Source organism: Eikenella longinqua (genome assembly GCF_001648355.1).
Taxonomy (GTDB): domain Bacteria; phylum Pseudomonadota; class Gammaproteobacteria; order Burkholderiales; family Neisseriaceae; genus Eikenella; species Eikenella longinqua.
Window position 1 is genome coordinate 1 of record NZ_LXSL01000020.1, and the last position, 56,073, is coordinate 56,073.

The following is a 56,073-nucleotide window of genomic DNA, read 5'->3' on the forward strand; positions in this document are numbered from 1 at the left end:
AAAACCACATTAACGGCATTGAGAATTTCTGGAATCAGGCAAAACGTGTCTTACGCAAATACAACGGAATCGACCGCAAATCTTTCCTGCTGTTCTTGAAAGAATGCGAATTTCGGTTTAACTTCGGCACACCGTCCCGACAGCTTAAAATCCTGCGGAGATGGTGTGGAATTTAGGGCTAATCTACGTCAGCCCCTTTTTCTTTAATCGTTTATCTTCTCCACCACCAGAAGCACCTGCTATATTTTCATATTGATTGATATAGCATTGACAAAATTTCCTTCCCCAAATACTTCATTGCACAGCAACTTCAACTGCGCTTGTTCGTTATCATCTATCAAGATAAAAATCACGCCGTCTTCGCGCAGCAGGGTTTTCGCCAGATGCAGGCGCGGCAGCATCATGGAGAGCCAGTTGCTGTGGTAATGCCCGTTGTCTTTGCTGTTTTTGCGGAATGCGCCTTGGAACATACCGTCGCGTTTCAGGTAGCCCGCGTCGTCGGTGTCGCCCACGCGGCGGGCGTATTCTTCGCGAGTTTCGGAGAATTTGTCGGGATAAATGAAGGAATCGTTGCCGGTGTTGTAAGGCGGGTCGATGTAGATCATCTTCACGCTGCCGACGTAGGATTTTTGCAGGATTTTCAGGGCTTCGAGGTTTTCGGCTTCGATAAAGAGATTTTGCGTGCCGCTCCAATCCACGCTTTCGCTTTGGCAGGGCGCGAGGGTGTGGGATGCGGGCGATTGCAGCGTGCGGTAGGCATCGCTTTTGCCCGCCCAGTCGAGCCGGTAGCGTTCGCCTGTGTGGGCAAGGTTATCTTCGCCCAGCACGAGTTTGAGCTTTTCCCAGTCGACCTGTTCTTCGCAGAAGGCTTCGGGAAAGATTTTCTTGAGTTGTAATAATCTGTTTTTGTTGGGATTATTTTCTAGATTTGGTATAATTTCGGTTCGGTTCGGTTCGGTTCGGTTCGGTTCGGTTCGGTTCGGTTCGGTTCGGTTCGGTTCGGTTCGGTTCGGTTCGCCATAACTGCGTCTTTCTAATGTATCGGACGGAGCTGCCGATTCTAGCGTGGTTTGTGCAGTGTTGCCATGCTGGTGTTTATTCTTGTGAGCAACAGGCTACCTGAAAACGAGTTTTGCGAGTTTCTGCGAAGCTAAATTTTTCAGGTAGCCTGTTGTTTGGTGTGCAGGCATGGCGGATTTATTCGCTGCTTTCGCCGTGCGGCTTGAGCCGGTAGGCGCAGACGATGGTGAGGATGCCGACGGCCAGGGCGAAGCTCATGCTGAGGTGGATGCCGTTGAGCATGGCCTGTTGCGGGCTGCTGCCGCCGGAGAGGTGTTCGCCGATGTTGGTGGTGCCCACGAAGAAGGCGGCTCCGATGGCGCCGGCGATGGGGTTGATGGTGGTGATGATGGCGGCGCCGTGCGGGTTGAGGTGTTTGGGCAGGGCGTTGAGGCCGTGGGTTTCGCCGGTGATGCAGGCGGATACGGCCACGGCCATCAGGGCAAACATGGCGGAGAGGGCGGCGGTTTGGGTGTCGATTTTCAAGTAGCCCCACAATACGGCCAGCGAGGCGGTGAGCAGGATGGTGGCGGGCAGCACCACGAAGCGACCGCCTTTTTTATCCAGCAGTTTACCAAACAGCGGCGCGGCGCAGGCTTGGGCGATGCTGGCGGGCATCAGGATGAGGCCGGTGGCCGTGCCGGTGAGCAGCAGCACCTGCTGGGTGTAGATGGGCACCATCAGCTCGAGGCCGAGAAACAGGAAATAGGAGCAGGCGAGGATGGCCAGGCACAGGCTGAACTGGCTGTATTGCAGTGCGCGTAGGTTGAGCAGCGGCGTGGCAATGTGAAACTGGCGGCGCACAAACCAGCCGATGAGCAGCACGGAGCCGGCCAGGAGCAGGGCAAACTCGGCCAAGGGCAGCGCAGCGAAGTTGCTGCACGCATACACCAGCCCGCCGAAGCCGCCGATGGAAAGCAGGGCGGAGGGGATGTCGATTTTCGGGCGGGTGATGGGGTTGAGATTGACGCTGAGGTATTTGCCCACGAGAAACATGGCCGCGAGCATAAACGGCGCGGTGGCGGCGAAGAGCACGCGCCAGTGGGTGTGGTCGATGATGATGCCGGAGAGGGTGGGGCCGAGCGCGGGGGCGGCGGTGAACATCATGGTGATCACGCCCATGGCCGTGCCGCGCCGGTTGGGCGGGAAGATATTGAGGATGCCGTTAAACAGCAGCGGCACGAAAAACGCGGCGGATATGGCCTGCACCATGCGCCCGGCCAGCAGCACGCCGAAATTGGGCGCGAGCGCGCAAATCAGCGAGCCGGCGAGGAAGGTGGCTTGGGTGATGAGTACCATTTTGCGCGTTTCAAACCATTGGATCACGCCGGCGGTAATCGGCGTGAACGCGCCCATCACCAAGAGGAAGCCGGTGGTGAGCCATTGGGCGGTGGTTTTGTCGATGTGGAAATCGCGCATGATGGGCGTGAGCGCCACGTTGAGCAGGGTGTCGTTCAGGTAGCCGAAGAAGGCGCCGATAAAGAGCGTGGCCACGATGGTTTTGGCAGGGAAGCCCTCGCGGTCGGCGAAGTATTCGTGTTGGGCGGCGGAATCGGTGTGTTGCATAAAGCGTTCTTTCTTATTGTGGAATGGATTGCTGCTGTATAGAGGCTGCCTGAAAACGCGGGCTGGGGCGCAGCGAAAAGGCTACCTGAAAAATAGGGGTTTCGGCGCAGCCAGGCTATGCAGCCAAACCCGGGCAGGTGGGCAGGGCAAACGGCAGATTCTACGCCATTTCGTCGGCCAAAGCCCGCACGGCCAGCATATCGCGGGCCACATGGTTGGCGAAGGGCTGCGGCTCGGCGCGGCTGCCGAACCACACCGTGCGCATGCCCAGCGCCTTGGCTGCTTGCAGGTTGGCGGCGCTGTCGTCCACCAAGATGCATTGCTGCGGCGGCACGGCCAGCGCGGCGCACACCAAACGGAAAGATTGCGGCTGCGGCTTGTGGTGCAGGGCTAGGTCGTCCACGCCGAACAGCGCGTCGAAATGGCCGCCCAAACCCATCGCCTCAACCAAGGCGCGCACGTAAAACGCGGGGCCGTTGGAAAACACGGCTTTGCGGCCGGGCAGGGCAGCAAGCGCTTCGGCGGCGTGCGGCATGGCTTGCAGCGCGGCCAGGAGTTCGGGCAGGTGGTGGCTTTGGCGCAGGAAGTCGGCGGGGCGGATGTGCGGGTGGTGCCGCTGCAAACCGCCGAGCGTGGCGCCGTAGTGACGCCAGTAGTGTTCGCGCAGGTCGGAGGCTTCGGGCAGGCTCAGGCCGAGCTCGCGCGCCATGAAGGCGGTCATGCGGCGGTTGATGAGCAGGAAGATGCCCGCATCGGCGCGGTGCAGAGTGTCGTCTAAATCAAACAGCCAAACGGGCTGGGGCGGCGGCATAAAGGCTACCTGAAAAATAGAAAGGCGGGATTATAGCTAAAGCACTTATTTCTTCATACGGCGTTGGCTCGCCTTGCCGTATCGCTCATACTGCCTGCGGCTCGCCGCCTGGTATGCAGAAATAATTGCTTCAGCTCCATATAGCGCCTGCCCGCCAATGCTGCCGTTTGCTGCTATAATCACGCCGATTCTTACAACCGATTATCACTTAGGAGATTGCTATGGCTTTGGTATCCATGCGCCAGCTTTTGGACCACGCCGCCGAACACGGCTACGGCCTGCCCGCCTTTAATGTGAACAACTTGGAACAGATGCGCGCCATCATGGAAGCGGCCGACCAAGTGAATGCGCCCGTGATCGTGCAGGCTTCTGCCGGCGCGCGCAAATACGCCGGCGCGCCCTTCTTGCGCCACCTGATTTTGGCGGCGGTGGAAGAATTTCCGCACATTCCCGTGGTGATGCACCAAGACCACGGCGCCTCGCCCGATGTGTGCCAACGCTCCATCCAGCTCGGCTTCAGCTCGGTGATGATGGACGGCTCGCTCCTGGCCGACGGCAAAACTCCGTCTAGCTACGAATACAACGTGGACGTTACCCGCACCGTGGTGAACTTCTCCCATGCCTGCGGCGTATCCGTGGAAGGCGAAATCGGCGTGTTGGGCAACCTGGAAACCGGTGAAGCGGGCGAAGAAGACGGCGTGGGCGCCGCCGGCAAGTTGAGCCACGACCAAATGCTCACCAGCGTGGAAGACGCCGTGCGCTTCGTAAACGACACCGGCGTGGACGCGCTCGCCATCGCCGTGGGCACCAGCCACGGCGCGTATAAGTTTACCCGCCCGCCCACAGGCGACGTGCTGCGCATCGACCGCATTAAAGAAATCCACGCCGCCCTGCCGAACACGCACATCGTGATGCACGGCTCCAGCTCCGTGCCGCAGGAATGGCTGAAAGTGATCAACGAATACGGCGGCGACATCGGCGAAACCTACGGCGTGCCGGTGGAAGAAATCGTGGAAGGCATCAAACACGGCGTGCGCAAGGTGAATATCGACACCGACCTGCGTCTGGCCAGCACCGGCGCTATCCGCCGCTTCCTGGCCGAACACCCCAGCGAGTTCGACCCGCGCAAATACCTGGCCAAAACCATCGAAGCCATGAAAGGCATCTGCCTCGCACGCTACCAGGCTTTCGGCTGCGAAGGCATGGCGGATAAAATCAAACCCGTTTCGCTGGAAAAAATGGCCACCCGCTACGCCAAAGGCGAGCTAAACCAAGTGGTGGTGAAGTAAACCTTTGATTGAATGAATGGCAACAGGCTACCTGAAAAATTCCGCTTCGCAGAACATCGCAAAGCTTGTTTCAGGTAGCCTGTTTGGTTTGGGGAAACGGGGTTTGCAGAGTAATCATCATCCGGCTGCCGAAGAAAGGCTACCTGAAAAACGATGCCTCGGTTTAGCCAAGGCGGAATCTCTGCCAAACTAAAACGTCGCTTCCAAGGAAGTGAAAATACCGCGCAGCATTTTCAGGTAGCCCTCCGCCTCCGGGCGCATACCATGAATTTCTCCGCCCCATCCGCTATAATCAACATAATTTAACAAGCAAGCCGCCTATGAACCAGCCCGCCTCCGTGGGGATCGTTGCCCCGCAAACCATCGCCTTCGAACAGCCCTTCACCCTGCAAAACGGCCACACCCTGCCGCGTTTCGACCTGATCACCGAAACCTACGGCACGCTCAACGAGAGTAAATCCAACGCCATCCTCATCTGCCACGCCCTCTCCGGCACGCACCACGTGGCCGGCCGCCACAGCCCGGCCGACAAACACCCCGGCTGGTGGGACAACATGGTTGGCCCCAACAAGCCGGTAGACACCAACCGCTTCTTCGTGGTCGGGCTCAATAATCTCGGCGGCTGTGCCGGCAGCAGCGGCCCCCTGAGCACCAACCCCGCCACCGGCCAGCCCTACGGCTCCGATTTCCCCGTGGTAACCGTGAAAGACTGGGTGCGCTCCCAAGCGCTCCTGGCCGACCATTTCGGCATCAAACAATGGGCGGCGGTGATGGGCGGCAGCCTCGGCGGCATGCAGGCCCTGCAATGGGCCATCGACTTCCCCGAGCGCGTGCGCCACGCCCTGGTGATTGCCTCCGCGCCCAAATTGTCCACCCAAAACATCGCCTTCAACGACGTTGCCCGCCAAGCCATCCTCACCGACCCCGATTTCCACGAAGGCCACTACGCCTGCCGCCAAGCCGTGCCGCGCCGCGGTCTGCGCATTGCCCGCATGATGGGGCACATCACCTATCTGGCCGAAGACGGGCTGGGCAAAAAGTTTGGCCGCCAGATGAAAAGCGGCGAGCTGCAATATGGCTACGGCATTGAATTTGAAGTGGAAAGCTATCTGCGCTACCAAGGCGACAAATTTGCCGACCGCTTCGATGCCAACACTTATCTCTTGATGACCAAGGCGCTGGATTATTTCGATCCCGCCGCCGATTTCGGCCACAGCCTCCAAGCCGCCCTCGCCGGCGTGCAGGCCAAATTCTTCGTGGCCAGCTTCAGCAGCGACTGGCGCTTCGCCCCCGAGCGCTCGCACGAGCTGGTGAAAGCCCTGATTGGTGCCAAGAAAAACGTGCAATACATCGAAATCGAATCCTCCCACGGCCACGACGCCTTCCTGATGGAAGACGAGCCCTACTTGAAAGCCGTGAAAGCCTATATCGATAATATCCACAAGGAGTTGGCGCATGAATCTGCGTGACGACCTGCAACTGATCTACGACTGGATTCCCGAGGGCAGCCGCGTGCTCGATTTGGGCTGCGGCGACGGCGAGCTGCTGCAAGCCCTGGTAACGCATAAAAGCTGCACCGGCTACGGCGTGGAAATCGACACTGGCAGCGTGATTGCCGCCATCGGCCGCGGCGTGAACGTGATCCAGGCGGACTTGGAGCAAGGCCTGCAAGCCTTCGGCGACGGCAGCTTCGACATTATCGTGCTCAGCCAAACCATCCAGGCCATGCAAAACGTGGAAACCATCTTGCGCGACCTCACCCGCGTGGCCAAGCAAGCCATCGTCACCTTCCCCAACTTCGGCTATTGGCGCAACCGCTTCCAGCTGGTGTTCGGCGGTCACATGCCCGTGAGCGAGCGCATGCCCTACGATTGGTACGACACGCCCAACATCCATTGGTGCACCCTGAGCGATTTCGACCGCCTGTGCGCCAAAAACCGCATCCGCGTGCTCGAACGGGCGGTGATGGCCGGCGGCCAGCGCGTGCAATACCTGCCCAACCTGCTGGGCAGCCTGGCGTTTTACCGCGTGGGCTGAACGATTGCTTTGCCTTTGGATTTGCGGGTTTACCCGATGATTTAGAAAGATTATTCAAATCCGCACAAGATGGCTTTTATTTAAGCCAGGTCAAAGTTGCGGCGGCGGTGAAACGTATAATTAAGTAAAAATATTCGTTTGTTTTGTAAGAATAGGGAGATTGGATACTTATGCTACGCAATTTTTCAGACAAGCTGGCCGCCAGCGACGACAAAGGCGACTTCGAGCTCAACTGCCTGATGATGATCATCGAAGACAAAGCCCGCCACCAATGGGCTGCCCGCTTGAAAGTGACCAAAAAATACAACGACAGCAATGCCCGCACCACGCTGCTGGAAAAGTTTGAAAAAGACATGGCGCACGAAATCGACGCGCAGCGCTTCGTGTTGGACGAACTGGAGGAATATCCGGAATTCCGCAGCAAAGTGCTGGAGGGCTTCCAGCTTTAAGCTGCCGCTGTGATACCAACGAGGCTACCTGAAAATTTTCGCTTCGCAGAAACTTTGCTGTGCTGCGTTTTCAGGTAGCCTTTATTTTTGCCGGGTTGTTGGGTTTGCCAACCGGATAAGGCTACCTGAAAAAATGAAACGGATTGGCTTGGGCGAAAGGTTGGTTGGCGTTTCGTTTGGGTTTCGCAGAAACCTTGCCTTGGCTGTGCCGAGACATCGCTTTAGCTTCGCGGCAACTCCGCCTTGGCTGCGCCAAGACATCGCTTTAGCTTCGCGGCAACTCCGCCTTGGCTGCGCCAAGACATCGTTTTAGCTTCGCAGAAACTCAGCCTTGACTGCGCCAAGACATCGCTTTCAGGTAGCCTTTATTGTTGTATATCTCTTAAATAATCATTTAAAACCAGCTGGTTGTGCTATATATAATTTTTCCTTCTATCTAAGGTCAAAATCGGTCTTTCCGTTCTGCCTGCCGCTTCGCCTATGATAAGCGCACGGTTTTGGAGAACGAAAATGGACTATTTCCCCCTGTTTGCCGATTTGAAAGGCCGCTCCGTGTTGGTGGTGGGTGCGGGCGGCGTGGCGTTGCGCAAAATCAGCCTGCTGCTCAAATGTGGCGCGGCCATCCGCATTGCGGCGGAGTCGCTGCACCCGCAAATCCAATCGCTGCACGAAGCTGGGCGGGTGGAATGGGCGGCGCGTGCGTTTTCCCCCGAATTGCTCGACAGCGCCTTCCTCGCCGTGGCCGCCACCAACGATTCCGCCCTCAACGAGCAGGTGTTCCAAGCCGCGCAGCAGCGCCGCCTGCTGGTGAACACGGTGGACGACCCCGCCCGCTGCAATTTCATCTTCCCCTCCATCATCGACCGCCATCCCATCCAAATCGCCATTTCCAGCGGCGGCCAAGCGCCGGTGCTGGCGCGGCTGCTGCGCGAAAAGCTGGAAGCCTTGCTGCCGCAGGGCTTGGGCGTGATGGCGGGCATTGCCGGGCAGTGGCGCGGCCGCGTGAAAGCCAAACTCGGCAGCACGACGCAGCGCCGCCGCTTCTGGGAAAAGCTGTTCACTTCCGCCGCCTTCCAGAGGCTGGCCGACAGCCGCCGCAGTCGCGAGGCCGAATGCTTGGTGCGGCGGCAGCTGGCAGGCGATTGGCCGCAAACCGGCGAAGTGGCGCTGGTGGGCGCGGGGCCGGGCGATGCCGGGCTGCTCACGCTCAAAGGCTTGCAGCGCATTCAGGAGGCCGATGTAGTGCTATACGACGCGCTGGTGTCGGAACAGGTGCTGGAGCTGGTGCGGCGCGATGCCGACAAAATCTGCGTGGGCAAACGCGCACGGGGCGGCAGCGTGCCGCAGGAGGAAACCAACCGCCTGCTGGTGCGCTATGCCCTGGCCGGCAAACGCGTGGTGCGGCTCAAAGGCGGCGACCCGTTTGTGTTCGGGCGCGGCGGCGAGGAATTGGAAGCGCTGCGCGAGGCGGGCATTCCGTTTGAAGTGGTGCCCGGCATCACCGCCGCGCTGGGCGCCGCCGCCTATGCCGGCATCCCGCTCACCCACCGCGACCATGTGCACAGCGCCATGTTTATCACCGGCCACCGCAAAATCAACGCCGACGCGCCCGATTGGCAGGCGCTGGCGCAAAGCCGGCAAACGCTGGTGGTGTATATGGGCACGATTAAGGCTGCCGAGCTCTCGCGCGAACTCATCGCCCACGGCCGCGCCGCCGACACGCCCGCCGCCGTGGTCGGCTGCGGCACGCTGCCCGGGCAGCAGGTGTTTTCAGGTAGCCTCTCCGAGCTGCCTGAGCTGGCCGCGCAAGCGCCGCAGCCCGCTTTGCTGATCATCGGCGAAACCGCCGCGCTGCACCACCGTTTGGCTTGGTTTGGCGAGCAGCCCGCCTTGTCGGCCGACCGCAGCGGCTGGTATGTGCTGCCCGATGCCGGAGCAGAACGGCCGGCGGTGCATGCGGCCTGAGGAGCGCGTGATGAGCAAAGAAGAAATCATGGAATGGGTGCCAAGCAGCGTGTTTACCAAACCGAAGCTGTGGCAGATACCGCAGCCCTCTGCCGCCGCCTACCAGAGGCTACCTGAAAAAACCGCCGCGCTGCGCCGCCGCCTGCAAGACATCTACCAGCGCCACGGCCGGGTGAAACTCGCCAGCAGCCTGGCCGCCGAAGACATGGTGCTCACCGACCTGCTGGCCGCGCAATCGCTGCGGGTGGAAGTGTTTGTGTTGGAAACCGGCCGCCTCAACCGAGAGACCCTGGCGCTGGCCGACGAAGTGAGCAGCCGCTACCCCGATTTGAACCTGCGCCTGTATTACCCCGACGCCGAAGCCGTGGCCGCCTATGTAAACGAATTCGGCGCCAACGCGTTTTACGACAGCGTGGCATTGCGCCGGCAGTGCTGCCATATCCGCAAAGTGGAGCCGCTCAACCGCGCGCTGGCCGACGCCGACGCCTGGATTACCGGCCAGCGGCGCGGCCAATCCAGCACCCGCAGCCGCCTGCCCCTGGCCGAGCAAGACAGCGCGCGGTATCGCCAAATACAACCCGCTGGCCGACTGGAGCGAGCCAGACGTGTGGGCCTATGTGCTGCAACACCGCCTGCCCACCAACGCGCTCTACCGCCAAGGCTACCCCAGCATCGGCTGCGAGCCCTGCACCATGCCGGTGAAGGCCGGCGAAGACATCCGTTCCGGCCGCTGGTGGTGGGAAAACCGCGACAGCAAAGAATGCGGCCTGCACAAATAATCCCGCCGCAAAGGCTACCTGAAAGCGTCAGCTTCAACGAAGTTAAAACGATGTCTTGGCGCAGCCAAGGCGGAGTTTCTGCGAAGCTAAAGCCCACAGCCCGGGCATTCCTGACCGGCAACATATCCACAAAATTTTTCAGGTAGCCCCAAGCGCCCGCACACAGGCTACCTGAAACCAAAGGCAACCCAAACAAAAACCCTAAACCCGAAAGCCCGCCATGAGCGCCACCCTGCACAACGACCACCTCGACTGGCTTGAAGCTGAATCCGTCTACATCATCCGCGAAGTGCTGGCTGAATGCCGCCGCCCCGCCATCCTGTTTTCCGGCGGCAAAGACTCCGTCGTCCTGCTCGCCCTTGCCCGCAAAGCCTTCTCCGTGTCCGGGCGCAGCATCCCGCTGCCCTTCCCACTGCTGCACATTGACACCGGCCACAACTATCCCGAAGTCATCGCCTTCCGCGACGAAACCGCCCGCCGCGCCGGCGCACAGCTCATCGTGGGCAGCGTGGAAGACTCCATCGCCAAAGGCACCGTCGTGCTGCGCCGCGAAACCGACTCGCGCAACGCCGCCCAAGCCGTCACCCTGCTCGAAGCCATCGAAGAACACGGCTTCGACGCCCTGATGGGCGGCGCCCGCCGCGACGAAGAAAAAGCCCGCGCCAAAGAACGCATCTTCTCCTTCCGCGACGAATTCGGCCAATGGAACCCCAAAGACCAACGCCCCGAGCTCTGGTCGCTCTACAACGCCCGCCTGCACCACGGCGAAAACCTGCGCGTGTTTCCCATTTCCAACTGGACCGAGCTCGACGTGTGGCAATACATCGAACGCGAAAAACTCGCCCTGCCGCCAATCTACTACGCCCACCGCCGCCGAGTGGTGCACCGCCAAGGCCTGCTCGTGCCCGTAACCGAGCTCACCCCGCCGCGCGAAGGCGAAGCGATAGAAGAGCTTTCCGTGCGCTTCCGCACCGTGGGCGACATCTCCTGCACCTGCCCCGTGGCCAGCAGCGCCGCCACCCCCGCCGACATCATCGCCGAAACCGCCCTGGCCGACATTTCCGAGCGCAGCGCCACCCGCCTCGACGACCAAGTGAGCGAAGCCGCCATGGAGCAGCGCAAGAAACAAGGCTATTTCTAAAACCAAGCGCCCGATTTTGGCTTCGCAGCAACTCAGCCTTGCTTCGCAAAACATCGGTCCACTGCGTTGAAGCTTGTGCTTTCAGGTAGCCCCAAGCCCGCCGCATCCGCAGGCTACCTGAAAACGATGTCTTGGTTTAACCAAGACTGAGTTTCTGAGAAGCTAAAACAGATTACACCGTTTCAACAGCCGCACACAAAACACACCGCATCAGGCTACCTGAAAACCAACCCACCCCGAGAAAGCCCAGCCATGACCAGCCCCAAGCCGCCGAGCTGTGGCAATGGCTGCAACAGGGCGCCTATGTTTACGTGTGCGGCGACGCCTCGCGCATGGCCAAAGACGTGGAACAAGCCCTGCTGGCCGTGATTGCCGAACAAGGCCGCCTCAGCCCCGACGAAGCCGAAGACTACCTCGACACCCTGCGCCAAGAAGGCCGCTACCGCCGCGACGTGTATTGAAAACAGCGGCTGTTTTTCAGGTAGCCACGGTAGGCAAACAAAAGGCTACCTGAAAACCCCAAACACCCAAACCCAAAGGAAACGCCATGACCGCCCCCGACCCCCGCGCCAAACTCCCCCAAGCCCCCCTTGCCGACAACGAACGCCTCAAAGGCCAAAGCCGCCACCTGCGCGGCACCATCGCCGAAGACCTCGGCGACGGCCTCACCGGCGGCTTCAACGGCGACAACTTCCAACTCATCCGCTTCCACGGCATGTATGAGCAAGACAACCGCGACATCCGCGCCGAGCGCCACGAACAAAAGCTCGACAACCTCAAAAACGTCATGCTGCGCTGCCGCCTGCCCGGCGGCGTCATCACCCCGCAGCAATGGATCGGCATCGACCAATTCGCCGGCAGCCACACCCTCTACGGCTCCATCCGCCTCACCAACCGCCAAACCTTCCAATACCACGGCATCCTCAAGCCCAACATCAAAGCCGTACACCAATGGCTGCACAAACTCGGCCTCGACACCATCGCCACCGCCGGCGACGTAAATCGCAACGTCTTGTGCACCAGCAACCCCGTGGAAAGCAGCCTGCACCGCGAAGCCTGGGAATGGGCCAAGAAAATCAGCGAACACCTGCTGCCCAAATCCCGCGCCTACGCCGAAATCTGGCTCGACGGCGAAAAGGTGGAATCCACCGAAACCACCCCCACCGCCCCGCTCGCCGACAGCGTGAAAAGCGGCGACGCCACCGAGCCCGTGCTCGGCGCCAATTACCTGCCGCGCAAATTCAAAACCACCGTCGTCATCCCCCCGCACAACGACGTAGACCTGCACGCCAACGACTTAAACTTCGTTGCCATCGGCGAAAACGGCAAGCTCGTCGGCTTCAACGTGCTCGTGGGCGGCGGCCTCTCCATGGAGCACGGCAATACCAAAACCTACCCCAACACCGCCCGCGAATTCGGCTTCATCGGGCTCGACAAAGTGCTTGACTGCGCCGCCGCCGTGGTGTCCGTGCAGCGCGACTGGGGCAACCGCAGCGACCGCAAAGCCGCCAAAACCCGCTACACGCTCGAGCGCGTGGGCACCGAAGTATTCATCGCCGAAGTGGAAAACCGCATGGGCGCCCAATTCCAGCCTTCCCGCCCCTACGAATTCACCTCGCGCGGCGACCGCATCGGCTGGGTGCAGGGCGAAGACAAAAAATGGCACCTCACCCTCTTCATCGAAAACGGCCGCATCACCGACGCCCCCGGCAAAACGCTCAAAACCGGCCTGCGTCAAATCGCCGAAATCCACCAAGGCGACTTCCGCCTCACCGCCAACCAAAACCTCATCGTGGCCGGCGTGCCCGAAGGCGAAAAAGAGCGCATTGAGCAAATCGCCCGCGCGCACGGCCTCATCAGCGCCGCCGTTACCCGCCAGCGCGAAAACAGCATGGCCTGCGTTGCCCTGCCCACCTGCCCGCTGGCCATGGCCGAAGCCGAACGCTTCCTGCCCGAATTCCTCGACCGCGTGGACGAAATTATGGCCGAACACGGCTTGGGCGGCGAACACATCGTGTTGCGCGTAAACGGCTGCCCCAACGGCTGCGGCCGCAGCATGCTCGCCGAAATCGGCCTGGTGGGCAAAGCCCTCGGCCGCTACAACCTCTACGCCGGCGGCAACCGCCAAGGCACGCGCATCCCCCGCCTCTATAAAGAAAACATCACCGAGCCCGAAATCCTCGCCATCCTCGCCGACTGGATTGCCGGCTGGGCGCAACACAGGGAGGCAGGCGAAGGCTTCGGCGACTACGCCGTGCGCAGCGGTATCGTCCGCCCCGTGCTCGATCCCCCGCGCGACTTCTGGGCCGCCTCCGCCGCCTAAATCGACATCCGGCGAAACGGCACGGCAAGAAAAAGGCTACCTGAAAACCATTTTTCGGTTTTCAGGTAGCCTTTTTGCCGCGCGCCAGTCAGCCGATGCGTTTGAACGGGGGCAGGCAGGCGAGGAGTTGTTTGCCGTAGCGGGCGGTGAGGATGCGGTTGTCGAGGATGGTGATGCGGCCGTAGTCGTGCTCGGTGCGGATGAGGCGGCCCACGGCCTGGGTGAGCTTGATGCCGGCTTCGGGCACGGTGATTTCCATGAAGGGGTTGCCGCCGCGCTGCTCGATCCAGCGGCTGCGGGTTTTTTCGATGGGGTGGTCGGGCATGGTGAAGGGCAGCTTGGCGATGATGACGTGGGCACAGTCGCTGCCGGGCAGGTCGAGCCCTTCGGCGAAGCTGTCGAGGCCGAAGAGGATGCTGGCGCGCCCGCCGGCCACGGCTTGGCGGTGGCGTTCGAGCAGGATGGCTTTGGGCTGGTCGCCTTGGATGAGTAGGAGCGGCAGGTGGCTTTCAGGTAGCCTCAGGGCCACGTCTTGCATTTGTTTGCGCGAGGAGAACAATACGAGGGTGCCCACGGCTTCTTCGGGGCTGATGAGCTTGGGCAGCCATTCGGCGATTTCGGCGGTGTGGGCTTCGGCCTGCTTGGGGCTGGCGGCCACGGGCGGGAGGTAGAGCTCGCCTTGGGCGGGGAAGTTGAAGGGGCTTTCCAGCGCGAGGGTGGTGGTTTCGGGCAGCCAGTGCAGGCCGGTTTGCTTTAATAAATGGTCGAAGCTGTCGAGCGATTGCAGGGTGGCGGAGGTGAGGACGGCGCCGGCGGCGCGGCGCCACAGGCCGGCGGCGAGCATGGCGGCGGCGCTCACGGGGGAGGCGTGGAAGGAGTAATCGGTTTTGTCGCTGCCGTGGCTGCATTCTATCCATTTGGCCAGGGGCGGGGCGTCGCCGGCGGGCTCGGTGGCGAGCAGGTCCCACACGGCGCTGATTTGCTCGATGCGGGCGCGGAAGATGCCGAATTCGCTGCTGAGGCGGTCGATTTGGGCGCTGTCGCTGTCTTTTTCGCGGCGGGCGGCGGAGAGGGCGTCGTTGAGGCCGTTGGCGTGCTTGTAGAGGCTTTGCGCGGCGGCGGCGGTGTTGGACACGAGCAGGGCGAGCGCTTCGGGGATTTGGCCGTCTTGCCACAGCCATTGCGGGTTGCGGCCGCTGTCGTTGTAGGCGAGCTCGGGGGTGTCGCCGAGGTGGAACTGCCATTCGTAGAGGCTGTCGAGCAGGCTGGCGGCGGCTTCGTCGGCCAGGTTGGCGAGTTCGGCTTTGTCGGCGAGGGAGGCGATTTTGTCGGTGATTTGCGGCAGTTTTTCCAGCGCCCACACGGCTTGGTTGAGCGAATGTTCGGCGGCAAACTGGTTGAGCGCTTTTTTGGGCAGGTGGTGGGCTTCGTCGATGCAGTAGAAGCTGTGTTCGGGCGCGGGCAGGATCACGCCGCCGCCCATGCCGATGTCTACCATGAGCAAATCGTGGTTGCTCACCACCACATCCACTGTTTCGAGCGTGTCGCGGGCAAGGTAGAAGGGGCACTCGAGGCGGTTGGGGCAGGCGGCTTTGAGGCAGCCGTAGTTGTCGTTGTTTACTTTGAGCCAGAGGGCGTCGTCGATTTTTTCCGGCCAGGTGTCGCGGTCGCCGTTGAAGCGGCGTTCGGCGAAGGCGTCGGCCAGTTCGCGCAGGGTTTGGATTTCTTCGGGCTTGGGCTTGCTGTCCCACAGGATTTGCGGGGTGTCGAAGCCGGCGAGGGTTTGCTGCGCCTGGCTTTGGGTGAGCTGGTAGAGCTTGTAGGGGCAGAGGTAGCGGCCGCGGCCTTTGGCCAGGGCGAAGGTGAGCTCGAGCCCGCTTTTTTCCACTAAAAACGGCAAATCGCGCCCCACGAGCTGCTCTTGCAGCGCCACGGTGGCGCTGGACACCACCAGCCGTTTGCCGCGCGTTTGCGCCATGATGCCGCCGGCTAAGAGATAGGCCAGGCTTTTGCCCACGCCGGTGGGCCCTTCGATTACGGCGATGCTCTCGCCCTCGCGTTTGGGCGGCTCGGCACCTTCGGCCTGCTCCTGGCTGCGCGAGAAGGTGTTGGCCACGGCGGCGAGCATTTCGCGCTGCGCTTTGCGCGGGCGGAAATGGGGCAGGTTTTCGCTGATGGCCTGGTAGTGGCGGCGGATGGCGTCTTTTTCTAAATCGGTGAGCATGGCGGCAAGGGCGGGAAAGAGGCGGGTATTATAAGAGATTATGGGTGGGCGGGCGGAGAGGCTACCTGAAAAATATGGCTTGAGGCTGGCGCTGGTTTTAGCTTCGCAGGAACTTAGTGTATTCGTTTTAACTGCGTTGAAGCTTACGCTTTAGCTTCGCAGAAACTCAGCCTTGGCTATATGAAGCCGCGCGCGATAAATATCCCCACTTCGGCGCGATAAATAAATCCTGATATTATTGCACCCTATGCAACAACGTTACAAATCCCACCTTGCTTGGTGGGATTTTTCACGTCAAGCCGGCTCTGCCTGCTCCATGTTGATGGGGTAGCCCGAAAGCGATACCAAATATGCCCATTAGGTCGTAGCCCTGCCCCTCGGTGGCCGTCCATACCCGCTGCAGCTGCTCGTGTGCCTCCGGGGGGGAGGGCAATGGAATCAAATCCCATTTAGCCGCCGGCAGCGGCATCACTTTGCAGCGCACGCCTTTATCGCGGATGGAAGCGGAGTAGCAGGTATAAACCGATGCCTGCGGATGCTCGCGCACCACAATCTCGGCATGGCTGTACTGGCCGCGGGTCAGTTTGCGCGTGAACCAGTCGGTAAACCGCGCCGGCCACACGCGCCAGCCGGAACTGTCCCGACGACCTTTGTATAGAGCGAGATAGATTTGTTGCCGGTTCATTTTTCTACCTCCTCAAGTTCGGCGGCGGCCTGTTCGTAGTTGGCTGTCCAGCCGCCGCTGTAGTCGTATTCCAGCGGGTGTTCAGCTTTTTCCATTGCCGCTTTGTGGCGTTCGGCATTCGCAAAGTCGGCCTGCTCGTCAATCAGCATCTGCTCCATCAATTCAGCCAGTAGGGCTTTGGTCATGTTCACAAAGCTGTTGTCCATCGTTTTCCAGGGCAGCTTTTCAGGTAGCCTCGGCATGACTGCCAGCGCAATATATTGTGTGCGGCTGTTGTCGTCGGTATGAAACCATTTGCCTGCCGATTTAACGTACACCCCATGCCGCAGATTATCGGCACGCTTGGCCTTGATGCGCTCCCACATCTCATCCTGCTGCTCGGCTTTGAGCCGTGCAGCGCACTCTGGGTCGATGTGCCATTGCTCGCCGTCCCAGGTGCTGGATGGGCAGGGCGGCTGCTCGGCCAGCACGGGTTTGCCGTCTTTGCCGGGCATAATCACTTGTCCGGCAGATTGCCCGGCCAGCAGTGCGGCGTGCTGTTCGGGGCTAATCTCTACCGCATCTTCAGGTAGCCTGCTGTGGATGGCGCTGTCGTAAAACGCCTGATTGGATTTTGAGTAAAAAATAGTCATGTTTTAGCTCCTAAATTTAGTAGCCGATGGCCAGCCAATGCACGGTTTTTTGCCCGAATACGCCGTTTTCTGATACGGTTACCGAGCAGCCGGTCTTACTGATTTTGCCAACATGGGCAGACAGTACTGCCGTTCCACCGGCCACGTTGTCTAAAACTGCGCTGATTTGCACATTCAAACAGGCGTTCGGAAACGCGAGCGGAAAAATCACGGTGGAAAACACATCTTCCTGCACCGGCACACTTCCTCATTCAAAAATCAAGCCGCCCGCCATTTTCTGATAGCCTGAAACGGATTTGTCGGAGGCAAACAGCCTGCCCACTACTGCTTCGATGGTGGCACTTAAATCGGTAATCTCGGCGGCGCGGTGGGTGTGGGCTTTTGGAGCTACCTCATCGCAGTTGGCCTTGCGCTGCAAATCCGCCGCCAGCGTGGAGGCATTGCCGGCAGATTCAACAGCCTTGTCGTAAGCCGCCTTCACCGCCTTCGGCGTGGCTGCCAGCTCTTCGCTGTTGCTGTCAGTGACAGACGAGAGCTGTACGATGCCGGCTTTGGTGGTGCTGGCCGCCCCCGGTTTGTCCTCCTCCTGCTTTTTCTTCAAATACTGCGTCCGCGCGGCCAGTTCCTTGGCCTGCCGGTTGGCAATGCCGTTCGGCCCACCCAATACCGGGTCGGTGGTTTCTAGCTGGTAGATACCTTCCGCCCATTGCGGGTTGTTCAGTTCTTCCGTGATATTCGCCATTTTTTAAGCTGCTCCAAAGTTAAAGTTGCCGTCGTAGGCCGCCCGCCCGTTGTAACGCAGGGGGACGGCCTGATAATCCAAGGCTGCCAACAGGCAGCGTGCCGGTGCGAAGGCGGCCAGCGTTTTGCGCAACAGCGCGGCCTGGTCGTTGGTAATCACGCTGTTCATGATGATGCGGTAGTGCGCCCAGTAGCTGCCGTTTCCGTAAACATGGCTGCCGTTGTAGTTGATGCTGCCGTTGTAGGTTTGGCCGTTCAGCCCTTCGATAATCCGCACCTCGCCAAACCCGAGCCGCCGCACGATCTCACGGATTGCCCACGGCGTGCCTTTGTAGCGGTGCAGTTCGTATGTGCCCTTAATCAACCTGCGGCGCGCATCGTCGGATTCGGCCAACCAGTAGCCGTCGGCACCCAAGATGCTGCGGCTCTCGGCCAAGAGCGGCAGGTGTTCGGGGGCATCCGATGCCAACGGTCACGCCGACCGAACTTGGGCGTGCTTTCTTGCCCTCAATGCCGCCGACGGTGAGACCGGCCCGGTACGTGTGGCCAGCCGTAAAATCCGCCACCGCAGCCCCTTAACCCGAGGATACTGATATGGCCAAACCCCACTTCAAACTCAAAACCGCCAACGGCGCGGTTACCCTCAAACCCGCCGACCTGACCGCCCACCTCGCCGTTGCCCAACGCTTTTGGGGCATCGGCGGTTTCGGCGGCTATCTGCCCAATCCCGACCCCGTGTTGAAAAAGCTCGGGCGTGACATCTCGGTTTATCGCGAGCTGCTGTCCGACCCGATTGTCGCCGGTCATGTGCGCCGCCGGAAATCGGCCGTGGCGGGCATGGAATGGCGCATTGAAGCCAACGGTGCGCCTGACACGGTCTGCGACACCATTGCCGAGCTGTTCTCCGGTTTTGACCTGTACCGCCTGATCAACCAAATCCTAGATGCCACCCTGTACGGCTATCAGCCCTTGGAAATCATCTGGCAGCGGGGCAGCCTGTGGCTGCCGTCCGAAATCGTGGCCAAGCCGCAGGAGTGGTTTCAGTTCGACCAAGACGGGCAGCTGCGCTTCCGCCTTTCAGGCAGCCTGAACGACGAACCGGTACCGGCCTTCAAATTCCTGTGCCCGACCCACAATGCCAGCTACATCAACCCATACGGTATCGGCGATTTGTCCTGCATTTACTGGCCGACCATCTTCAAACGCGGCGGTCTGAAATTTTGGGCGGAGTTCAGCGAAAAATTCGGTGCACCGTGGATCATCGGCCGCGAACCGCGCAGCAATACCGACCAAGACACCGACCGCCTGCTGGATGCGCTGGAACAGCTAATCGGCAACTCGGTGGCCACCATTCCCGACGACTCCAGCGTCGAAATCAAAGAGGCGGCGGGTAAACAGGGCAGTGCCGATGTGTACGACCGCTTTATCCGCTACTGCCGCTCCGAAATCGCTATTGCGCTGCTCGGCCAAGACCAGACCACCGAGAAAGACAGTACCCACGCCAGCGCCACCGCAGGTTTGGAGGTAACCAAGGATATTCGGGACAACGACTGCCGCATCGTCGAAGGCTGCCTGAACCAGCTCATCGACTGGATCTGCGGTTTCAACTTTGCTGCCGACACCCCGCGCCCGCAGTTTGTTTTGTACACCGAAGAAGCAGGCGACAAGACCTTGGCCGAACGCGACCAAATCCTGACCGGCTGCGGTGTCCGGTTATCCGAAAGCTACTGGAAACGCGCCTACAACCTGAGCGACGACGATATTGTTCAGGTAGCCTCTCCGCCAAATGCGACGCCGGCGTCACCTTTGGCCGACTTCGCCGAACACCGGCCGGCTGCCGATGCCGGCTTGGTCATCGACACCCTCGCCCCTCTTTCAGGTAGCCTCAACGCACAGGGGCAGGCATTAACCGATATCTTGATTGGCAGCCTGAAACAGGGACAGGCCACACCCGAAGCAGTGCTGGACAAGCTGACCGCCGCTTATCCGAATATGGATGATGCCGCGCTTCAAGAGGAATTGGCACGCTTAATCTTTCTGGCCGAACTGGTCGGCAGAGTGGAAGCTGCTGAGGAGCTGGCCGAATGAACCCCGAAGACATCAAAGCCATCTTCGGCATGCAGCCCGAAGCCGCCGTGGCCTATCTGCAGCAGAAAGGCATCAACGTATCATGGGACTGGCAGGACATGCTGGACGATGCGCACGCCACCGCCTTCACCGTAGCCAAAACCGCCGGCATGGATGTGGTCGGCGATATCTATGCCGCCGTGGTCAAAGCCGCCGAAAGCGGGCAGACCTTGGAGCAGTTCAGCGAGCAGCTGACGCCGGTATTGCAGGCCAAAGGCTGGTGGGGCAGACAGGATATGCCGCACCCGGACACCGGCGAAATCCAAACCGTGCGCCTGGGCAGTCCCTACCGCCTCAAAACCATCTACCTGACCAATATGCAGTCGGCCTATATGGCCGGGCGTTATGCTGAGATGATGGATGCCGTGGATACTCACCCATACTGGGAATACGTGGCAGTCAACGACGAGCGCACCCGCGAGACCCACCGCCTGCTGCACGGCAGCGTTTATGCCGCCGACGACCCGGTGTGGGATACCCTGTACCCGCCCTTGGATTACCGTTGCCGCTGCCGGGTTCGACCCTTATCGCGCAGCCGGGGGGAGGGAAGAGTGCAGCCCAGCCCGCAGCTGGAAACCCAAACCGTGGACATCGGTGTCAACCAATACACCGGCGAAGAACGCCATGCCCAGCGTACCGGCATACGCCAAGACATCGTTTTCAGGTAGCCTTTATACCGGCGGCAGGCTACCTGGAAGCCGATGGCGGCTGCTTCAAAAGGCAAGTACAATCCGCCGCATCGCAAATCAAACGTTTGGAGAAGGCAATGTCTGAACTCTTGGAATTTTTCCGCACGGAAACGGTGGGCGCGGCGGCGGAAACGCTGGATTTCTGGCTCAACGAGTGCAGCCTGGACGAAGCGCCCACAGCGGAGGAAGTGGCGCAGTGGCAGGCGGTGTTGGATGCGCGCGGCGGGCGGTTTACGCGGCTGGCGATGATGTGCGCCGACTGGCTCTCGGAGCACGGCGCGTGAGCCGCTGGCTTCTGCTGAGCGGGCTGTGGTTTGCCGGCATGGTGTATGCGCTGCTGCTGCACGAGGGCGGCAACACGCCGCCGCCGTTTGCCCATTTCGACAAAGTCGTGCACGCGGGCTTGTTTTTCGGACAGTTTTGGCTGCTGGCCAAGGTGTTTTTGCAGCGGCGGCGGGCGGTGCCGGTGAGGGCGTTGCTGGCGGCGGCGCTGGTGCTGGCTGCGGGCAGCGAGTGGGCGCAGGGCACGCTCACGGCTTCACGGCAGGCCGATTGGCTGGATGCGGCGGCAGATATGGCCGGCGCGGCGGCAGCGCTGTATTTTGCCGTGCAGGTGCAGGCGGCGCGGGGCAGGGCGGTGGTCAAGAAAGAAGCATAAAACCTGCACGGCGAAGGGGCGGACGCATCGCGCGGAAATGCGCCAAAGGCGCAGAATGTGCTTGCTAAACGGCGTGCCCGGGCTTATAATGCACCTTCTTTCGGAATGTAGCGCAGTCTGGTAGCGCACTTCGTTCGGGACGAAGGGGTCGGAGGTTCGAATCCTCTCATTCCGACCAGCTTTTTAAAAAGACTTGGTGCTGCCAAGTCTTTTTGTTTTGGTGCGGCGCAAACGATGCTGCGCCCTTAGGCCTCAAAGGCTACCTGAAAAAATATTCCCCATTCCCATCCAGTTATCGCAAAGAAAACCGTTATGACTGTTTCCGTGATCCAAGACCTGCAAGCGCGCGGCCTCATCGCGCAAACCACCGACATCGAAGCGCTGGACGCTTTGTTGAGCCAACAGAAAATCGCCCTCTACTGCGGCTTCGACCCCACTGCCGACAGCCTGCACATCGGCCATCTGCTGCCCGTGCTCGCCCTGCGCCGTTTCCAGCAGGCCGGGCACACGCCGATTGCTTTGGTGGGCGGTGCAACCGGTATGATTGGCGACCCCAGTTTCAAAGCGGTGGAGCGCAGCCTCAATTCCGCCGAAACCGTGGCCGGCTGGGTGGACAGCATCCGCAACCAGCTCAAACCGTTTTTGAGCTTTGAAGGCGAAAACGCCGCCATCATGGCCAACAATGCCGACTGGTTTGCCGGCATGAACTGCTTAAGCTTCCTGCGTGACATCGGCAAGCATTTCTCCGTAAACGCCATGCTGAACAAAGAATCCGTGAAGCAGCGCATTGACCGCGACGACGTGGGCATCTCCTTCACCGAATTCGCCTACACGCTGTTGCAGAGCTACGACTTCGCCGAGCTGAACAAACGCCACGGCGCGTTGCTGCAAATCGGCGGCTCCGACCAATGGGGCAACATCACCAATGGCATCGACCTCACCCGCCGCTTGAACCAAAAACAAGTATTCGGCCTGACCCTGCCGCTGGTAACCAAATCCGACGGCACCAAATTCGGCAAAACCGAAGGCGGCGCGGTGTGGCTGAACGCGAAGAAAACCTCGCCCTACCAGTTCTACCAATTCTGGCTGAAAGTGGCCGATGCCGACGTATATAAATTCCTGAAATACTTCACCTTCCTGAGCATCGAGCAAATCGACGCCATCGAAGCCCAAGATAAAGCCAGCGGCACCAAGCCCGAAGCCCAGCGCATCCTTGCCGAAGAAATGACGCGCCTGATTCACGGCGAAGAAGCCCTCGCCGCCGCGCAGCGCATCAGCGAGAGCCTGTTTGCCGAAGACCAAAGCAGCCTCACCGAAAGCGACTTCGAACAGCTCGCCCTCGACGGCCTGCCCGCATTTGAAGTTTCAGGTAGCCTCAATGTGGTGGAAGCCCTGGTGAAAACCGGCTTGGCTTCGTCCAACAAAGAAGCGCGCGGTTTTGTGAACAGCAAGGCGGTGCTGCTCAACGGCGCGCCCGCCGAGCAGAACAACCCGAACCACGCCGCCGAACGCCCCGACGATGCCTACCTCATCGCCGACGCGCACAAACGTTTCGGCAAATACACCATCCTGCGCCGCGGCAAACGCAACCACGCGCTCTTGGTGTGGCAATAATCTTCTAAAGCCAAGCGAAAGGCTACCTGAAAATCTGCCGCGGCATTTTTCAGGTAGCCTTTCTGTTAGTTTACCTATTGAAAATATTGCCAATCATCCGGCAATCAAGGCGGCTTGGAAAGGCAGGTTCCGGCGCCGGCCAAACCGTTTCTCCGCCGGCGGGCAGGTTGTCGGCAGGGCGGCTTTCGGCGTATGATTCGCCGCTGCGCTTGCCCGGTTTCCGCCGTAGAACGAAAGCCATGCTCCGGCCAAACAGTAGATTTTGCAGAACGCGCAGGCATTCCCCGCCTGTTCTGCAAAATACTATTGAATCGAGAAAAAAATGACACAGGCAATCAACCAAATCCGGCTGGCCGACGAAGCCGCCCGCCCGCCGGAAACCATCCTGGTAAACATCACGCCGCAGGAAACCCGCGTGGCGCTGCTGGAAGAAAACAAAGTGTGCGAGCTGCACATCGACCGCAACAGCGGCCACGGCCTGGTGGGCAATATTTATCTGGGCGTGGTGCGGCGCGTGTTGCCCGGTATGCAGAGCGCCTTCATCGACATCGGCCTGGAGCGCGCCGCCTTCCTGCACATCGTGGACGTGCTCGAACAGCGCCAAAAGCCCGAAGAAACCCAGCGCATCGAGCATATGCTGTTTGAAGGGCAAACCATTCTCGTGCAGGTAATCAAAGACCCGATCAACAGCAAAGGGGCCCGCCTTTCCACCCAAATCTCGCTGGCCGGGCGCTTCCTCGTGTATCTGCCGCAAGACAGCCACATCGGCATTTCCCAGCGCATCGAAGACGAAAATGAGCGCAACGGCCTGCGCGAGCGCCTCAAAGCCCTGCTGCCAGAAGAAGGCAACCACGGCTACATCATCCGCACCAGCGCCGAAACCGCCCGCGACGAAGAGCTGCAAGCCGACATCGACTACCTCACCAAACTCTGGCAAGACATCCGGCAGCGCTCCCAAAACAGCCCGCCCGAAACCATGCTCTACCAAGATTTGCCGCTCAGCCTGCGCGTGCTGCGCGACATGTTCAACGGCAACACCCAAAAAATCTTCGTCGATTCCGCCCACAACTACCAGCGCATGCAGGATTTCGCCAGCCAATACGTGCAAGGCGCCGTGGAGCGCATCCAACACTATCAGGGCGAAAAGCCCCTGTTCGAGCTTTTCCCCGTGGAGCAGGAAATCAACCAATCGCTCCAGCCCCGCGTGGATTTAAACTTCGGCGGCTACCTCATCATCGAAAGCACCGAAGCCATGACCACCATCGACGTGAACACCGGCGGCTTCGTGGGCGCGCGCAATTTCGACGAAACCATCTTCAAAACCAACCTCGAAGCCTGCCACGCCATTGCCCGCGAGCTGCGCCTGCGCAACCTCGGCGGCATGATTATTGTGGATTTCATCGACATGGCTAGCGACGAACACCGCCAAGCCGTGCTCAGCGAGCTGGCCAAAGCCCTGCGCTTCGACCGCACCCGCGTTACCCTCAACGGCTTCACCAGCCTCGGCCTGGTGGAGCTCACGCGCAAACGTTCGCGCGAAAACCTCAACCACGTATTGTGCGAGCCGTGCCCAGTTTGCCAGGGCAGGGGCTACCTGAAAACCGCGCAAACCGTGTGCTACGAAATCCAGCGCGAAATCGTGCGCGAATCGCGCCGCTTCGACGCGCGCGAATTCCGCATTCTGGCCGCTCCGCCGGTGATCGATTTGTTTTTAGACGAAGAATCGCAATCGCTGGCGCTGCTCATCGATTTCATCGGCAAGCCGATTTCGCTGATGGTGGAAGGCAGCTATACGCAGGAGCAGTTTGATATCGTGTTGTTGTAGCGCGGAGCGAAGAAAAGGCTACCTGAAAACCGGTTTGGGGTTTTCAGGTAGCCTTTTGCCATGTGGGGAAACGGTTGGATGATACGGAAAGGATAAAGGCTACCTGAAAACGCAGCGCAGCGAAGTTTCTGCGAAGCTAAAATTTTCAGGTAGCCTTTTGCGCTGTGCGGCGGTTATTTTTTCAGCGAATCGCGGATTTCGCGCAGCAGCAGGATTTCTTCGGAAGGTTCGGCCGGGGCTTCTTCGGCGGCGGGGGCTTCTTTTTGCAGTTTGCTGATGCCTTTGATCACGGCGAAGATGGCGGTGGCGATAATCAGGAAGCTGATTACGGTGTTGATAAAGAGGCCGATGTTGAGCGTTACCGCGCCGGCAGCTTGGGCGGCGGCGAGGGTGGCGTAGCCTTCGGCGGGGGCGTTGGCGCCGTCTTTCAGGGTGATGAACAGGTTGGAGAAATCCACGCCGCCCAAAATCAGGCCGATGGGCGGCATGATTACGTCGTCCACCAATGATTTAACGATGCCGGAAAAGGCGGTGCCCACCACCATGCCGACGGCAAGGTCGATCACGTTGCCGCGCATGATGAAGGCTTTGAATTCGTCGCGAAGTGCCATGTGTGTTTCCTTTAAGTGTGGTGAAAAATCGGCGGCATGATAATGGTTTTGTGTGCCGCCGTCTGTATGTTGCGGATAAGTTTTGTTAAGTGTTGGTGGGGCGGGGCGGGAATGGGCAGATTATTCGATTTCGCTGCTGTTGTTTGGCAGGATATGGCGGCTATTTGCGGCTACCTGAAAACGAAAACGCCAATGCGGGCTGAACGGATCAGCCCGGCTGCATCAGGGCGCGGATTTCTGCCAAGGAAATGGCGGGGGTGGCGCCGTGGCGGGTAACGTTGAGGGCGCCGATGGCGCAGGCGAAGGCGAGGGTGTCGGCGGGGGCAGCGCCGGAGAGCAGCTGGTGCAGGAAGCCGGCGAGGAAGCTGTCGCCCGCGCCCACGGTGTCGGCCACGTTTACGTGGAAGCCGTGGTGGGCGAGGATTTCGCCATGGCGGAAGTAGAGCGCGCCGTGTTGGCCGAGGGTAACGCAGAGGTGGTCGGTGCGGGTGTGGCGGGCGAGGTAGTGCAGGTTTTGCTCGAGGCTGCGGTAGGGTGAGCCGAAGGCGGCGGCGAGCTCGTAGAGCTCTTCGTCGTTGAGCTTGATGAGGTGGGCCTGCTGCATCAGGCTGAGCACGCGCTGGGCGTCGTAGTGCGGCTTGCGCAGGTTCACATCGAGCACACGGAAGCGGGCGGCGGGCAGGAGCTGCTCGAGCGCGGCGCGGGATACGGGGTCGCGGCCGGAGAGGCTGCCGTAGATGAAGGCGTCGGATTCGGCCACGCGCGCGAGGGCGGCTTCGGTGACGCGGATTTTGTCCCAGGCGCAGGGATAGACGATTTCGTAGCCGGCGCTGCCGTCGGCTTTGAGCAGCACTTTCACCAGGCTGGTGGCGTGTTCTTCGTCGATCTGCACGAGATCGGCGGCCACGTTGCGTTCGGCAATCTGGCGCAGCAGTTCTTCGCCGTCGGCATCGCGGCCGCAGCGGCTGATGATGCTGCATTCGGCGCCGAGGGAGGCGAGCCGCACCAGGATGTTGAGCGGGGCGCCGCCGAGGGCTTTGCCGCCGGGAAAGTCGTCCCATAATACTTCGCCGAAGCTGCTGATTTTCATGATGACTCTCTAAGGTTGGGGGTTGGGGGAGGATGTAGTGGATTAACAAAAATCAGGACAAGGCGACGAAGCCGCAGACAGTACAAGTAGTACGGCAAGGCGAGGCAACGCCGTACTGGTTTTTGTTAATCCACTATACCTGAAAAATGGTGGGGATGTTTTCAGGTAGCCTCAAGCATTTTACTGCTTTGTCTGTTTAACGGCCGATGGGGAAGAAGAGGAAGGGCTGTCAATTCTGCCCGATGCCGAGGCGGCGGAAGGCTTCGGCGCAGGAGATGCGGGTGCTGTCGGCCAGCAAATCGGGGCGGACGGATGCGAATTCGCAGTGGCCGCTGTTGCTGAGGATGAAGCTGTAGCGCTCTTGGATTTGGTTGTGTTGGTAGTGCTCGGCATCCCAAATTTGGTAGCGTTGGTTTTGCGGGATGTAGCGGTAGTTCAGGCGCGGGCCGTGCATTTCACCCCGGCGGTTTTGCAGGCTGATGGAGGCGCGTTCGCCTTGGGTGAGGGAGAAGCAGGTTTGGGCGCCGTTGGCATCGGGCGGGGTGCAGCCGCTGGGGTTGTTGCGCCGATATTGTTCTTCCAGGGCTCTGCGTTCGGCGGGGCTTAATATGCTGCGCGGGTCTGGCGGGCGGCGTGGTTCGGCCGGCTGTTGCGCGGCGGGTATGCAGTTTTGGTTGCCGTAAATTTGCAGGCAGTGCCCTATCCGCTCTTGAAGCTGCCGGTCGGCTTCGCGGCGCATGCGCTCGTTGGCCGGGTCGGCTTGGGCGGTGTGGCTGGCGAATAGGGCGGCCAGCGCTAGGAGCGGGAATAGGCGGGATGGTTTCATGGGTTGGTTTCTTTATTTGTTTGCCAAGGGGTAGGTTTGGGGCTCGACATACTTTTCTTGTGCGGCATTATAGTGGATGAGGAAGGCTTGGTTGCGGTAGCGTTTGAAGCCGTCGAAGCCGGATACAGTGAGCTGCAGCGGGTAGATGCCTGCAGTGGGGCGGGCGTGGGGCATGATGCGGAAGGAGGCGGATAGTTCATACCATTCGGCACGGCATTTTTGGCGCTCAGCGGGAGTATTGGGTCGATAGGTGTCGCGGTTGGTATGACAGTTGTCTAGATAGTAGCCGTTACTTGTTTCGGTTGTGATGCGGCTTTCGCTAATTTTGCCTGCGCCGTTGTGGATAAAGATAAGAATTTCCGAGCTGGCATAACCGTGGTTTAGGTAGGACATAGGCGTCATAAAACCCCAACGCTCTCTGCCGAATTGGCGGAATGACCAATATTTGGCTTCGGGCGTGAGGCCATAAGTCCCGATTTCGATGTAGTGTTTAGCTGCCAACAGTTGCCAGCCACCGTTCTCTTGTTTCAGCACAAATATGCCAGCCAAGCCGGATTGCCTCCGGCCACCGCTGCTTTCACCTTTATCAAAGTCAAACATATCGCCGGTGTATAGCAGATACATCAGCCTGCCCTGTGCTGTTTGGCGGATTTCACGTTTGGTTTGGCGCATGCAGAATTCGCCGCCTTCGTTGGAGTTGTATTCTAATTCTGCGTCTGAGGGGCTGGCTCGGAAGCAGCGGTGTTGCTGCGAATAGTTCCGGTAGTAGAGTTGAACGATTTGCTCGGGGGTTTGCGCTCTGGGCATGGCTTTTTGCAGCCGGTGGGGCTGGGCGAGTGCGGTGTGCGCGTGGCTGGCGGCGGTGCTGAGGAGCAGGGCGAGGAGGAGCGGGGTTTTCATGATGGCAAAGAATACATTGTTTAACTGCGTTGAGGCTCGCGCTTTCAGGTAGCCTGGCGAAGAATAGGCTACCTGAAAATCGTTGAGCACTTTTTTCAGGTAGCCTTCGTGCGCTTTACACGTTGAACAGGAAGTGCATCACATCGCCGTCTTGCACCACGTATTCCTTGCCTTCCACGCGCATTTTGCCGGCTTCTTTGGCTTTGGCTTCGCCGCCGAGCGACACAAAATCATCGTAGGCGATGACTTGGGCGCGGATGAAGCCGCGTTCGAAGTCGGTGTGGATGACGCCGGCGGCTTGCGGGGCGGTGTCGCCTTTATGAATCGTCCAGGCGCGGACTTCTTTCACGCCGGCGGTGAAGTAGGTTTGCAGGCCGAGCAGGTCGTAGCCTGCGCGGATCAGGCGGTTCAGGCCGGGCTCTTCCAAGCCCATTTCGGCGAGGAACTCGGCTTTTTCGTCGTCTGCCAGCTCGGCGATTTCGCTCTCCATGGCGGCGCACACGGCCACCACGGGGGCGTTTTCTTTGGCGGCGAGCTCTTTCAGGCGGTCGAGGTGCGGGTTGTTTTCAAAGCCGTCTTCGGCCACGTTGCCCACATACATGGCGGGCTTGGCGGTGAGCAGGAACAGCGGTTTGAGCAGGGCGGTTTCGTCGGCATCGAGGCCGAAGGAGCGCACGGGCTTGCCTTCGTTGAGGTGCGGCAGCAGTTTTTCGCATAGGGCCACCAGTTTTTGCGCGTCTTTGTCGCCGGATTTGGCGCGTTTGCCTTCGCGCAGGATGGCTTTTTCCACGCTGGCGAGGTCGGCCAGCGCCAGCTCGGTGCCGATGGTTTCAATGTCGGCAATCGGATCGACTTTGCCGGATACGTGGACGATGTCGTCGTCGTCGAAGCAGCGCACTACGTTCACAATGGCGTCGGTTTCGCGGATGTTGGCGAGAAACTGGTTGCCCAAGCCTTCGCCTTTGCTCGCGCCTGCAACCAAACCGGCAATATCGACAAACTCGACGATGGCGGGCTGCATTTTTTGCGGGTTGACGATTTTTGCCAGCTCCGCCATGCGCGGGTCGGGCACTTCCACAATGCCGACGTTGGGCTCGATGGTGCAGAAGGGATAGTTTGCCGCTTCGATGCCGGATTGGGTGAGGGCGTTGAAGAGGGTGGATTTGCCGACGTTGGGCAGGCCGACGATGCCGCATTTCATGCTCATGGGTGTTCCTTAGTATGCCGTTGAATCAAATCGGCGGATTTTATCATAGAAGGCTACCTGAAAGCGTGAGCTTCAACGCAGTTAAAACTTCTGCATCGGGCTTGGCGATATTTTCAGGTAGCCTTTTGGGCGCGGGAGGCTACCTGAAAATGCCGGCTCGGTGTTTTTGGCTACGCAGAACCTGTAGCGCTCGTTTTCACTTCGTTGAAGTTGCGCTTTAGCTGCGCAGAAACTCAGCTTGGGCTGCGCCCAAACATCGCTTTCAGGTAGCCTTCGGCAGGGCGGGAAATAGGCAGCTTGGGCGCAAGGCTGTTATAATGCTGCCCCTGTTTGGCCGGCGCGTTGGCCCGGCCGCCATACCGAATAACTACAGAGCCGCACACCATTATGCTTGAGCACCTGCCTTATTTCCAGCAACACCTGCCCCGCGATTTGGGCCGCGTTAATGCGGTGATCGAGCGCGCGGTGCAGTCGGAAGTGGCGCTGATTTCGCAAATCGGGCGCTACATCATCAGCGCCGGCGGCAAGCGTTTGCGCCCCATCCTCACCATCCTCTCCGGCAAGGTGCTGGGCTACGAGCAAGACCCGCTCTACGCGCTGGCGGCAATGGTGGAATTCATCCACACCTCCACCCTGCTGCACGACGACGTGGTGGACGAAAGCGAAATGCGGCGCGGCCGCCAAACGGCCAACAATATGTTTGGCAACGCCGCCGCCGTGCTGGTGGGCGACTTTCTCTACACCCGTGCGTTTCAGCTGATGGTGTCTTCCGGCAGCTTGAAGATTTTAGACGTGATGGCCGATGCCACCAACATCATCGCCGAAGGCGAAGTGCTCCAGCTGATGAACATCGGCAACACCCAAATCACCGAAGCCGAATATGTGCAGGTAATCCAATACAAAACCGCCAAGCTGTTTGAAGCCGCCGCGCAGGTGGGCGCGATTCTGGCCGGCGCCACGCCCGAGCAGGAGGCCGCGCTGAAAGACTACGGCCGCCACATCGGCACCGCCTTCCAAATTATCGACGACGTGCTGGATTACGCCGGCAACGTGGCCGAAACCGGCAAAAACGTGGGCGACGACCTGGCCGAAGGCAAGCCCACCCTGCCGCTGATCTACCTCATGCAAAACGCCGCGCCGCCCGTGGCCGATGCCGTGCGCCACGCGCTGGAGCACGCCGACCGCAGCTATTTCGAGCAAATCCACGGCTGTGTGGCGCAATCCGATGCGCTGGCCTATTGCGTGAACGAGGCGCGCAAAGCGGTGGACGAAGCCGTGGCCTGCCTGGGAGCGCTGCCGGATAACGACGTGGCCCGAGCCATGCGCCAGCTTGCCGAAGAATCGCTGGCGCGTGTATCATAGCGGCCTTTTTATTGGGAATAGATAATTGCATCTGAACCTTATCCCGCTGTTTTTGGTGATGCTGATTTTGCTGGGCGTGCTCAGCAATAACCAATCCATCACCATCGCCGCCACCGTGCTGCTCCTGATGCAGCAAACCTTGCTGGCGCGCTATATCCCGCTGGCCGAACAATACGGCGTGCAGGCGGGCATCATCCTGCTGACCATCGGCGTGCTCAGCCCGCTGGTGTCGGGCAAAATCCAAATTCCCGGCCTGGCCGGGTTTATGAACTGGAAAATGTTTGCGGCGGTGTCGGTGGGCGTGCTGGTGGCGTGGTTGGCCGGGCGCGGCGTGCCGCTGATGAGCGAACAGCCGGTGTTGGTAACCGGCCTCCTGCTGGGCACGATTATCGGCGTGGCCTTTTTGGGCGGCATCCCGGTGGGGCCGCTGATTGCGGCGGGGATTTTGTCGTTTCTGGCCGGGAAGTGATGGATAGCAGCATAAATTTTGAGTTTTGATTTCTCGCCGTAGTTCAACGGATAGAACGTATGCCTCCTAAGCGTAAAATACAGGTTCGATTCCTGTCGGCGGGGCCATGATGAAAAGGCTACCTGAAATTTTCAGGTAGCCTTTTTTCATTTGCTTGACTTCATCCTAATATGGGACTAGATTCTTATCCCATGAAGATTATCGCCGTTTCCACTTTGCGCGAATTTTGGGCAATCCATCCGGATGCCGAGCAGCCGCTCAAGGCATGGTATGCCGAGGTGAAGCATGCCGATTGGCGCAATATGCACGACATCAAGCAAATGTTTGCCACGGCCAGCATTCTGAAAAACAACCGCGTGGTGTTCAACATCAAAGGCAACCGCTATCGGCTGGTGGCCGCGATATGGTTCGGGGCGGGCTATGTATACATCAAATTTGTCGGCACGCACGGCGAATACGACAAAATCAGTGCCGATACTGTAGAAAGGAGTTGAACCATGTTGCCGGCGTTGAAACCTATCCGCAGCGAGGAAGCCTACCGTGCCGCTTTGGCGCGCTTGGAGGCGTTTTTTGACGCTAATCCCGATGCCGCTGCTCAAGAAGAGGCGGATTATTTTGAAGTGTTGGCTTCCTTGGTGGAGGCTTATGAGGCGCGGCAATATCCGGTGGAGCCGCCCACGCCGATTGAAGCCATCAAGTTCCGTATGGAGCAAATGGGGTTGGAAGTGAAGGATATGGACGGCATCATCGGTAAACCGAACCGCGTATACGAGGTGCTGAACGGCACCCGCCCGCTCAGTTTGGCCATGATCCGCCGCCTGCACGACAAGCTCGGTATTTCCGCCGATACGCTGATTCGGGCTACCTGAAAACCGTATTGCAGAAAATTCGGATTCAGAAGGGACGGCAGCGTAGTATTACTAAGTAAAGGCTACCTGAAAAATTTAGCTTCGCAGAAACTTCGCTGCGCTGCGTTTTCAGGTAGCCTTTTTTTGCCTGCCGTTTGCGGGAAACGGGCATCAGCCGGTATTGCGCAGGCCTTGTGCCACGCCGTTGATGGTGAGGTGGATGAGGTGGATGAGCTGCGGGTTGCCGGGGTGGCGGCGCAGGCGGGCGAGCAGGGCTACCTGAAGCCAGTTGAGCGCGTTCAGATAGGGGATGCGCAGGGTGAGCGAGCGGGCTAGGGTGCGGTTGTCGGTGAGCAGGTGGTCTTGCTCGATCAGTTGCAGCAGGGCGCGGCGGCTGCGCTCGAATTCGCCGGCAATGCGCTCAAACATGGCTTCGGCGGCCTGCGGCTGGGCGGCGAGGCCCACGTAGGCGCGGGCGATGTCGAGATCGGCCTTGGCCATCACTTGTTCCATATTGGAGAGCATGGCTTGGAAGAAGGCGCTGTGCCGCACCATGTGGCGCAGGCGTTCGAGGTTGGCGGGGTTGTCGCGCAGAAGCTGCTCGACGGCGCTGCCGAAGCCGTACCAGGCGGGCAGCATGAGGCGGTTTTGCGTCCAGGAGAACACCCAGGGGATGGCGCGCAAATCCTGTATCCGCGCCAGGGTTTTGCGGCTGGCGGGGCGGCTGCCGATGTTGAGGCTGGCGATTTCGTTGATGGGGCTGGTTTGCAGGAAGTAATCGACGAAATCGGGATGGGTGATGAGCGCGCGGTAGTAGGCGAAGGCGGCGTCGGAGAGGGATTGCATCAGCGCGGCGTCGGGCTCTTCGGTGCGGTGCGGCAGCAGGCTGGCTTCGAGTGCGGCGGCCACCAGGGTTTCCAGGTTACGCTCGGCGTTGTCGGCGTCGGCGTATTTGGCGGTGATCACTTCGCCTTGCTCGGTGATGCGGATCTGTCCGGCCACGCTGCCGGCGGGCTGCGCCAGCACGGCTTCGTAGGAGGGGCCGCCGCCGCGCCCCACGCTGCCGCCGCGGCCGTGGAACAGGCGCAGGCGCACTTGGTGTTTGGCAAACAGTTTCACCAGCGCCTGCTCGGCCTGATACAGCACCCATTGGCTGGTCACGTAGCCGCCGTCTTTGTTGCTGTCGGAATAGCCGAGCATGATTTCTTGGATGTTGCTGCGGCCGGCGAGCAGGTGGCGGTACCAGGGCAGGGAGAAGAGGTGATCCATCACGCCGATGCACTCTTGCAGCGCTTCGATGGTTTCAAACAGCGGTACGATGTTGAGCCGGCTTTCAGGTAGCCCTTCGGCATTCAGGCGCAGCAGGCCGGTTTCTTTCATAATCAGAGCCAAGGCCAGCATTTCGCTGGCGTTTTCGGCGTTGGAAATAATGCTCTGGCGGATGGCGTCTTCGCCGAATTCGGTTTTGATGGTGGCGGCGGCGCGGAAAATGGCCAGCTCGTGCTCGGTGGCTTCGCTGTATTGGGCAAACGGGCTGTGCAGCGGGCGCGGGGAAGACAATTCGCGCAGCAGCACGCGTTCGCGTTCGGCTTCGCCCAGCTCTTGCAGGTTTTCCAGGCCGGCGGCGGCAAAGAGCTCGGCGGCCACGTCGATGTGGCGCTGGGCGTGCTGGCGCAAATCCAGCGGCATCAGATAGAAGCGGAACACGGAGGCGGAGCGGATGAGGTCGGCCAGGCGGCCGTCGGCCAAGAGGCGACTGCCGTTGTCGCACAATGAAGCGCGGATGGCGTGCAGGTCGGCCAAAAATTCTTCCACCGTGGCATACGGCTCGAGCAGGCCGAACAGGCTGCCCAGCCCGCTGCCAAATTTGCGGGCGGTGGCCACAGTGCGGGCGATGATGTAGGCCAGGGCGCGGCGGTAGGGCTCTTCTTCGTGCGCTCGCTCGGTGTCGGGCGATTGGGCAGATAAAGCCAGCACTTCGGGGCTCACGTTGACGCGCCGCACCGACATGGGCAACTCTTCATACAATTTATACAGCTGGCTGCGGTAGAAGCGGAACACGGCGCTCACCTGCTGGGCGAAGGCAGCGCGCAGGGTGTCGGCGGACACGAATGGGTTGCCATCGCGGTCGCCGCCAATCCAGCCGCCAATGTGCAGCACGTTGGGCAGGCGGCTGTGCGGGTAGGCTGCCTGAAGCGCGGCCTCCAGCTTGCGGTATACGCCGGGCACGGCAGTAAAGAAGCTAAGCGGGAAATACATGATGCCGTTGCTGATTTCGTCGGCTACGGTGATTTTGAAGTGGCGGTTTTCATTGGTTTGCCACAGCGTCCACAGCATGGTTTGCACCTGCTGCTGCAAGCGGTCTTCGTTTTGGCCGGCCTGGCTGGCGCGGCGGTCGAGCAGGTTGCGGATTTGGCGGTGCAGGGTGAGGATGGTTTGGCGCTGCACTTCGGTGGGGTGGGCGGTGAGCACGGCAGCCACTTCGGTGTGGTCGAGCTGTTGTTGCAGCGCTTCGGCGTTCACGCCCTGCTGGCGCAGCAGCTCGAGGGTGTGGCCGAAGGTGGATTTCACATTGTCGCGGGTGTGGCTGTGGGCGAGGCGGCGGCGCTGGTGGTGCGCGTCTTCGGCAATGTTGAGGATTTGCGCAAACAGGCCGCAGGCGCGGATGAGGTCTTCGAGCTGCTGGTCGTTGAGCTGCGGCAGGCTGCGCGCCACCACTTCCTGCGGCGCTTCGCCGCTAATCAGCGCGGCCACGGCGTCTTGCACGGGGCGGTCGGTTTGCGCGGCGAGCACGGTTTGCAGCGCATCGGTGAGGAAGGCGACGTCGTCGAAGAGGGGGGCGTCTTTGTAGGGATGCTGGGGTTGTTCGAGCATAGCGGGGAGTTCCTTTGCAGAGGGTTATTCTTGGGTGAGCCGGGAAAAGCGCAGCGTACTGTTGGGATAATCCAAGCCGTACACGCACCAGATTAATGCAAAATAGGCCAAAGCATGCAGTGGCCAGCGGGCAGGGAGGCTACCTGAAAACAGCGGGGCGGAGGGCAGGCAGGTAAACAGGATGCCAGCCAACACGGAGGCCAGCGCCAGCCATTGGTACACGCGCATGCCGAGAAAATACGGCGTTTGCGGTTCGCCGCGCAGCGATTCTTCCACGAAGCGGAACGCGCCGCTGAGAATCAAATACATGCCGGCAATAAACGAAGCGGGCATGTGCAGTCGGTATAAGCGCCACAGCAGGAAAAAGCTCAGGAAATTGGCGGCGATGGAGTAAAACTGGGTGGGGTGCAGGTTTTGCCCCTGCCAGCCGGCCAGTTTGCACACGCGCGATTTTTCGTGGAAAAAACGTATGCCCGGCATCTCGGTGGGGATGCCGTGGCAGCAGCCCTGAATCAGGCAGCGGCAGCGGCCGAACAGCTGGATGGGGCAGGCAGCCAGCGCGGCCGTGCCCAACAGCGTCCAGCCGCCCAAATCCGAGCAGGCGGCAATCAGGCAGCCGGCCAACACAATGCCCAGCACGCTGCCGTAGTAGCCGAACGGGCGCAGCAGCGCCGACGAGCCTTCCACCCATTGCGCCCACAAGCCCGCGCCGATAAATCCGGCGATGCCCAGCAACCACACCACCCACAGATACTGCGGCAGCAAATAAGCCAGCACCAGAAAACCGCATACGCCGCCCAAGGCAGCATAAAAGCCGTGGTTGATCAGCCGCAGGCGGCCGAAACGCCATTCGTGCCACGAATTGGCAATCGCTTCGGCAGCACGCAGCAGCCTGCGGTATATCGGCTGCCGGTGGCGGATAGCCAAATAAGCAGCTGCCCCGGCCAGCACATCGGCCAAGGTATGGTTGTGCGTGGTCAGGCAGCTCATGATCACCAACGCCGCCAGCACAGCCCATACCATACGCCACTGCGGGCGGCATAGGCAAGAATAGCGTGCCGCCAGCAGCGCCCAAAACACATGGAACGAAGGCAGCGCCGCCGCCGCGCTGTCGTATTCCCGCCCCTGCGCAATCCAGTGCAGCCATAAAGAATTTTCAGGTAGCCTGCCGTAGCGCACGGCAGCCGGAATAACGAGATAACAATAAAAAATCAGCGCCATGCCCCAAAAGGCATCCAAGGCAAAGCCGCGCAGCAGACGGTTTTGCCGCAAACACAGCGGCAGCAGCCCCGCCCACGGATAGAGCAGCACATAAAACACCACGCTGAAGCCCCACAGCGGCACCGCCTCATCCCAAGCGCCGTTGCTATACCACACATCCGGCGGCACCCCCAGCCACACAAATGCTTCATATAGCAGCAGCCACAGCAGCCAAATCTCCAGCCCGAGCAGCAGCCGCTTAGAGAAAGAAACCTCGTGCCCGTTGTCTGGCGGCAGGCTGAACCAGCCGTAGTGCAGCAGCGGGCGCGCGCCGAACTGCCTCTCCATCACCTCGCGCTCGAAGCCCGCCACATAAGCCGCTGTGAGCAGCGCAAACAGCGGCGACACCAGCCACAGCCCGCCCGGCGACTGCGCATACAGCGCCGTGCCCGCACACAGCCAAACCGCGCCGGTGTAAATCGGGTGGCGGCACAGCCGGTAGGCGCCCGAAGCCACGAAATGCTGCGGCGGAAACGCATTCATCGGCAGGCCGCCGCCGCGGTGCCACAAATTGTGCATCGCCCACAACATCAGCGAGAGCCCGGCCGCCGCCAGCAGCGCGCCAGCCAGCGGATAAGGCGGCACCGGCAGCCGCACCGCGCCCGAAGTGTGCCGCGCCCAAAAAATCAGCAGCAGCGGCAGCAGCAGGCAGAACACGGCGGCATAAGCCGTTTTTTGCAGAGCAAGGTTTATTTTTGCCATAACACCCTCTCGTATAAAGCCCAGCCTTCCACGGCAATATTTTCAGGTAGCCTCAAGGTGGCGCGGCTTTTCCATTTCTGTTCGCGGCTGGATAGGAAGCGCCGGCCAAACAATAGCCGCAGCACAGGATTGCGCTCGGCAATGGCCAGCAGCGGCTCGTCTTTAATCGTTTGCGGCGCGGCAAAATCCAAGCGCAGGCCGAATGCCGGCGCCGACAGCCCGCTGGCCTCCAGCACGAAATCTTCGGTGAGCAGGCCGTTGTAAAACAAACGCCGCAGCGGCACTTCGCCGCGCCATTCGATCCACACCGCATAATGTGCCTCCGACACAAAGCGCCCCCAATACAGCTCGCGCAGGGGCAGCCGTTGCGGCCAAAAGTCCATTTCCAGCGTTTCGGCATAGCCCAGGCCATGGTATTCCCGCCCGTTTAAGGCTACCTGAAAACGGGCGGCCGGCGTGTGGGCATGCCATGTCAGTTGCCCGCTGCCGGCCGGCAGGGCAAGGCGGACGCCGTCGGCCAGCGCCTGCCAGCGGCCTTCGAAACCGAGCTTGGCTTGTTGGATGCCGCCGGGGAAAAGCTGCGGGGCGCGCAGGCAGCTGCGCTCGCTGGTGCGTCCTTCGGCTGGGCTGAAAATCAGGGCGGAATAGGGCAGGGTGAGGCCGTGGCAATGCAGCTCGGCCGCGTAGGCAATCAGGGCGTTGCCGGAGGGGTCGATGCCGTCGAAATAGTGTTTGCGCAGGCGGAACATGATGGATGGGCGGTGCGGCCGCTTGGGGCTACCTGAAAAACGAGGTTGCCGCTTAGGCCAAGCTTTCAGGTAGCCTTTGCCGGCGGCGCGGGGTTGCCGACGGCGGCCTAGATGAAGTGGCGGGGATGGGGAGGAAAACGGGTTGCTTGGTGTGCGCCCGGCCTACAGCGCGGCTTCGTCGCGCTCGCCGGTGCGGATGCGCACCACGCCTTCCACCGGCAGGATGAAGATTTTGCCATCGCCGATTTTGCCGGAGTTGGCGGCCTGCACGATGGTTTCAACCGCCTGCTCCACCATGCTGTCTTCCAGCACGATTTCCAGCCGGATTTTGGGTAGGAAGTCCACCGCATATTCCGCGCCGCGGTAGATTTCGGTGTGGCCTTTCTGGCGGCCGAAACCTTTCACTTCGGTTACCGTCATGCCGTTGATGCCGATGTCGGTGAGCGCGTCGCGCACGTCGTCGAGTTTGAATGGCTTGATGATGGCTTCGATTTTTTTCATGGGCGTTGTCCTCGTGTGAACCGGCGGCAAAGCTACCATAAGCCCGCCGCGCTTTCAATCGCCGCCAAGATGCCGACAGGGCGGGGCGGATTTGGCGTATAATCGCGCACTCTTGTCCATTCCTTTCCTGCGAGTCTGCACCATGCCTATCCTCTTCCTGCGCGGCGAGCGCGCCCTGTCTGATTTCCGTGTTGAAAAACTGCGGCAAAAAGCCGCCGCCCTGAGGCTACCTGAAACCGAAATCCGCAGCGAATACTGGTATTTCGCCGATTGCGCCGCCCAGCCGAACGCAGAAGAAACGGGCAAGCTCGAAGCCCTGCTGGCCGGGCAGATGGCGCGGGAGCTGCCGCAGTCTTCCGGCAGTCTGCACCTCTTCCTCATCACCCCCCGCCTGGGCACAATTTCCCCCTGGGCTTCCAAAGCCACCGAAATCGCCAAAAACTGCGGCTTTGCCGGCATCGGCCGCATCGAGCGCGGCATGGCGGTGTGGCTTTCAGGTAGCCTTTCCGAAGAGCAGAAACGCCAATGGGCGGCTTTGCTGCACGACCGCATGACCGAATCCGTGCTGCCCGATTTTCAGGTAGCCGCCAAATTGTTTGCCCACCCCGAAGCGCAAACCTTCGCCACGGTAGACGTGCTTTCCGGCGGCCGCGCCGCGTTGGGAAAAGCCAATACCGACTTGGGCTTGGCACTTTCGCCCGACGAAATCGACTACCTGCTGGAAAACTACCGCGCCTTGCAGCGCAACCCCTCCGACGTGGAGCTGATGATGTTCGCCCAAGCCAACAGCGAACACTGCCGCCACAAAATCTTCAACGCCGACTTTATCTTAAACGGCGAAAAGCAGCCCAAATCCCTGTTCCGCATGATTCGCGACACCCACGAAGCCGCACCCGCCGGCACGGTGGTGGCCTATAAAGACAACGCCTCCGTAATCGAAGGCGCCAAAATCAAACGCTTTTATCCGCACGCCGACGCCGCGCAGGGCTACCGTTTCCGCGAAGAAGACACGCACATCCTGATGAAGGTGGAAACGCACAACCACCCCACCGCCATCGCCCCCTTTGCCGGCGCGGCCACCGGCGCCGGCGGCGAAATCCGCGACGAAGGCGCCACCGGCCGAGGCGCGCGCCCCAAAGCCGGCCTCACCGGCTACACCGTTTCCAACCTCAATATCCCCGAGCTCAAGCAGCCTTGGGAACACGGCTACGGCAAGCCCGCCCACATCGCCTCCCCGCTCGACATCATGATTGAAGCCCCCATCGGCGGCGCCGCCTTCAACAACGAATTCGGCCGCCCGAACCTGCTGGGCTATTTCCGCACCTTCGAAGCCGAGTTCGACGGCCAAATGCGCGGCTACCACAAGCCGATTATGATTGCCGGCGGCTTGGGCAACATCCAGGCCGAGCAAACGCATAAGCACGAAATCCCCGAAGGCGCGCTGCTGATTCAGCTCGGCGGCCCCGGCATGCTCATCGGCCTGGGCGGCGGCGCGGCCTCATCAATGGACACCGGCGCCAACGATGCCGCGCTCGACTTCAACTCCGTGCAGCGCGGCAACCCCGAAATCGAACGGCGCGCGCAGGAAGTGATCGACCGCTGCTGGCAGCTCGGCGCGGCCAACCCGATTATCGCCATCCACGACGTGGGCGCGGGCGGGCTTTCCAACGCCTTCCCCGAGCTGGTGAACGATGCCGGGCGCGGCGCGGTGTTTAAGCTGCGCGACGTGCCGCTGGAAGAACACGGTCTCACCCCGCTGCAAATCTGGTGCAACGAAGCGCAGGAGCGCTATGTGCTGTCGATTCTGGAAAAAGATTTGGATACTTTCCGCCAAATCTGCGAACGCGAACGCTGCCCCTTCGCCGTGGTCGGCACGGCCACCAACGACGGCCACTTGCAGGTGCGCGACGATTTGTTTGCCAACAAGCCCGTGGATTTGCCGCTCAACGTATTGCTCGGCAAACCACCCAAAACCACCCGCACCGACCACACGGTAGGGCTACCTGAAAAACCGTTTTCAGGTAGCCGCATCGGGCTGAATGAAGCCGCCTACCGCGTGTTGCAGCTGCCCGCCGTGGCTGCCAAAAACTTCCTCATCAACATCGGCGACCGCAGCGTGGGCGGCCTCACCCACCGCGACCAGATGGTCGGCCGCTGGCAAACCCCCGTGGCCGACTGCGCCGTAACCATCATGGGCTTCGACACCCACCGCGGCGAAGCCATGGCCATGGGCGAAAAGCCCGCCGTGGCGCTGTTTGACGCGCCCGCTTCGGGCCGGATGTGTATCGGCGAAGCCGTTACCAACATCGCCGCCGCCAACATCGGCGAAATCGGCCACATCAAATTCTCCGCCAACTGGATGGCCGCCTGCGGCAATGCGGGCGAAGACGAAAAGCTCTACCGCACCGTGCAGGCCGTGTCGCAGATGTGCCGGGAAATCGGCGTGAGCATCCCGGTGGGCAAAGACAGCCTTTCCATGAAAACCGTGTGGCAGGAGGGCGCGGAGAAGAAAGCCGTGGTGTCGCCTTTGAGCCTGGTGGCCACCGCCTTCGCCCCCGTGCGGGACGTGCGCAAAACCGTTACCCCCGACATCAAGCCGGTGGCCGACAGCGTGCTGCTGCTAGTGGACTTGGGCTTCGGCAAAGCCCGCATGGGCGGCTCGGCGCTCACGCAGGTGTACGGCGAATTGGGCGGCGAAGCGCCCGACATCGAAGCAGGCTACCTGAAAAAGTTTTACGACGTGGTTCAGCAGCTGGTGCAGGAAGACAAACTGCTCGCCTACCACGACCGCAGCGACGGCGGCCTGTTTGCCACGCTGGCGGAAATGGCATTTGCGGGGCGGTGCGGATTGGATATTGATATAGGCGAGCTTGCTTACCAGTCTGAACAAATGCTGAATTGGTTGGATAAACAGCAGGATACTATGCCTGACGACGAGTTTGCTTGCTTGGTAAACAAATTGTTGTTCAATGAAGAGTTGGGTGCAGTGCTGCAAGTGCGTACACAAGATAAAGCTTATTTGTATGAATTGTTTGAAGAGCAAGGTTTAGGAAAGGTAACCCGATACAGCCCTGAATGTGGTATTGCTTTGGTGCAACACATGATTGCAGAAATCGGTTTTAGCACCCAGCATCAAAATATCATCATTACTTGCCAAAATGATGAGCTCTTCCGTGAAAACAGCTTAGACCTGCAACGCGCCTGGCAGTCCACCTCCCACCAAATCCAGCGCCTACGCGACAACCCCGCCTGCGCCGATAGCGAATTCGCCCTCTTGGCCGACAAAGAGCGCGGCAAGCTCTTCGCCGAGCTCAGCTTCGATGTGAAGCAAGACATCGCCGCGCCCTATATTTCAGGTAGCCTCAAGCCCAAAATCGCCGTGCTGCGCGAACAGGGCGTAAACGGCCACGTGGAAATGGCCGCCGCCTTCACCCGCGCCGGCTTCGACGCCTACGACGTGCACATGAGCGACCTGATGGCCGGCCGCACCCGGCTGGAAGACTTCCAAATGCTCGTTGCCTGCGGCGGCTTCAGCTACGGCGACGTGCTCGGCGCAGGCGAAGGCTGGGCCAAATCCATCCTGTTCCACAGCAAACTGCGCGACCAATTCGCCGCCTTCTTCGCCCGGGGCGACACGCTGAGCTTGGGCGTGTGCAACGGCTGCCAGATGATGGCCAACCTCGCCGAAATCATCCCCGGCGCGGCAGCCTGGCCCAAGTTCCGCCGCAACGAGAGCGAGCAGTTTGAAGCCCGCCTGAGCATGGTGCGCGTGCCGAAATCGCCCTCGCTGATTCTGGCCGACATGGCCGGCAGCAGCCTGCCCGTGGTGGTGAGCCACGGCGAAGGCCGCGCCGATTTCAGCCACCTGGGGCAGCCTGCCAACCAAGTATCCGCCGGCCTGCACACCGCCATGCAATACATCGACGGGCAGGGCAATCTCACGCAAACCTACCCGCTCAACCCCAACGGCTCGCCGCAAGCCATCGCCGCCGTTACCACCGCCGACGGCCGCGCCACCATCATGATGCCGCACCCCGAGCGCGTGTACCGCAGCGCGCAGATGAGCTGGCTGCCCGAAGCATGGCGCGATAGCGAATTGGCCGGCTGGTACCGCATGTTTGCCACCGCGCGCAAAGTGTTCGGCTAAAGTGCAAGGCAGGGCAAAGGCTACCTGAAAACGTGAAAACCATTTTTCAGGTAGCCTCCATTATGCGCAGAACGGAGCAAGGCATGGAAATCAATCTGCTGGTGTTAAAACCCTCCAAAATATTCGGCGATCCAAACGAACTGGCAAACTTCCGTTTTGCTAACGGCAAGGGCTTTCCCGCCTCCTATCAACGCTTTGCCAGGCACTACGGCTGGGGCAGGGCGCTGGGGAACTACCTCGTCCACATTCCGGCAAACCCGCAATATTGCGACTCCTGGCAGCAGGCAAGGGAAGCGGTGAAAGCCACCTATCTTTATGATTTAGAAGAATATGAAGGCTTTTTCTCCAAGCAACACCTCCGCCTGATGGCCAGGATGGAATGTTTTGCCAAAAGCGAATCCGGCACGTATCTGTTTTGGGATATTGAAAGCAGGCCGAGCCAAAACGAATTCGATATTTACGCTTTCGACTTCAGGGAAGAGCCCTTCTTCATCGGCTGCTCGCTGGATGAAGTTTGGTTTAAGCTCACCCGCGAATCCGATGCCACCGCCGCCCTGCGCGCCGCACCGCGCCAGGCTGTTTTTGAAGGATTCGATTCAATCGGATAGCAGGCTACCTGAAAACGATGTCTTGGCGCAGCCAAGGGCGAGTTTCTGCGAAGCTAAAGCGCAGCGCCAACGCAGTGAAAACGAGTGCCGCGAGCATCTGCCAAACTAAGATTTTCAGGTAGCCTTCCACACAGCCTTAGCCCGAACCGGCGCATATCCGCTATAATCCGCACTTCCGTTTATCTTTAAGCAATCCCCAAAGCGAATCATGGGACAAAAAATCCAAGCCGTAAAAGGCATGAACGACCTCCTGCCGGTGGAGCAGAAAGATTTCAAGCTCACCGCCGCCTTCTGGCAGGCCTTTGAAAACACCGTGGGCGCCTGGACGCGCCGCTTCGGCTACCGCCAAATCCGCACCCCCATCGTGGAGCAGACCGGCCTGTTCGTGCGCTCCATCGGCGAAGACACCGACGTGGTGGGCAAAGAAATGTATACCTTTGCCGATTCCAACGACACCCTCAGCCTCAGCCTGCGCCCCGAAGGCACCGCCTCCTGCCTGCGCGCCGTGGTCGAGCACAACCTGCTCTACAACGGCCCGCAGAAACTCTGGTATATGGGCCCCATGTTCCGCCGCGAACGCCCGCAGAAAGGGCGCTACCGCCAGTTTCACCAAGTGGGCGTGGAAGCCCTGGGCTACGAAGGCCCCGATATCGATGCCGAAATCATCGCCATGTGCGCCGATTTGTGGCGCGAGCTCGGCATCAGCCAATATCTCACCCTGGAAATCAACAGCTTGGGCAACCGCGAAGAGCGTGCCGCCCACCGCGCCGCCCTGGTAGGCTACCTGAAACAGCACAAAGCGGCGCTAGACGAAGACAGCCGCCGCCGCATGCACACCAACCCCCTGCGCGTGCTGGACAGCAAAAACCCCGATTTGCAGGAAATCTGCAACGCCGCCCCGCGCCTGGCCGACTACCTCGGCGAAGCCTCCCGCGCCCACTACGCCGGCTTCAAAGCCCTGCTCGATGGCCTCGGCATCGCCTATGTGGAAAACCACCGCCTGGTGCGCGGGCTGGACTACTATAACCAAACCGTGTTCGAATGGACCACCGACAAACTCGGCGCGCAAGCCACCGTGTGCGGCGGCGGCCGCTACGACGGCCTGATTGAAGAGCTCGGCGGCAAACCCGCCCCCTCCATCGGTTTTGCCATGGGCGTGGAGCGCCTGCTGCTCTTGGTGTACGAATACGGCAGCCTGCAAGCCGATGCCGCGCCCGATATTTATGTGATACACCAAGGCGGCGATACCCTGCTGGCCAGCATGCAGTATGCCGCCGCCGCCCGCGCTGCCGGTTTCAACGTATTGCAGCATTCCGGCAGCCAAAAGCTGGTGGTGCAAATGAAAAAGGCCGATGCCTCCGGCGCCAAAGTGGCGCTGATTGTGGGCGAGGGCGAGCTGGCCGAAGGCAAAGTGAGCCTGAAAGACATGCAGCAGGGGCGCGGCCAAGCGAGCGTGCCCGCTGCCGATTTGCTTAAACAACTGAACGAATGGATAGGTTAAATGGCTGTTTACGATTTAAAAGACCAAGAAGAAATTGAGAATTTCAAATATTTCTGGCGCAGCTGGGGGCGCTGGCTGTTTGCCTTGCTCGTGGTGGCCGCCATCGGCTATTTCGGCTGGGTGGTGTACCGCAGCCACCAGCGCGGCGTGGGCAGCGAAGCCGTGGCCGTGTTCGACCAGTGGGCGGAAGACAGTCAGGCCGGCAAGCCCGCCGAAGCCGCCAAGCTGCTCGCCCGGCTGCAAAGCGACTATTCCGGCAGCGTATCTGCCGCGCAGGCCACGCTGATGCAGGCCGGCACCGCCTTTGAGCAGGGCAAATACGACGAAGCCGCCGGCCACCTGAACTGGGTGCTCAAATACCAGGAAGACCCGCTCATCCGCGCCCTGGCCATCCAGCGCCTGGCCGTGGTGCAGCTGGAGCAGCAGAAATACGATGACGCGCTCGCCACCCTGGCTATGCCTGCCGATGAAGCCTATGCCGGCATCCTGCTCGAAACCAAGGGCGATGTGTATGCCGCGCAAGGCAAACGCAGCGAAGCCGCCGCCGCCTATAAGCAGGCGCTCGACAAACTGCCGCAGGAAGACGAAGGCCGCCAGTTTTTGCAGCTGAAAATCGATCAGATGAGCTAAACGCAGCGCCCAAAATGAAGGCGGCTGTTGCCGGCGGGAAATCCCGTGGCAACAGCCGCTTTTGGTTTTCAGGTAGCCTTTTGGGGATATGCGAATTAGGCGGGAATGAGGGAATCAAGCAGCAAACCCGCGCCAAATAGGAAATTAACGGCAAACGCCAGCCGCACGATGGCCGGCAGTTCGCGCCCGGCGGCAGCAGGTGTGGCGGCGGCATAGAGGCGGCGCAGGTGGGCGGCGGCCAGGGGCAGGGCGGCGAGCCAAATGAGGCCGGCGGGGGAGGAAACGGGATAGGCGGCATAGCAGGCGAAGGCGGCGGCAAGGAGCAGGCTGTGCAGGGTTTGGCTGCGGGCAAAGCCCAGGCGGGCGGCGGGGGTGTGTTTGCCGGAGCGGCGGTCGCTTTCGATGTCGCGGATGTTGTTGATGTGCAGCACGGCGGCGGCGAGTAGGCCGCAGCCGGCGGCGGGCAGCCAGCCTGCGCCCGGGCAGGCGCCCTGTTGCAGGTAGGCGCTGCCCTGCACGCCGAGCAGGCCGAAAAACAGGAATACGCTGATTTCGCCCAGCCCGCGGTAGCCGTAGGCATAGCGGCCGAGGGTGTAGCCGAGGGCGGCGGCGGTGGCGAGCGCGCCGAGTAGCAGGAAGGTGAGCCATTCACGCGGGCTGCGCAGGCTCACGGCAAGCAACGTGCCACCGAGCAGCAGGGCGGAGAGGATGGCGGCGGCGAGGATGCGGCGCACTTGCGTGGGGGCCACCTGCCGCGCGGCGGTGAGGCGGGCGGGGGCTTCGGCGGCGCGGTATCGGTCGGTGCCGCGCAGGCCGTCGCCGTAGTCGTTGGCGATGTTGGAAACGATTTGCAGGGCGAGTGCGGTGAGCAGGGAGAGGGCAAACACGCCGAAACGCCAGGCGGCGGGGTTGGCATGCCAGGCCAGGGCGTTGCCGCAAAATATGGCGGCGGCAGCCAGCGGCAGGGTGCGCGGGCGGGCGAGCGAGAGCAGGGTGGGGAGCAGGGGCATGGCGGGTGGGAATAGGGAGAGGCTACCTGAAAAATGCGGCGGCGTTAATGCAGCAGCCACACGGCGGCGCGGATTACAAGCAGGCTCATCAGCGCGGCGATGATGTCGTCGAGCATCACGCCGAAGCCGCCGCTCACTCGTTGGTCGAACCAGCGGATGGGCGGCGGTTTTACCGCGTCGAAGAAGCGGAAGGCGGCGAAGGCGGCGAGCCACCAGGGCCAGCTTTGCGGCGTGAAGGCGAGCACCAGCAGCATGGCCACGATTTCGTCCCACACGATGCCGCCGTAGTCGTGCACGCCGAGGGCGGCTTCGGTTTGGTTGCAAATCCAGATGCCGGCGGCAAACAGGGGCAGGCAGAGGAGGGCGAGCAGCCAGCCTTCGATGCCCAGCGCGATGAGCAGGGCGGCAATGGGCAGGGCGGGCAGGGTGCCGAAGGTGCCAGGGGCAAAGGGGGCGAGGCCGCTGCCGAAGCCGAAGCCGAGGAAGCAGGCGGGGCGGCGCAGCAGCCAGCGCAGGGTGGGGCGGAAGGCGGGTTGTTGTTTAGCCAAAGTGGTCGAATCCTAAATGGGAAAGGTGCAGCTCGCTGCCGTTGGCGCGCAGGATTTTCAGGTAGCCCGAACCGTTGATGCGGCCGATGCGGGCTATGGGGGTGCGGCTGCTTGCGGCGGCGGCGAGCACGGCGGGGCGCTCTTGCGGCGGGGTGGTGAACACGAGCTCGTAGTCGTCGCCGCCGGCGAGGGTGAGCTCGTGTAGGCTTTGATCGGGCAGGCATTGGCGCAGGCCGGGGGCGGTGGGCACGTGGTCGGCAAAGAGCTCGGCGCCCGTGCCGGAGGCGCGCAGGATGTGGCCGAGGTCTTGGGCGAGGCCGTCGGAAATGTCTTGTGCGGCGGTGGCGAGGGGCAGCAGGGCTTGGCCGAGGGCGACGCGCGGGGTGGGGCGCAGGCGGGCGGCTTCGCATTCGGCAAACAGGTTTTCAGGTAGCCTGATTTTTTGCCAGATGTGGTGCAGGGCGGCGGCGGCAAGGCCGATTTGGCCGGACACCCAGATGTCGTCGCCGTTTTGTGCGCCGCTGCGGCGCAGGGCTTGGCCGGCGGGCAGCTCGCCGGTGATGGCCACGTTGAAGGCAAGATCGCCTTTGGTGGTGTCGCCGCCGATGAGGGTGATGCCGTATTGGCGCAGCATGGCGAAAAGGCTACCTGAAAATGCTTGCAGCCAGGCGGGATCGAGCGCGGGCAGGGCGGCGCTGAGCATCACCCAGCGCGGGCGGGCGCCCATGGCGGCCATGTCGGAAATGTTTACGGCGAGGATTTTATGCGCGAGGTCGGCGGGGGGAACTTCGGGGAAGAAGTGGCGGCCGGCGAGCAGCATGTCGCTGCTGAAGCATAAATCATAGCCGGGGCGGGGGCGGACGATGGCGGCGTCGTCGCCGATGCCGAGCAGGAGATCGGGGTCGGCGGGCTGCTTGGCGGCGAGGTAGCGGCGGATGAAGTCGAATTCGCCGAGGGGTTTTGCGGTGGATTGGGGCATGGCGGGGTGGTTTGGGGGTGGGCGGGAGGCTACCTGAAAATTTCAGGTAGCCTTTGGGTTACGTTTTTGCTTGGCGGAATCCGGTGTTTTGCTGTGCGGGAGCTCGGCTTGGGCTGCGCCAAGACGTTGTTTTAACTTCGTTGAAGCTCACGCTTTCAGGTAGCCTGTTTGCTGGGTGGGGAAGTGTTTTCAGATTATTTAACATGGTGATCTATCATCCACCCATATTCCTTGGTATCTGTAAGGCATCAATCCAGTTCCTTTCGGCTCAAACGGTTTATCCCTTAAATACAAGCGTTCCGGCATCTGCCGTTTGATATGCCATTCCAAATTGGCGGGGCGTCTGTCGAGGCTGAGGTCGAACGGCACCATCTGCCATTGGCCGTTGATGGCTTTGTATTGGGTGTAGGGGAAGCCGGGGCTCGGCCAATCGAAGCAGTATACGGATGTGACCACCACATACCATACGCCTTGCGCATCCCTGTCCAGCAGCACGGGGCGCCATCTGCTGTTCCACACGGGCGGCTTATCCAGCCCTTTGGCATCGAGCACAACCACTTCGTCTTTGCTCGGTTTGAAGTCGGCGCCTTCGGGGTTGTGGTTGATGTCGCCTTCCAAGGTGCGCCGCACCAGCACTACCGTGCCGTCGCCCAGCTGCACTTCTTCTTCCCAGCTGGCGCCGAGTTTGCCTTCGCCGCAGGCAGTGAGCAGAGCCAGCAGGCAGAACAGGCGGAGGAGTTTGGCGGGCATGGCGGCGTTCCTTTTGGTTTCGTGGGGTTGTTAGCTTCGCAGAAATTCGGTTTGGGTTGCGCTAAGACGTCGGCTCACTTCGTTGAAGTTTATTTTTCAGGTAGCCTCTAATCGCGCACGTAGATGGTTTCCACGTCGTAATCGTCGTCGTTCCAATCGTCTTCGTCTTCCGGCTCGGCGGGGGGCTGGTTGTGGCTGAGGGGGGAATCCATGCCGCATTCCCAGCGCAATACGGAGAGCAGGTGGTGGATGTCTTCGGGCAGGGGGGCTTCAAACTGCACGATTTGGCCGCTTTCGGGGTGGGTGAAGCTGAGGCGGTAGGCGTGCAGGGCTTGGCGGGCAAGCTGGCGCACGGCTTCTTTCACGGCTTCGGAGGCGGGGTGGCGCGGGTTGCCGTATACGGGGTCGGCGGCGAGGGGGTGGTTGGCTTCGCGCAGGTGCACGCGGATTTGGTGGGTGCGGCCGGTTTCGAGGGCGCATTCGATGTAGCTGTGGCTTTGGTAGCGTTCGAGCACTTTCACGTGGGTGACGGCTCTTTTGCCGCCGAATTCGACTACGGCCATTTTGAGGCGGTTGTGCGGGTCGCGGCCGATGAGGGTGTCGATTTTGCCGTCGAAGGGCACGATGCCGTCGGCCACGGCGCGGTAGATGCGTTTCACGCTGCGCGCTTGCAGCTGCTGCACGAGGCTGTTTTGCGCGGCGGGGGTTTTGGCCACCACCATCAGGCCGCTGGTGTCTTTGTCGAGGCGGTGCACGATGCCGGCGCGGGGCAGGGCGGAGAGCGCGGGGCAGTGGGCGAGCAGGCCGTTGAGCAGGGTGCCGCTCCAGTTGCCGGCGGCGGGGTGGACCACGAGGCCGGCGGGTTTGTTTAATACGATCACGCTGTCGTCTTCAAACACGATGTCCAGCGGCATGGGCTCGGGCTGGAAGGCTTGGGTTTCGTAGCTGGGCTGTATGTGCACTTCGAGCTTTTCGCCGCCGATGAGCCGCTCTTTGGGCAGGGCGCGCTCGCCGCCCAGCAATACGGCGCCGTCTTTAATCCAGGCGCTGAGGCGGCTGCGGGAATAGTCGGGCAGCAGTTTGGCCAGGGCGGCATCGAGCCGCTGGCCGGCCAAATCGGTGGGCACGGTTAAATTTATACAATTTTCCGCTTCTGCCTCTGCCGAAAAGTCGAAATCATCGTTATAATCGGCGTCGTTATTGCTATAGGAAGAAATGTTCTGCATGAAAAAGATTCTTTTGGTTACCGGGTTGGCGCTGATGCTGTCGGCCTGCTCCAGCACTTCCACCACCGCTGTGAGCAAAGATGCGCAGGTTACGCAGGATTGGTCGGTGGAAAAGCTGTATGCCGAGGCGCACGACGAAATGGAGAGCCGCAATTATAGCCGCTCGGTGCGCTTATATGAAATTCTGCGGGCGCGCTTCCCCAACACGCGCCAGGCGGTGCAGTCGCATTTGGATACCGCCTATGTGTATTACAAAGACGAGCAGCAGCCCCAGGCGCGGGCGCACATCGAGCAGTTCCTCAAGCTCTACCCCAATCACCCGAACACGGATTACGCGCTGTATCTGAAGGGCTTGATTGTGCTGAACCAAGATAAGTCCATCTTCAACAAGCTGGCCTCGCAGGATTGGTCCGATCGCGACCCGAAAGCCAACCGCGAAGCCTACCAAATCTTCAACGAGCTGGTTACCCGCTTCCCCGAAAGCAAATATGCCGCCGACGCCCGCGAGAAAATGGAACGCCTGGTGGACGCGCTGGGCGGCAACGAAATCGCCATCGCCCGCTACTATATGCAGCGCGGTGCCTATCTGGCCGCTGCCAACCGTGCCCAAGGCATCATCAGCCGCTATCAAAACACGCGCTACGTGGAAGAATCGCTCGCCATCATGATGACCGCCTACAAACGCCTCGGCCAGCAGCAGCTCAGCGACGACACCCGCCGCGTGCTGGCGCAAAACTTCCCGCAAAGCCCCTATTTGCAGAAAGACTGGCAGCCCGACGACATCCCGTGGTGGCGCTACTGGAAATAGTCTGCCCCTTTTGAGGCTACCTGAAAAAGTTTGTGCCGCCGAAACCGCATTGCCCGTTTTGGTTGCGCCGAAGCAAATGTTTTCAGGTAGCCTTTTCAACAGAAACGCTTTGCCTCAAAAAGGATATGCCATGAACAAACTCTCCCCCCTGTTTGCCGCCTGCCTGCTCGGCCTCTGCGCCGCAGCCAGTGCCGCCACCTACGAATGCACCGACCGCCAAGGCCGCCGCAGCTACACCTCCAGCCCCGTGCCCGGCGCCAACTGCCGCGCCGCCAACCTCGGCCGCGTCACCACCTATCCGGCACCCGCCCACAGCGCGCCCGCCGCCACCGATTACAGTAGCCCTGCCGCCGCCGCGCCCGCCCTGGTCGAATCTGCCGCCAACGAGAGCCAGCGCGCCGCCGCAGCCGAACGCCTGCGCCAAGCCCAGCAAAACCTGGAAGAGGGCCGCAAAGTGCGCTACGGCAACGAGCGCAACTACGCCCGCTATCTCGAGCGCGTGGGTAAGCTGGAAGAAGAAGTGAACCGCGCCCAGCAGGAAGTGAACAGCCTGAACAAATAAGCGCCTGCCGCTTCGCCGGTTTGGTTTTCAGGTAGCCTGAAGCGTTTGAAGGCTACCTGAAAAACCAGCGAAGCCGGTTTCCGGCCGGAATCCCGCCCTATTTTAGTTTTGCAGAAATTCAGCCTTGGCTATGCCAAGACATCGATTTAGCTTCGCTGAAGCTGACACTTTCAGGTAGCCTCATGCCCGCCATCCCCACGCACTACCGCAACCTGCGCGTGCCCGAAACCGCCACGGATCAGGAGATACGCGAGGCCTACCGCCGCCTGTCGAAACGCTACCACCCCGATTTCAACCCCGACAACGCCGAAGCCCTGCGCATCATGCAGCTGGTCAACAAGGCCTACGCCGTGCTCTCCGACCCCGAGCAGCGCAAACGGCACGACGCCTGGATTGCCGCCCAACGCCAGGCCAAAGCCGCCAGCCCGCTGCTGCAACGCGCCATCGCCTGGCGCAAACGGCAAAGCAACAAGCAATTCTGGCTGGTGCTCGGCATCGGCCTGCTGCTGGGCTTGCTGGTGTTGCAGGCATGGCGGTGGCTCGCCGGAGCGGGCGGCAACGCGCAGAAAAGCCCGCCCTCGGCCGTGGCGCAGCTGGCCGAGAGCGGCAAGGGCCAAGCCTACCAACGCCCCGCCCAAGCCCCCAATGGCAGCGCCTGGCCGTATTTTTCCGATTACATCGCCGGCTATCCCGTGGCCGCGCAAAACGGGCAATCCATCGCCAGCATCGCCAACCACGGCGCCGACCGCATGGTGGAGCTGCAAATGCAGCAAGACGGCACCTGGCAAAATATCCGCACCTTCTATATGCCCACACAGGGCTTCTTCACGCTATACGAGCTCGGCGCCGGCCAATACCGCCTGTTTTACATCGACTTAGACAGCGGCAAAAACACCCAAACCGCAGTTTGGCCGATTGAAAAACAAGGCGATTCGCCCGTGTACCCCGATGCCGGCATCGTGCTCCCGCCCACACCCTGAGGAACCATATGAGCGCATCCCCCGCCCCCAAATACACCGAAGAAACCGTATTGTGGGTGAAACGGCACACGCCGAAACTGATGAGTTTCGCCATCAGCCGACCCACCGAATACCGCTTTGCCGCCGGGCAGTTTTCCCGCCTCGGCTTCCCGCAGGATTCCGGCTTCATCTGGCGCGCCTATTCCGTGGTGTCCGCCGAATACGACGACACGCTGGAATACTTCGTGGTGCTGATTGAAGACGGCCCCATGTCGGCCAAATTCGCCGCCCTGCAAGAGGGCGACCGCATCCTGCTCGACAAAACCGCCACCGGCTTCCTGCTGCCCGAGCGTTTCCCCGACGGGCAGGACCTGATTATGCTGTGCACCGGCTCCGGCATCGCCCCCTTCCTTTCCATCTTGCAGCAGCCGCAGATTTGGCAGCGCTTCGAGCACTTGGCGCTGGCGCATTCCGTGTCCTATGCCGAAGAAGCCGTGTTCAACGAACGCATCCGTGCTTTGGCCGAACACCCGCTGGTGGGCGAGGATTTCCACAAGCTGCGCTTCGTGCCCGTGCTCACCCGCGAGCCGCAGGCCGGCGCGCTGCACAGCCGCCTGCCGCAGCTTTTGCAAGACGGCAGCCTCAGCCGCGCCTTCGGTTTGCCGTTTACCGCCGAGCGCAGCCGCTTCATGCTCTGCGGCAACCCGGCCATGGTGAAAGACACCTTCCAAGCCCTGCTCCAGCTCGGCTTTGCCATGCACCGCAACCGCATCCCCGGGCAGATTATGATGGAGAATGCGTTTTAATCTTGGATAACGATTGGTTGTGAGAAATAAGCAGGCTACCTGAAAACGGTTTTTCGTTTTTCAGGTAGCCTGAGTTTTTTACCAACCCAAATGTCCATCAATCCGAATATTGGATTACTTCAAGTCGTAATTTGGATTAATTCCAATGGATGTTATTACTTCATTAAACTCATTGATATGTTTGCTTTTATCTGTAATGACAAATTTATATTCTCCTCTAGGTAGGGTAAAGCACTCAAATTCAACAAGATAAGACTTATTTTTGTCATTTGTTATGGTGCCGCTCCATACGTTAGATACTTCATTAGTGTTGGTATATTCTTTATTTATTATTTCAATATTGTTTGAGTTGTATGCTACAACCTGAAATCTATAAACTTGTGTTTTTATATTATTATCTAGTCCTGAAAAGTTTCTTTGTATATTGTCGGCGGACTCATTGAAAATATAATTTCCTTTATCGTAGTCTTCACCAAATACCTTCTTCATTCCATCAATAAACTCTATATTCATATCAACACAGTATTGGTGTTTTAAATAAAAAGTTTTATTCAAAGTTACTTGCTTGTTTTGCCCTAAAGGAAAACTTATGTAGGAGGATGGTTGAATTCTTCCTAGAATTAATGCTCTACCGTAACCCCAACTTATTATTATATATGGAATTATTATTAAGATAGCTATGCTCCACAACCATGGGGAAAAGCGTTTTAGACGGCTTATTAGATGAGGAGAATGTTGAGAACCAGCCCCGATTGTTGGATCAGGCTTAGGTGTTGAAGGTTGCTGTTTATCCATCTCAAATTCCTTTTATCAGGATGATTGAAGTAAGGTGGGATAAGCTCAATCAGGTATTGCGCAGGCTACAGATAGCTTGCAACGATGATGTGTTATTTAAGGAGTACAAGTAAGGCTACCTGAAAACATCAGCTTCAGCGCAGTTAAAACGGGTTTTCGTTTTTCAGGTAGCCTTTTGCTGTGTGAGCGGGTGGGGTTTATTGGGCGGCCAGATCTTGCTGCAGGGCGGTTTGCAGCTCTTGTTGGCTGCACACGGCGGTGCCGAGCTTGGCCACGACCACGCCGGCGGCGGCGTTGGCGATGTGCATGGCTTGGCGCAGGTTGAGCTTGGCGGCCAAGGCGAGGCCCATGGTGGCGATCACGGTGTCGCCGGCGCCGGATACGTCGAACACTTCCTGTGCGCGGGTGGGCTGGTGGCTGATGTGGTCGGGCTCGTAGAGGCTCATGCCTTCTTCGCTGCGGGTGAGCAGCAGGGCGCTCAGTTGCAGGTGGCGGCGCAGGGCTTCGGCTTTTTCGGTAAGCTCGGCTTCGTTGCGCCAGGCGCCGACCACTTGGCGCAGTTCGCTGCGGTTGGGGGTGATGAGGTGGGCGCCGGCGTATTTTTCGTAGTCGTCGCCTTTGGGATCGACGAGCACGGGTTTGTGGTGGGCGCGGGCAAAGTCGATCATGTCGGCCACTTGGTGCAGGCAGCCTTTGCCGTAGTCGGAGAGGATGACGGCGTCGTAGCTGGGCAGCAGGCTGCGGTATTGCTGGTTGAGCTGCCGGAGCACGTGTTGGCCGGGGGTTTCTTCGAAATCGATGCGCAGGAGCTGCTGGTTGCGGGAGAGGACGCGCAGCTTGACGGTGGTGGCGATATCGGGATCGCGCTGGAGGAAGGTTTGCACGCCGTTGCTTTGGATGATGTTTTCCAGCTCGCGGGCGGCTTCGTCTTGCCCGACGATGGAAAGCAGGCCGACTTGGCCGCCGAGCGAGGCGATGTTGCGGGCCACGTTGCCGGCGCCGCCGGCGCGCTGGTCCATGCGCTCGATTTTGGCCACGGGCACGGGCGCTTCGGGGGAAATGCGCTCTACGCCGCCAAACCAGTAGCGGTCGAGCATGGTGTCGCCCACCACGAGGACACGGGCGGAAGCAAAGAGCCGGGGGAGGTGGTCGGGCAGGGGGGCGGTCATGGTGGAATCCTTTGCGGCGGGGCGGTGTGGGAGGGGGTTTCAGGTAGCCTGAATGCGGCTTGGGGCTACCTGAAAATTATGTGCCGGGCATGCATACCCAGCCTACCGGCCAAACATTATTGCCGATGTTGCTGCACAAACCGCAATTCGTTTCGGGCGGTTTGGTCGTTCGGGTTCAGTTGCAGGGCTTGGCGGTAGTGGCGTTCGGCGGCCTGCCATTGGCCGCGTTCCACTGCGGCGTAGCCTAGGCCGCGCAAGGCCATGCCTTGGAAATAGACTGTCTGCGCCCGGTCGGGCAGCGTTTTGGCGGCTTCGTGCAAACGGTTAAACAGGCGGTTGGCGGCGGCAAAATCTTTTTGCGCGTTGGCCACTTGCCCGCGTTCGCTTAAAAACTGCGGCTCGTAGGGGGCGATTTTCAGGGCGGCATCCAAATCTGCCGCCGCTGCGGCGTAGTTTCTCTGCTCCACATAAACGAAGGCGCGCAGATAACGCGGCATCAGCCATTCGGCGGATACGACTTCTGTGTCTTGCCTGCGGTTGGCGGCTTCGCCCAGCAGCAGGAGGGCGTGCGCCTGATTGCCGGCGGCACGCACGTTGCGGTGGGCGCGCAGCTTGGCATCGGCTTGGGCAACCAGGCGGTTTAGCATCGGCAGGGCTTGGGCGCTTTGGTGGCGCTGGATTAAGGCGGCGGCCTGCGACAATTCGCGCTGCATGTTTTCAGGTAGCCTGCTCGGCGCTTGGGCTTGGGCGGGCGGTGGGGCAGCACGCACTATTTGCGAGGGTGGGGCGGCGTGGGCGCTTGGCGCCAGCAGCAAAATGGGGAGGACTAGGGCGAGCAGGTGTGGTTTCATGGCTGGGTGTCCGTTAGGTGGATGGTATGCCCGATGGTTTTCGCAATGTGGGGCTACCTGAAAATGATGTGCTGTCGGTTTTCAGGTAGCCTTTGGCTTGGCAGGAGGCTACCTGAAAACGGGTGGAAACTATTCGCCCATGGCGGCCAGCAGTTCGGCCTGGTGTTCAGCCACCAGGGCGTTGGTGATTTCTTCCATGTCGCCGTCCATCACGAAATCGAGCTTGTGCAGGGTGAGGTTGATGCGGTGGTCGGTGATGCGGCCTTGGGGGTAGTTGTAGGTGCGGATGCGTTCGCTGCGGTCGCCGCTGCCGATGAGGGATTTGCGTTCGGCGGCTTCTTTGGCTTGGGCTTCGCGCTTTTGTTTGTCGTTGAGCCGGGCGGCGAGCACTTTCATGGCTTGGGCTTTGTTGGCGTGCTGGCTGCGGCCGTCTTGACATTCGACCACCATGCCGGTGGGCAGGTGGGTGATGCGGATGGCGGAGTCGGTTTTGTTGATGTGCTGGCCGCCGGCGCCGGAGGCGCGGAAGGTGTCGATGCGCAGCTCGGCGGGGTTGAGCTGGATTTCTTCGAGCTCGTCGGCTTCGGGCATCACGGCCACGGTGCAGGCGGAGGTGTGGATGCGGCCTTGGCTTTCGGTGGCGGGCACGCGCTGCACGCGGTGGCCGCCGCTTTCGAATTTGAGCCGGCCGTAGGCGCCGATGCCGGCGAT

50 protein-coding genes, 2 tRNA genes and 5 pseudogenes (1 of these 57 only partly in view) are annotated in these 56,073 nt (G+C 60.5%); 30 read left to right on the forward strand and 27 right to left on the reverse strand.

Annotation, left to right across the window (positions count from 1 at the left end):
- Positions 1-176 (forward strand): annotated as a pseudogene (locus tag A7P95_RS05750) (IS1595 family transposase); the annotation flags it as partial.
- 93 nt (positions 177-269) lie between these two features.
- On the opposite strand, the pseudogene A7P95_RS12215 reads toward A7P95_RS05750, so the two are convergent.
- The 3 genes and pseudogenes from A7P95_RS12215 to A7P95_RS05765 form a co-directional block, all read right to left on the reverse strand.
- Positions 270-938: pseudogene (locus A7P95_RS12215) on the reverse strand (site-specific DNA-methyltransferase); the annotation flags it as partial.
- Positions 939-1,197: 259 nt separating this feature from the next.
- Entirely contained in the window at positions 1,198-2,625 is a 1,428-nt protein-coding gene (locus A7P95_RS05760; RefSeq protein ID WP_067592506.1) for an MFS transporter, read from the reverse strand.
- 160 nt (positions 2,626-2,785) lie between these two features.
- A complete protein-coding gene (locus A7P95_RS05765; protein ID WP_067592512.1) occupies positions 2,786-3,436 on the reverse strand; it encodes a pyrimidine 5'-nucleotidase in 651 nt (216 codons plus the stop codon).
- A 221-nt stretch (positions 3,437-3,657) separates the two neighbouring features.
- On the opposite strand from A7P95_RS05765, the gene fba reads away from it, so the two are divergent.
- From fba to cysI, 9 genes and pseudogenes are all read left to right on the forward strand, one after another.
- Complete coding sequence (gene fba / locus A7P95_RS05770; protein WP_067592514.1) at positions 3,658-4,725, forward strand: class II fructose-bisphosphate aldolase; 1,068 nt, start codon at positions 3,658-3,660, stop codon at positions 4,723-4,725.
- 320 nt (positions 4,726-5,045) lie between these two features.
- A complete protein-coding gene (gene metX, locus A7P95_RS05775; protein ID WP_067592520.1) occupies positions 5,046-6,194 on the forward strand; it encodes a homoserine O-succinyltransferase MetX in 1,149 nt (382 codons plus the stop codon).
- Positions 6,181-6,762 (forward strand): methionine biosynthesis protein MetW, encoded by a 582-nt coding sequence (metW, locus tag A7P95_RS05780; protein ID WP_067592522.1) that lies wholly within the window; start codon positions 6,181-6,183, stop codon positions 6,760-6,762. The genes metX and metW overlap by 14 nt, the downstream gene beginning before the upstream one ends.
- A 170-nt stretch (positions 6,763-6,932) precedes the next feature.
- Positions 6,933-7,211, forward strand: coding sequence for a hypothetical protein (locus tag A7P95_RS05785; RefSeq protein ID WP_067592524.1), 279 nt, complete (start codon positions 6,933-6,935; stop codon positions 7,209-7,211).
- A gap of 510 nt (positions 7,212-7,721) precedes the next feature.
- Positions 7,722-9,176: a siroheme synthase CysG gene (gene cysG / locus A7P95_RS05790; protein ID WP_067592526.1), complete on the forward strand. Its 1,455-nt coding sequence runs from the start codon at positions 7,722-7,724 to the stop codon at positions 9,174-9,176.
- A gap of 28 nt (positions 9,177-9,204) precedes the next feature.
- Positions 9,205-9,955 (forward strand): annotated as a pseudogene (locus A7P95_RS05795) (phosphoadenylyl-sulfate reductase).
- A gap of 220 nt (positions 9,956-10,175) precedes the next feature.
- Positions 10,176-11,096, forward strand: coding sequence for a sulfate adenylyltransferase subunit CysD (gene cysD, locus A7P95_RS05800; protein ID WP_067592528.1), 921 nt, complete (start codon positions 10,176-10,178; stop codon positions 11,094-11,096).
- Positions 11,097-11,362: 266 nt separating this feature from the next.
- A pseudogene (cysJ, locus tag A7P95_RS11145) lies at positions 11,363-11,557 on the forward strand (NADPH-dependent assimilatory sulfite reductase flavoprotein subunit); the annotation flags it as partial.
- An 86-nt stretch (positions 11,558-11,643) separates the two neighbouring features.
- Positions 11,644-13,419, forward strand: a complete 1,776-nt coding sequence (gene cysI, locus A7P95_RS05805; protein WP_067592531.1) for an assimilatory sulfite reductase (NADPH) hemoprotein subunit — start codon at positions 11,644-11,646, stop codon at positions 13,417-13,419.
- Between the two features lie 88 nt (positions 13,420-13,507).
- On the opposite strand, the gene dinG is transcribed toward cysI, so the two are convergent.
- The 6 genes from dinG to A7P95_RS05835 form a co-directional block, all read right to left on the reverse strand.
- Complete coding sequence (gene dinG / locus A7P95_RS05810; RefSeq protein WP_067592534.1) at positions 13,508-15,643, reverse strand: ATP-dependent DNA helicase DinG; 2,136 nt, start codon at positions 15,641-15,643, stop codon at positions 13,508-13,510.
- A 289-nt stretch (positions 15,644-15,932) separates the two neighbouring features.
- A complete protein-coding gene (locus A7P95_RS05815; protein ID WP_067592537.1) occupies positions 15,933-16,328 on the reverse strand; it encodes a hypothetical protein in 396 nt (131 codons plus the stop codon).
- The gene (locus A7P95_RS05820; protein ID WP_067592540.1) at positions 16,325-16,960 is read right to left on the reverse strand and encodes a DUF4376 domain-containing protein; all 636 of its coding nucleotides are present in this window, start codon (positions 16,958-16,960) and stop codon (positions 16,325-16,327) included. The genes A7P95_RS05815 and A7P95_RS05820 overlap by 4 nt, the downstream gene beginning before the upstream one ends.
- A gap of 16 nt (positions 16,961-16,976) precedes the next feature.
- Positions 16,977-17,201, reverse strand: coding sequence for a gp53-like domain-containing protein (locus A7P95_RS05825; protein WP_156503520.1), 225 nt, complete (start codon positions 17,199-17,201; stop codon positions 16,977-16,979).
- Positions 17,202-17,207: 6 nt separating this feature from the next.
- Positions 17,208-17,702: a phage tail protein gene (locus A7P95_RS12490; RefSeq protein WP_067592546.1), complete on the reverse strand. Its 495-nt coding sequence runs from the start codon at positions 17,700-17,702 to the stop codon at positions 17,208-17,210.
- 3 nt (positions 17,703-17,705) lie between these two features.
- A complete protein-coding gene (locus A7P95_RS05835) occupies positions 17,706-18,170 on the reverse strand; it encodes a phage tail protein (RefSeq protein ID WP_245636580.1) in 465 nt (154 codons plus the stop codon).
- Between the two features lie 125 nt (positions 18,171-18,295).
- Between A7P95_RS05835 and A7P95_RS05840 the strand changes: the two genes are divergently transcribed.
- From A7P95_RS05840 to rng, 7 genes and pseudogenes are all read left to right on the forward strand, one after another.
- Positions 18,296-19,789: a DUF935 domain-containing protein gene (locus A7P95_RS05840; RefSeq protein ID WP_067592549.1), complete on the forward strand. Its 1,494-nt coding sequence runs from the start codon at positions 18,296-18,298 to the stop codon at positions 19,787-19,789.
- Positions 19,786-20,475: pseudogene (locus tag A7P95_RS05845) on the forward strand (phage head morphogenesis protein); the annotation flags it as partial. The gene A7P95_RS05840 and the pseudogene A7P95_RS05845, both read left to right, overlap by 4 nt.
- A 119-nt stretch (positions 20,476-20,594) precedes the next feature.
- Positions 20,595-20,801: a dioxygenase gene (locus tag A7P95_RS05850; RefSeq protein WP_067592552.1), complete on the forward strand. Its 207-nt coding sequence runs from the start codon at positions 20,595-20,597 to the stop codon at positions 20,799-20,801.
- Positions 20,798-21,175 carry a hypothetical protein gene (locus tag A7P95_RS05855; protein ID WP_156503521.1) on the forward strand — a complete coding sequence of 126 codons (378 nt, stop codon included), beginning with the start codon at positions 20,798-20,800 and terminating at the stop codon, positions 21,173-21,175. Before A7P95_RS05850 ends, A7P95_RS05855 begins: the two co-directional genes overlap by 4 nt.
- Before the next feature lie 101 nt (positions 21,176-21,276).
- Positions 21,277-21,353: transfer RNA gene (locus tag A7P95_RS05860), tRNA-Pro, on the forward strand.
- Between the two features lie 134 nt (positions 21,354-21,487).
- Positions 21,488-22,789 carry a tyrosine--tRNA ligase gene (gene tyrS, locus A7P95_RS05865; protein WP_067592556.1) on the forward strand — a complete coding sequence of 434 codons (1,302 nt, stop codon included), beginning with the start codon at positions 21,488-21,490 and terminating at the stop codon, positions 22,787-22,789.
- A gap of 322 nt (positions 22,790-23,111) precedes the next feature.
- The gene (gene rng / locus A7P95_RS05870) at positions 23,112-24,614 is read left to right on the forward strand and encodes a ribonuclease G (RefSeq protein ID WP_067592558.1); all 1,503 of its coding nucleotides are present in this window, start codon (positions 23,112-23,114) and stop codon (positions 24,612-24,614) included.
- A 173-nt stretch (positions 24,615-24,787) separates the two neighbouring features.
- Here rng and mscL read toward each other — a convergent pair whose 3' ends face one another.
- The 5 genes from mscL to ychF all read right to left on the reverse strand — a co-directional run bounded on the left by mscL (position 24,788) and on the right by ychF (position 29,248).
- Positions 24,788-25,225, reverse strand: a complete 438-nt coding sequence (gene mscL / locus A7P95_RS05875) for a large conductance mechanosensitive channel protein MscL (protein WP_067592561.1) — start codon at positions 25,223-25,225, stop codon at positions 24,788-24,790.
- 208 nt (positions 25,226-25,433) lie between these two features.
- Positions 25,434-26,315 carry a carbohydrate kinase family protein gene (locus A7P95_RS05880; RefSeq protein ID WP_067592564.1) on the reverse strand — a complete coding sequence of 294 codons (882 nt, stop codon included), beginning with the start codon at positions 26,313-26,315 and terminating at the stop codon, positions 25,434-25,436.
- A 229-nt stretch (positions 26,316-26,544) separates the two neighbouring features.
- Positions 26,545-27,141: a hypothetical protein gene (locus A7P95_RS05885; RefSeq protein ID WP_067592567.1), complete on the reverse strand. Its 597-nt coding sequence runs from the start codon at positions 27,139-27,141 to the stop codon at positions 26,545-26,547.
- A 12-nt stretch (positions 27,142-27,153) separates the two neighbouring features.
- Positions 27,154-28,041 (reverse strand): hypothetical protein, encoded by an 888-nt coding sequence (locus A7P95_RS05890; protein WP_245636581.1) that lies wholly within the window; start codon positions 28,039-28,041, stop codon positions 27,154-27,156.
- 115 nt (positions 28,042-28,156) lie between these two features.
- Entirely contained in the window at positions 28,157-29,248 is a 1,092-nt protein-coding gene (ychF, locus tag A7P95_RS05895; RefSeq protein WP_067592570.1) for a redox-regulated ATPase YchF, read from the reverse strand.
- A gap of 387 nt (positions 29,249-29,635) precedes the next feature.
- Here ychF and A7P95_RS05900 point away from each other — a divergent pair, with 387 nt between their 5' ends.
- The 5 genes from A7P95_RS05900 to A7P95_RS05920 all read left to right on the forward strand — a co-directional run bounded on the left by A7P95_RS05900 (position 29,636) and on the right by A7P95_RS05920 (position 31,948).
- Positions 29,636-30,610, forward strand: coding sequence for a polyprenyl synthetase family protein (locus tag A7P95_RS05900; RefSeq protein WP_067592573.1), 975 nt, complete (start codon positions 29,636-29,638; stop codon positions 30,608-30,610).
- 25 nt (positions 30,611-30,635) lie between these two features.
- A complete protein-coding gene (locus A7P95_RS05905; protein WP_067592576.1) occupies positions 30,636-31,079 on the forward strand; it encodes a DUF441 domain-containing protein in 444 nt (147 codons plus the stop codon).
- Between the two features lie 32 nt (positions 31,080-31,111).
- Positions 31,112-31,186: transfer RNA gene (locus A7P95_RS05910), tRNA-Arg, on the forward strand.
- 84 nt (positions 31,187-31,270) lie between these two features.
- A complete protein-coding gene (locus A7P95_RS05915; RefSeq protein ID WP_067592579.1) occupies positions 31,271-31,573 on the forward strand; it encodes a type II toxin-antitoxin system HigB family toxin in 303 nt (100 codons plus the stop codon).
- Between the two features lie 3 nt (positions 31,574-31,576).
- Positions 31,577-31,948, forward strand: a complete 372-nt coding sequence (locus A7P95_RS05920; RefSeq protein ID WP_067592581.1) for a helix-turn-helix domain-containing protein — start codon at positions 31,577-31,579, stop codon at positions 31,946-31,948.
- A 150-nt stretch (positions 31,949-32,098) separates the two neighbouring features.
- Here the strand turns inward: A7P95_RS05920 and ppc are convergent, their stop codons facing one another.
- The 4 genes from ppc to A7P95_RS05940 form a co-directional block, all read right to left on the reverse strand.
- On the reverse strand, positions 32,099-34,801 hold the full coding sequence (gene ppc, locus A7P95_RS05925; RefSeq protein ID WP_067592584.1) for a phosphoenolpyruvate carboxylase: 2,703 nt from the start codon (positions 34,799-34,801) through the stop codon (positions 32,099-32,101).
- A gap of 24 nt (positions 34,802-34,825) precedes the next feature.
- Positions 34,826-36,763, reverse strand: coding sequence for a prolipoprotein diacylglyceryl transferase family protein (locus A7P95_RS05930; protein WP_067592587.1), 1,938 nt, complete (start codon positions 36,761-36,763; stop codon positions 34,826-34,828).
- Positions 36,751-37,512, reverse strand: coding sequence for a hypothetical protein (locus tag A7P95_RS05935; RefSeq protein ID WP_067592590.1), 762 nt, complete (start codon positions 37,510-37,512; stop codon positions 36,751-36,753). The genes A7P95_RS05930 and A7P95_RS05935 overlap by 13 nt, the downstream gene beginning before the upstream one ends.
- A 162-nt stretch (positions 37,513-37,674) precedes the next feature.
- Entirely contained in the window at positions 37,675-38,013 is a 339-nt protein-coding gene (locus A7P95_RS05940; RefSeq protein WP_067592593.1) for a P-II family nitrogen regulator, read from the reverse strand.
- Positions 38,014-38,155: 142 nt separating this feature from the next.
- Between A7P95_RS05940 and purL the strand changes: the two genes are divergently transcribed.
- The 4 genes from purL to A7P95_RS05960 all read left to right on the forward strand — a co-directional run bounded on the left by purL (position 38,156) and on the right by A7P95_RS05960 (position 44,899).
- Entirely contained in the window at positions 38,156-42,160 is a 4,005-nt protein-coding gene (purL, locus tag A7P95_RS05945) for a phosphoribosylformylglycinamidine synthase (RefSeq protein ID WP_067592596.1), read from the forward strand.
- 32 nt (positions 42,161-42,192) lie between these two features.
- Positions 42,193-42,768, forward strand: a complete 576-nt coding sequence (locus A7P95_RS05950) for a hypothetical protein (RefSeq protein WP_156503522.1) — start codon at positions 42,193-42,195, stop codon at positions 42,766-42,768.
- 208 nt (positions 42,769-42,976) lie between these two features.
- Positions 42,977-44,269, forward strand: a complete 1,293-nt coding sequence (gene hisS / locus A7P95_RS05955) for a histidine--tRNA ligase (protein ID WP_067592602.1) — start codon at positions 42,977-42,979, stop codon at positions 44,267-44,269.
- Positions 44,270-44,899 (forward strand): YfgM family protein, encoded by a 630-nt coding sequence (locus A7P95_RS05960; RefSeq protein ID WP_067592605.1) that lies wholly within the window; start codon positions 44,270-44,272, stop codon positions 44,897-44,899. It begins immediately after the preceding gene.
- A 95-nt stretch (positions 44,900-44,994) separates the two neighbouring features.
- On the opposite strand, the gene menA is transcribed toward A7P95_RS05960, so the two are convergent.
- The 5 genes from menA to rluD form a co-directional block, all read right to left on the reverse strand.
- Entirely contained in the window at positions 44,995-45,969 is a 975-nt protein-coding gene (menA, locus tag A7P95_RS05965) for a 1,4-dihydroxy-2-naphthoate octaprenyltransferase (protein WP_245636582.1), read from the reverse strand.
- Positions 45,954-46,457: a phosphatidylglycerophosphatase A family protein gene (locus A7P95_RS05970; protein WP_067592612.1), complete on the reverse strand. Its 504-nt coding sequence runs from the start codon at positions 46,455-46,457 to the stop codon at positions 45,954-45,956. Before A7P95_RS05970 ends, menA begins: the two co-directional genes overlap by 16 nt.
- Positions 46,450-47,436, reverse strand: a complete 987-nt coding sequence (thiL, locus tag A7P95_RS05975; protein WP_067592615.1) for a thiamine-phosphate kinase — start codon at positions 47,434-47,436, stop codon at positions 46,450-46,452. Before thiL ends, A7P95_RS05970 begins: the two co-directional genes overlap by 8 nt.
- A gap of 198 nt (positions 47,437-47,634) precedes the next feature.
- Positions 47,635-48,186: a hypothetical protein gene (locus A7P95_RS05980; protein ID WP_067592618.1), complete on the reverse strand. Its 552-nt coding sequence runs from the start codon at positions 48,184-48,186 to the stop codon at positions 47,635-47,637.
- Between the two features lie 107 nt (positions 48,187-48,293).
- Complete coding sequence (rluD, locus tag A7P95_RS05985) at positions 48,294-49,412, reverse strand: 23S rRNA pseudouridine(1911/1915/1917) synthase RluD (protein WP_067592736.1); 1,119 nt, start codon at positions 49,410-49,412, stop codon at positions 48,294-48,296.
- On the opposite strand from rluD, the gene A7P95_RS05990 reads away from it, so the two are divergent.
- The 4 genes from A7P95_RS05990 (at position 49,411) to A7P95_RS06005 (ending at position 52,547) form a co-directional block, all read left to right on the forward strand.
- Positions 49,411-50,220 carry an outer membrane protein assembly factor BamD gene (locus A7P95_RS05990; protein WP_067592620.1) on the forward strand — a complete coding sequence of 270 codons (810 nt, stop codon included), beginning with the start codon at positions 49,411-49,413 and terminating at the stop codon, positions 50,218-50,220. The genes rluD and A7P95_RS05990 overlap by 2 nt on opposite strands.
- Positions 50,221-50,350: 130 nt before the next feature.
- Entirely contained in the window at positions 50,351-50,782 is a 432-nt protein-coding gene (locus tag A7P95_RS05995; RefSeq protein ID WP_067592623.1) for a DUF4124 domain-containing protein, read from the forward strand.
- A 182-nt stretch (positions 50,783-50,964) separates the two neighbouring features.
- Positions 50,965-51,762 (forward strand): J domain-containing protein, encoded by a 798-nt coding sequence (locus A7P95_RS06000; protein WP_067592626.1) that lies wholly within the window; start codon positions 50,965-50,967, stop codon positions 51,760-51,762.
- Between the two features lie 8 nt (positions 51,763-51,770).
- Positions 51,771-52,547: a ferredoxin--NADP reductase gene (locus A7P95_RS06005; RefSeq protein ID WP_067592629.1), complete on the forward strand. Its 777-nt coding sequence runs from the start codon at positions 51,771-51,773 to the stop codon at positions 52,545-52,547.
- Between the two features lie 114 nt (positions 52,548-52,661).
- Here the strand turns inward: A7P95_RS06005 and A7P95_RS11640 are convergent, their stop codons facing one another.
- From A7P95_RS11640 to prfA, 4 genes are all read right to left on the reverse strand, one after another.
- Positions 52,662-53,342, reverse strand: coding sequence for a hypothetical protein (locus A7P95_RS11640; protein ID WP_156503523.1), 681 nt, complete (start codon positions 53,340-53,342; stop codon positions 52,662-52,664).
- Between the two features lie 197 nt (positions 53,343-53,539).
- The gene (rfaE1, locus tag A7P95_RS06015) at positions 53,540-54,511 is read right to left on the reverse strand and encodes a D-glycero-beta-D-manno-heptose-7-phosphate kinase (RefSeq protein ID WP_067592635.1); all 972 of its coding nucleotides are present in this window, start codon (positions 54,509-54,511) and stop codon (positions 53,540-53,542) included.
- Positions 54,512-54,627: 116 nt separating this feature from the next.
- The gene (locus A7P95_RS06020) at positions 54,628-55,362 is read right to left on the reverse strand and encodes a tetratricopeptide repeat protein (protein WP_082890748.1); all 735 of its coding nucleotides are present in this window, start codon (positions 55,360-55,362) and stop codon (positions 54,628-54,630) included.
- A 129-nt stretch (positions 55,363-55,491) separates the two neighbouring features.
- A protein-coding gene (gene prfA / locus A7P95_RS06025) for a peptide chain release factor 1 (protein ID WP_067592641.1) crosses the window boundary here: on the reverse strand, positions 55,492-56,073 show its 3' portion. The gene runs 495 nt beyond the window's last position; only the last 582 of its 1,077 coding nucleotides appear in the window; its start codon lies off the right edge, out of view — the gene reads right to left on this strand; the stop codon is at positions 55,492-55,494.

Excerpts from the sequence above, each read along its gene's own strand:
- A7P95_RS05760 (WP_067592506.1), bottom strand. The coding sequence starts at position 2,625 with ATGCAACACACCGATTCCGCCGCCCAACACGAATACTTCGCCGACCGC.
- A7P95_RS05765 (WP_067592512.1), bottom strand. The coding sequence starts at position 3,436 with ATGCCGCCGCCCCAGCCCGTTTGGCTGTTTGATTTAGACGACACTCTG.
- fba (WP_067592514.1), top strand. The coding sequence starts at position 3,658 with ATGGCTTTGGTATCCATGCGCCAGCTTTTGGACCACGCCGCCGAACAC.
- metX (WP_067592520.1), top strand. The coding sequence starts at position 5,046 with ATGAACCAGCCCGCCTCCGTGGGGATCGTTGCCCCGCAAACCATCGCC.
- metW (WP_067592522.1), top strand. The coding sequence starts at position 6,181 with ATGAATCTGCGTGACGACCTGCAACTGATCTACGACTGGATTCCCGAG.
- A7P95_RS05785 (WP_067592524.1), top strand. The coding sequence starts at position 6,933 with ATGCTACGCAATTTTTCAGACAAGCTGGCCGCCAGCGACGACAAAGGC.
- cysG (WP_067592526.1), top strand. The coding sequence starts at position 7,722 with ATGGACTATTTCCCCCTGTTTGCCGATTTGAAAGGCCGCTCCGTGTTG.
- cysD (WP_067592528.1), top strand. The coding sequence starts at position 10,176 with ATGAGCGCCACCCTGCACAACGACCACCTCGACTGGCTTGAAGCTGAA.
- cysI (WP_067592531.1), top strand. The coding sequence starts at position 11,644 with ATGACCGCCCCCGACCCCCGCGCCAAACTCCCCCAAGCCCCCCTTGCC.
- dinG (WP_067592534.1), bottom strand. The coding sequence starts at position 15,643 with ATGCTCACCGATTTAGAAAAAGACGCCATCCGCCGCCACTACCAGGCC.
- A7P95_RS05815 (WP_067592537.1), bottom strand. The coding sequence starts at position 16,328 with ATGAACCGGCAACAAATCTATCTCGCTCTATACAAAGGTCGTCGGGAC.
- A7P95_RS05820 (WP_067592540.1), bottom strand. The coding sequence starts at position 16,960 with ATGACTATTTTTTACTCAAAATCCAATCAGGCGTTTTACGACAGCGCC.
- A7P95_RS12490 (WP_067592546.1), bottom strand. The coding sequence starts at position 17,702 with ATGGCGAATATCACGGAAGAACTGAACAACCCGCAATGGGCGGAAGGT.
- A7P95_RS05840 (WP_067592549.1), top strand. The coding sequence starts at position 18,296 with ATGGCCAAACCCCACTTCAAACTCAAAACCGCCAACGGCGCGGTTACC.
- A7P95_RS05850 (WP_067592552.1), top strand. The coding sequence starts at position 20,595 with ATGTCTGAACTCTTGGAATTTTTCCGCACGGAAACGGTGGGCGCGGCG.
- tyrS (WP_067592556.1), top strand. The coding sequence starts at position 21,488 with ATGACTGTTTCCGTGATCCAAGACCTGCAAGCGCGCGGCCTCATCGCG.
- rng (WP_067592558.1), top strand. The coding sequence starts at position 23,112 with ATGACACAGGCAATCAACCAAATCCGGCTGGCCGACGAAGCCGCCCGC.
- mscL (WP_067592561.1), bottom strand. The coding sequence starts at position 25,225 with ATGGCACTTCGCGACGAATTCAAAGCCTTCATCATGCGCGGCAACGTG.
- A7P95_RS05880 (WP_067592564.1), bottom strand. The coding sequence starts at position 26,315 with ATGAAAATCAGCAGCTTCGGCGAAGTATTATGGGACGACTTTCCCGGC.
- A7P95_RS05885 (WP_067592567.1), bottom strand. The coding sequence starts at position 27,141 with ATGAAACCATCCCGCCTATTCCCGCTCCTAGCGCTGGCCGCCCTATTC.
- A7P95_RS05890 (WP_245636581.1), bottom strand. The coding sequence starts at position 28,041 with ATGAAAACCCCGCTCCTCCTCGCCCTGCTCCTCAGCACCGCCGCCAGC.
- ychF (WP_067592570.1), bottom strand. The coding sequence starts at position 29,248 with ATGAGCATGAAATGCGGCATCGTCGGCCTGCCCAACGTCGGCAAATCC.
- A7P95_RS05900 (WP_067592573.1), top strand. The coding sequence starts at position 29,636 with ATGCTTGAGCACCTGCCTTATTTCCAGCAACACCTGCCCCGCGATTTG.
- A7P95_RS05915 (WP_067592579.1), top strand. The coding sequence starts at position 31,271 with ATGAAGATTATCGCCGTTTCCACTTTGCGCGAATTTTGGGCAATCCAT.
- A7P95_RS05920 (WP_067592581.1), top strand. The coding sequence starts at position 31,577 with ATGTTGCCGGCGTTGAAACCTATCCGCAGCGAGGAAGCCTACCGTGCC.
- ppc (WP_067592584.1), bottom strand. The coding sequence starts at position 34,801 with ATGCTCGAACAACCCCAGCATCCCTACAAAGACGCCCCCCTCTTCGAC.
- A7P95_RS05930 (WP_067592587.1), bottom strand. The coding sequence starts at position 36,763 with ATGGCAAAAATAAACCTTGCTCTGCAAAAAACGGCTTATGCCGCCGTG.
- A7P95_RS05935 (WP_067592590.1), bottom strand. The coding sequence starts at position 37,512 with ATGTTCCGCCTGCGCAAACACTATTTCGACGGCATCGACCCCTCCGGC.
- A7P95_RS05940 (WP_067592593.1), bottom strand. The coding sequence starts at position 38,013 with ATGAAAAAAATCGAAGCCATCATCAAGCCATTCAAACTCGACGACGTG.
- purL (WP_067592596.1), top strand. The coding sequence starts at position 38,156 with ATGCCTATCCTCTTCCTGCGCGGCGAGCGCGCCCTGTCTGATTTCCGT.
- hisS (WP_067592602.1), top strand. The coding sequence starts at position 42,977 with ATGGGACAAAAAATCCAAGCCGTAAAAGGCATGAACGACCTCCTGCCG.
- A7P95_RS05960 (WP_067592605.1), top strand. The coding sequence starts at position 44,270 with ATGGCTGTTTACGATTTAAAAGACCAAGAAGAAATTGAGAATTTCAAA.
- thiL (WP_067592615.1), bottom strand. The coding sequence starts at position 47,436 with ATGCCCCAATCCACCGCAAAACCCCTCGGCGAATTCGACTTCATCCGC.
- A7P95_RS05980 (WP_067592618.1), bottom strand. The coding sequence starts at position 48,186 with ATGCCCGCCAAACTCCTCCGCCTGTTCTGCCTGCTGGCTCTGCTCACT.
- A7P95_RS05990 (WP_067592620.1), top strand. The coding sequence starts at position 49,411 with ATGAAAAAGATTCTTTTGGTTACCGGGTTGGCGCTGATGCTGTCGGCC.
- rluD (WP_067592736.1), bottom strand. The coding sequence starts at position 49,412 with ATGCAGAACATTTCTTCCTATAGCAATAACGACGCCGATTATAACGAT.
- A7P95_RS05995 (WP_067592623.1), top strand. The coding sequence starts at position 50,351 with ATGAACAAACTCTCCCCCCTGTTTGCCGCCTGCCTGCTCGGCCTCTGC.
- A7P95_RS06000 (WP_067592626.1), top strand. The coding sequence starts at position 50,965 with ATGCCCGCCATCCCCACGCACTACCGCAACCTGCGCGTGCCCGAAACC.
- A7P95_RS06005 (WP_067592629.1), top strand. The coding sequence starts at position 51,771 with ATGAGCGCATCCCCCGCCCCCAAATACACCGAAGAAACCGTATTGTGG.
- A7P95_RS11640 (WP_156503523.1), bottom strand. The coding sequence starts at position 53,342 with ATGGATAAACAGCAACCTTCAACACCTAAGCCTGATCCAACAATCGGG.
- rfaE1 (WP_067592635.1), bottom strand. The coding sequence starts at position 54,511 with ATGACCGCCCCCCTGCCCGACCACCTCCCCCGGCTCTTTGCTTCCGCC.
- A7P95_RS06020 (WP_082890748.1), bottom strand. The coding sequence starts at position 55,362 with ATGAAACCACACCTGCTCGCCCTAGTCCTCCCCATTTTGCTGCTGGCG.